Origin of the sequence: Streptomyces sp. NPDC007808 (genome assembly GCF_042868655.1) — a bacterium.
GTDB lineage: Bacteria > Actinomycetota > Actinomycetes > Streptomycetales > Streptomycetaceae > Streptomyces.
Genome location: NZ_JBIAEQ010000009.1, coordinates 454,722 through 495,456 on the forward strand (window position 1 = coordinate 454,722; position 40,735 = coordinate 495,456).

Below are 40,735 nucleotides of genomic sequence, written 5' to 3' on the forward strand. Positions count from 1 at the left end.
CCGCCACCAGCCGGTCCGCCTCCTGCGCGAGCCGCTCCCGCCACTCCGGACCCTCGGCGACCCGATCGGGTGTCTCACCGAAGTCCGACGCCTCCTTCGCGGCCAGCCTCTGGAACTGCACGATCACCTGGAAGAGGTGATTGACCAGGTCCTTCACGTCGTACTCGGCGCACGGCGTGGGGGCGCCGAGCGCCGATCCGGGAATCCCCCGCACCACCGGGACCGCCCGGTCCCGGGCCATGGCCAGCAGCTCACCGATGCCGTGCGTGCGCACGCTGTTCGTGTCCATGCCTCGACCGTAGGAAAGCCGCCCCCGCTCCTTCTTGAAGAAACGCGACGCGCGCCGCGGCCGGACGTACGATCCCGGCATGGAGGCACCCCGCCAGGACACCCGCGGGATCGTCGACCCGTCCGGGTTGCTGAACCGCGTGCGGTTCCGCCGCCACGAGCCCGCCGAGCCGCTGCGCCGCTACGTCGAGTGGTACTGGCTCATCGACTGGGACCTGCCCGCGCCCTACGCCTCCCACATCGTCCCGCACCCCGCCGTCAACCTCACCTTCCAGTGGGACGGGGCCGACGAGGCGGGAGCCCCGCCCTACGGCGAGGTCACCGGCGTCGCCCTCGGCCTCTACACCAGGAAGCTGGCCGGGCGGGGCGGGGTCTGCGGGGTGAAGTTCCGGCCCGGTGGCTTCCGGCCCTACGCTCCCGAGGCGCCGGTGTCGCGGTGGACGGGCCGCGCGCTGCCCGCCCAGGAGGTGTTCCCGCGGATCACGGCCGACACCGCCCGCGCGATCGTCACCCCCGCGGACGACCACGCCCGGGTCACCGCCCTCGACGCCTTCCTGCTCTCCCTGCCGTGTGCCCCGGACCCGCAGGCCGACCTCGCGGTCGACCTCGTCCGGTCCATCCGCACCGACCGCACCGTGCGCCGCGTCGGTGACTTCGCCGAGGCGCGGGGCCTGTCGGTGCGGGCGCTGCAGCGGCTCTTCTCGGCCCATGTGGGCGTCAGCCCCAAGTGGGTGCTCCTGCGCTACCGCATCCACGAGGCCCTGGAGCAGGCCGGCACCCGCGAGGACGTCGACTGGGCCGGCCTCGCCGCCGACCTCGGCTATGCCGACCAGGCCCATCTGGTACGGGACTTCACGGCGACGGTGGGGGTGCCGCCCACGGCGTACGCCGCGGAGGCCCAGGCCGAGCGCGCGGGCACGGGCCGATGAGCGGCGGGGGCGTCGAGCACCGGGCGCCCCCTCGCGACGACACCGACCGGGCCGCGCCTCACCGCAGGCACGCGCGGGCACCGCACGTCAGGGGACCGGGCGTCACGGCACCAGCACCAGCCGCCCCCGCAGGCCGCCCTCCGCGAGCCGGGCGTGCGCCTTGGCGGCGTCGTCCAGGGCGAACGTCTCGGCCACCCGCGTCGACAGCACCCCCTCGTCGAGGAGCCGCACCAGTTCGGTCAGCCGTGCACCGTCGGCGCTGACCTCGACCGCCCCGGTCCGCACGCCCCGCACGGAGGCGGGCTCGGCGTGCGGGATGACACCGATGTAGCGGCCCCCGTCCCGGACCCGGTCCAGGGCCGGCTCGCCGAGGACGGCGGCGTCCAGCACCGCGTCGAAGCCGCCGTCCGCGACGGCGCCGCTGAGGAACCGCTCGGCCCCCAGCGACCGTACGAACTCCTCGTCGTCCTCCCGGGCCAGCCCGGTCACCGACAGCCCCCGGTGCGCGGCCAGTCGGACCGCGTACCCGCCGACCGCCCCCGCCGCCCCGGTCACCAGCAGCGACTCACCCGGCGTCAACTCCAGCAGGTCGAGGGCCTGTACGGCGGTCAGCGCGTTCAGCGGCAGGGTCGCCGCGTGCACGGCGTCGACGGTGGTGGGCGCCCCGGCCGCCGCGTCCGCCGCCACGACGACGTACTCGGCGTGGGTGCCCAGCGGCTTGAGCGGGCCGTAGACGAGCGCCACCACCTGGTCCCCGACGCTCCAGGAGCTTCCCGTGCCGACCGCGTCGACCGTCCCGGCGACGTCCCAGCCGAGCCCGATCCGCTGTCCCGAACCACCGAAGACACCGGCCCGCACCCCCGCGTCCACGGGGTTCAGTCCGGCCGCCGCGACCTTGATCCGTATCTCCCCCGCACCGGGCTCGGGCACCTCGGTCTCCACGACCTGCACCGCTTCCGGCCCGCCGAACGAGTTCACCACAACAGCACGCACAGCAACTCTCCTTGATCCTGGGTCTGTTCACGTCCGGGATGTCCTCCCGATCACTGCGCACAACCCTAGGAAGAGTTACTATCCAGAGGTAAGTAGTTACCTGAGAGTGCGTACATACCCCGGAGGTGAGCCATGGCGACCATGACGGCGGCCCAGCGGCGTGAGCAGGCACGCGTCGAGTACGACGCGTTCATCAAGAGCTGCCCCACCAACCAGCTCCTGGACCGCATCAGCGACAAGTGGGTCAGCCTCGTCGTCTCCGCCCTCGCCCCGGGCCCCCTGCGCTACAGCGACCTCGGCCGCAGGATCGCCGGTGTCAGCCCCAAGATGCTGACCCAGACCCTGCGCTCCCTGGAACGCGACGGCCTCCTCTCCCGCACCGTCACCCCGTCGGTCCCGGTCCGGGTCGACTACGAGCTCACGCCCCTCGGGCACAACCTGGCCCTGCTCCTGACGGCCGTGAAGGACTGGGCGGAGACCCACTTCGACGAGGTCCGCCTCTCCCGCGAACGCTACGACGCCGAGAACGCCGACGCGTAGGGCCCGACCCCACCCGCACCGCGACGGTCAGAACGCGTACGTGTCCCCCGTGTCCAGCACGAGCACCCGCTGCCGGTCACCGTCCACGGCCGCGCCGCTCCCCGCGGTCTCGAACTCCAGGGACACCTCCGTCGGCGCACCCCGCAGCAGCACCCGCAGAGCGATCCGCTCCCCCGCGCGGTGCCCGCCCAGCGCGCCGACGCGGCACGTCAGCAGACGCTCCCCGGCCCGCGCGCACGCCTCGGGCAGCTCCTGCCGGTCGGCCAGGGGCTGCGACCAGTGCAGCCGTACGACCGATTCCGCAACGGCGGTCGGGCCGTCGTTGCGCGGCGTGAAGCGCAGGTCGACCCGGCCGGCGGAGAGGCCGGCCCAGCCGTGGTAGGCAAGGCCCGCCCGGGGACCGTCCGCCGCACCGGCGCCCGGGGCCGCGCCGCCGACCGCCGCGACCACGGCCGCAACGCACACCCCGGCACCTGTCATCCGCCGCATACCGTCCGCTCCTCACTCCGCCGTGGTCGTACGGATGTATCCCACGCCCGGCGGACGGCAGGCGCCGTCCAACAGGTGACGCGTGGGCCCGGGCGAGGGCATGCGAGGCTGACCCCATGCTCGTCCTGCGCTCCGCCGCCCTGTTCGTCGTCGCCGCCCTGTTCGAGATCGGCGGCGCCTGGCTGGTCTGGCAGGGCGTGCGGGAACACCGCGGGTGGCTGTGGATCGGCGCCGGCGTCATGGCGCTCGGCGCCTACGGCTTCGTCGCCACACTCCAGCCCGACGCCGAGTTCGGCCGTGTGCTCGCCGCGTACGGCGGCGTCTTCGTCGCCGGCTCCCTGGCCTGGGGCATGGCCGCGGACGGCTACCGACCGGACCGCTGGGACGTCACGGGCGCGCTGATCTGCCTCGCGGGCATGGCGGTCATCATGTACGCGCCGAGGGGCGACTGAGCCCGGGGCTCAGGACGGCGGCAGCAGCCCCAACTGCCCGAGGAACTCCATCTCGTCGAAGTAGAGGCGGTAGTCGACGATGTGCCCGGTGTCGTCGACGGTGGCGAAGTCGACCCCGCGGATCCTGATCTCCTTCTGCGTCGGGGCCACCGTCTCCCCCGTGGGCAACTGGATCGGCCCGGTGTTCCGGCCGGTGAAGACACCCTCGTCGATGGCCGTGTTGCCGACCTCGTACGAGTGCACCGACTCGTACGAGCCGTCAGGAACCGCCTCCGTCATCTGCCGCCAGTACGCGGCGATGTCGTCCCGTCCGTGGAGCTCCCCGCCGTCGGGCGTGACGGCGACCGCGTCCGGTGCGTAGAGCTCGGCGATGGCCTTGGGGTCCGCGGTGGTGATCGCCTCGGTCAGCCGGTCCATGACCTCACGTGCCTGTCCCATGATCTACCTCCCGTGCTGGAGGATCACCCACCCCATTCTCCCACCGCCCGCCTATCCTGGCCGGACAGCCTTTCGACCTCGCCCGAGGAGCAGCCATGCCCACCGCAGCCCCGTCCGCCGCCTCCCGTATCGCCGTCGTCACCGGCGCGAGCGGCGGAATCGGCGCCGCCACGGCACGACAGCTCGCCGCGGCCGGCTACCGGGTCGTCCTGACCGCCCGCCGCAAGGACCGCATCGAGGCCCTGGCCGAGGAGATCGAGGCGGCCGGCCACTCGGCGACCGCGTACCAGCTGGACGTCACCGACCGCGCCGCGGTCGACGAGTTCGCCACGGCCTTCAGGACGATCGGCGTCCTGGTCAACAACGCGGGCGGTGCCCTCGGCGCCGACCCGGTGGCCACCGGCGACCCGGCCGACTGGCGCACGATGTACGAGACGAACGTCATCGGCACCCTGAACCTCACGCAAGCCCTGCTGCCCAAGCTGGAGGCGAGCGGCGACGGCACGATCGTGGTCGTGTCCTCCACGGCGGGCCACGGCACCTACGAGGGCGGCGCGGGCTACGTCGCCGCCAAGCACGGCGCCCACGTCCTCGCCGAGACCCTGCGCCTGGAGATCGTCGGCCGACCGGTCCGGGTCATCGAGATCGCCCCCGGCATGGTCAAGACCGACGAGTTCGCCCTGAACCGCTTCGCCGGGGACAGGGAGAAGGCGGAGAAGGTCTACCAGGGCGTCGCCGAGCCCCTCACCGCGGAGGACGTCGCCGACACCATCGCCTGGACGGTGACCCGCCCCAGCCACGTCAACATCGACCTCCTGGTCGTCCGCCCGCGCGCCCAGGCGTCCAACACCAAGGTCCACAGGGAGCTGTAGTGGCGGCCGACGGCAAGGACCCGCACGACGAACGCCAGATGTGGTGGTGGCTCGGCTACTTCCTGTTCGGCATCCACATCGTGGCGTTCGTGATGATCTACGCGGTGACGCACGCGCCGAAGTGACGCTCCGACGGCCTCCCACGAGACCGCCGGACCGTCAGCCCTTCACGCACACGACCTGCTTCAGCTTGGCCACGACCTCCACCAGGTCCCGCTGCTGGTCGATGACCTGCTCGATCGGCTTGTAGGCGCCCGGGATCTCGTCCACGACGCCGGAGTCCTTACGGCACTCCACGCCGCGCGTCTGCTCCTCCAGGTCCTTCGTGGAGAACCGCCGCTTGGCCGCGTTGCGGCTCATGCGCCGGCCCGCGCCGTGCGAGGCCGAGTTGAAGGACATCGGGTTACCGAGGCCCTTCACGATGTACGAACCCGTGCCCATCGAGCCCGGGATGATGCCGTACTCGCCGGAGCCGGCCCGGATCGCGCCCTTACGGGTCACGAGCAGGTCCATGCCGTCGTAGCGCTCCTCGGCCACGTAGTTGTGGTGGGCGCTGATCTCGGACTCGAAGGTCGGCTTCGCCTTCTTGAACTCCTTGCGGACCACGTCCTTCAGGAGCGCCATCATGATCGTGCGGTTGTACCTGGCGTACTCCTGCGCCCAGAACAGGTCGTTGCGGTACGCCGCCATCTGCGGCGTGTCCGCCACGAAGACGGCGAGGTCACGGTCGACCAGGCCCTGGTTGTGCGGGAGCTTCTGCGCCACGCCGATGTGATGCTCGGCCAGTTCCTTGCCGATGTTGCGGGAACCGGAGTGCAGCATCAGCCAGACGGAACCGGTCGTATCGGTGCATACCTCGACGAAGTGGTTACCGCCACCGAGCGTTCCCATCTGCTTCCCGGCGCGGTCCTGACGGAACTTGACCGCGTCCGCGACTCCGTCGAACCGCCCCCAGAAGTCGTCCCACCCGGCCGTGCCGAAGCCGTGCAGCCGTCCCGGATCCACGGGACTGTCATGCATCCCCCGCCCGACCGGAATCGCCTCCTCGATCTTCGAGCGCAGCCGCGACAGGTCACCCGGCAGGTCGTTCGCCGTGAGCGACGTCTTCACCGCCGACATACCGCACCCGATGTCCACGCCCACCGCCGCGGGGCACACGGCCCCCTGCATCGCGATGACGGACCCGACCGTCGCACCCTTGCCGTAGTGGACGTCCGGCATGACCGCGAGCCCCTTGATCCACGGCAGCGTCGAGACGTTCCGCAGCTGCTGGAGAGCCACCTCCTCGACCGTCGACGGGTCGGTCCACATACGGATCGGCACCTTCGCGCCCGGCATCTCCACGTACGACATATCGTCCTCTATCCCCCGGAAACACAACACAAGTCTGAAATCGCAATACCGGCGCCAGGGTCGATGAAAAAGGACAACGGACCGGCGTCCACGGCAGTGCGTGCGATACACATTGTCTCCAGGGGACGCCCCCGCGCAGCAAGCGAATAACCAGCGGGGACACCGAACCGCCGGCAAGGGACCGACCACACAGCCACCGTCGAAAGGAGCCTGACCGTGCAGCGGAAGGCGTACGTAACCGGCGTCGCCGCGCTCCTCGCGGCGCTGCTGGCCGGCTGCACCGGCGGCTCCGACGGCGGCGGCACCACCGACGAGTCCAACCCCGACGACTCCGGTACGGCGACCGCCGCGGCCGAGCCCGGCCGGTACCGCACACTGCCCGAACCCTGCGGCGTGGTCGGTGAGGAGACACTCGACTCGCTGCTGCCGGGCATCAGGCAGCTGCCGGACGACGAGCAGCGCGAGAAGGCGTACGAGGGCACCCCGACGCCCACCTTCGACACCGACCGCAAGGCCGGCTGCCGTTGGAAGGTGGAGTCGGCGCAGGCCACGGACCACCTCATGGTCGACTTCGAGCGGGTGGTCGCGTACGACACCTCCGTCAGCGACGACAGCGAGGCGGAGCGGCTCTTCGCGACGGAGCTGGAGGCGGCCGACCTGCCGGAGCCGGTGCCTACCGACAGCGGCGACACCGCCGAGGGCACCCCGTCCGCCGACCCGAGCGGCTCCCCCTCCTCCTCGGCCCCGGCGCCCGGCAAGTCCGCCTCGTCCACCGCGTCCCCCTCGGCCTCGACCTCCACCGACGCCTCACCGCCCGCCGAACTGCAGCCCCGGGTCCTCGACGACCTGGGCGACGAGGCGTTCCTCGACGACGTGCTCGGCGGCTCCGGTTCGACGGCCCAGCAGCGCACCGTGACTGTGGTGTTCCGCACGTCCAACGTGGTCGTGAGGATCGAGTACGAGGAGCAGCCGGCGACCGTCGGCACCGTGCCGGACGCCGAGGCAATGCAGGACAGGGCCCGGAATCTCGCCGCGCAACTGGCCGAAGCGCTGTCGGAGTAGCGCCCCTCGGCCACCGCGGTGCGCCCGAGTGCGACGTAACCGAAACGAGACCACACGGCTTCTTCACCGCGTACCGTGGCCCCTCGGACCCGATCCGACCGCAGGAACCACGAGTGTCACTCATGAGTGAAGGAACCATGCAGCGAGCAGCCAAGCGAGAACAGCAGGACCGTGAGCAGCGGGTGAAGGGCCTTCACCGCGTCCTTGTCGGCGCGGCCGCCGTCCCCGTGATGCTGATCGCCGCGGGCTGTTCGTCGGACTCCGGCACGGACGACGCGGCCGGCGCGAAGGCTTCGGCGTCCTCCTCGGCGTCGGCGTCCGCGAGCCCGTCGCCGACCGTGCAGGCGGCCGCGTACAAGTCGCTTCCCCAGTCGTGCAAGGTGCTGTCGAAGAAGACGCTGGAGGACCTGGTCCCGAAGGCCAAGTCCGGCAAGGCGGGCTCGTCGGACGACACCTCCTCGCGCGCCTCCTGCTCCTGGAGCAGCCTCGACAACAACGGCGTGAAGGGCTCGCAGTTCCGCTGGCTCAACGTCTCCCTGGTGCGCTTCGACTCGGACGTCACGAGCGGTTCGGCCGACAAGCTGGCGCGGGAGTACTTCGCGTCGCAGCTGACGGACGCCCGGTCGGTGAGCGGCGCGAAGAACGTGAAGTCGGAGCCGGTCACCGGGGTCGGCGACGAGGCGACGGTGGTGCGCTACGACCTGAAGAAGAAGGAGGGATCCTTCAAGCAGGAGACGGTCGTGGCCCGGGTGGAGAACGTCGTCGTCACGCTCGACTACAACGGCGCCGGCTTCGCCGGTGACAAGACCCCGAGCGCGGACGCCCTGGACAAGCTGGCGCGCAAGGCCGCGAAGGAGACGGTCGCCGCGGTGCAGAAGGCGAACGGCGAGGGCGGCGGCGCGGGCACGCCGAGCAGCACGCCTTCGAAGTCGGCTTCGAAGTCTCCCTCGAAGTCCCCTTCCGGCAGCCCCTCCAAGGCGGCGGCGAGCTCCCCGTCCAAGACAGCGTCGCAGAAGAGCTGACCGTCACACCTGCCCGCCGCTGAGGCGGAACTACCAGCTCAGAGGCGCTTTTTCCACGAGCCCGGTCCCTGTCGGGGGCCGGGCTCGAACCGTACCTGAATTCGTACGCCGCACAGATGTGCCACCCTGTTGCGCGCAACAACACGCAAGGGGAGGGGAGTACGAGTGGCCGGGCCACCGCAGCTGACCCGGATGCACCGCGTTCTCATCGGCGTGGTCGTGTTCGGCGCCGTGATCATCGCCGGCATCGGCTTCGCCGGTTCGTACGCGGCCGTCCGCGAGCTGGCCGTCAAGAAGGGGTTCGGGAACTTCAGCTACGTGTTCCCGATCGGCATCGACGCGGGCATCTGCGTCCTGCTCGCCCTCGACCTGCTGTTGACGTGGATCCGCATCCCGTTCCCACTGCTGCGCCAGACGGCCTGGCTGCTGACGGCCGCGACGATCGCGTTCAACGGCGCGGCTGCCTGGCCGGACCCGCTGGGCGTCGGCATGCACGCGGTGATCCCGGTCCTGTTCGTGGTGTCCGTGGAGGCGGCCCGCCATGCGATCGGGCGTATCGCCGACATCACGGCCGACAAGCACATGGAGGGCGTCCGGCTGACGCGCTGGCTGCTCTCGCCGTTGCCGACGTTCCTGCTGTGGCGCCGTATGAAGCTGTGGGAACTGCGCTCGTACGAGCAGGTCATCAAGCTGGAGCAGGAGCGCCTGGTCTACCAGGCCCGCCTGCGCTCCCGCTTCGGCCGCGCGTGGCGCCGCAAGGCACCGGTGGAGTCGCTGATGCCGCTGCGTCTGGCCCGCTACGGCGTCCCGCTGGCGGAGACGGCCCCGGCGGGGCTGGCCGCGGCGGGCATCGAGCCCGCGCTGCTGCCGCCGGCCCCCAGGCCGGCCGTGGGCGCGGCACCGGAGCCGCAGCCGCAGCCGCCGGCGGTCGGTCGTGCCGCGGCGGCGGTCCCCGTCCCGCGGCGAACGGCACCGGCCGGGGAGCAGCGCCCGGAGCGGGCCGGTACGCCCAGTCCCGAGCAGCCGGAGTACGTGCAGGACTGGTTCAACACCCCCCGCCAGGTCGAGTACCACGGCGGCTACAACCCCTCGTACGACCCCCAGGAGCACTACGAGGACTGGTACCAGGAGCAGCTCCAGGCGGAGCAGTACCAGGACCAGTACCAGGAGGAACCGCCGGCCCAGGAGCCCGCTCCGGAGGAGACCGGCACCTTTCCGATCCCGGTGAGTCCCGGCCGGACCCGTGAGCTCGGGGAGGGCGGCGGCGCTCCGGAGCCGACCGAGGAGGACTACTACCTGGTCTTCCGTGAGTCGATCAAGAGCGGCAACGGTGCGCCCACCCCGCGCGGGCTGATCGCCGACGTCGAGGCGACGTACGGCGTCACGCTGGACGAGTCCGAGGCCAAGCGCATGGTGAACCGCTTCTCCAACCGCCTCAACGCGGAACTGACGGACGAGCACATCGCCTGACCGGCACATGGGAAAGGGCCCTCCGAAGAGGGCCCTTCGCCGACCCGTTACTCCCCGAGCAGGGACCGCACCCGGTCCTGTCCGACCGCGAGCAGCAGGGTGGGCAGCCGCGGACCGGTGTCCCGCCCCACCAGCAGGTGGTACAGCAGCGCGAAGAACGACCGCTGGGCGGTCTTGATCTCCGGCGGCAGCTCCTTGGGCGTGGCGTCCGCGGAGAACCCGGCCTGCACCTTGGGCACGCCGTACACGAGGTGCGTGAGCCCGTCGAGCGACCAGTGCGACTCCAGCCCGTCGAGCAGCAGCCGCAGCGACTGCTGGGACGCCTCGTCGAGGGACTTCAGCAGCTCGGCGTCGGGCTCGTCCCGGACGATGGTGCGCTGGTCGGCCGGCACGTGCGTGTTGATCCACGCCTCGGCCTTGTCGTACCGGGGGCGTGCCTCGTCCAGCGTGGCCAGCGGGTTCTCCGGGTCCAGCTCGGAGAGGATGCGCAGCGCCTGGTCCTGGTGTCCGGCGGTGATGTCGGCGACGGACGCGAGCGTCCGGTACGGCAGCGGACGAGCGGTGCGCGGCAGTTCGGCGCCGGCCGTGCGCACCGCGCGGGAGTGCGCGGCGACGTCGGCCGGAAGCGCCGAGCCGTCGGCGACCTTGGCGTCCAGCTTGTCCCACTCGTCGTACAGCCGCTGGATCTCCTGGTCGAAGGCGATCTTGAAGGACTGGTTGGGCCTGCGCCGGGCGTACAGCCAGCGCAGGATCTGCGGCTCCATGATCTTCAACGCGTCGCCCGGGGTGGGCACCCCGCCGCGCGAGGACGACATCTTGGCCATGCCGCTGATGCCGACGAAGGCGTACATGGGCCCGATCGGCTGCTTGCCGCCGAAGATCCCGACGATCTGCCCGCCCACCTGGAAGCTCGACCCCGGCGACGAGTGGTCGACACCGCTCGGCTCGAAGACGACGCCCTCGTACGCCCAGCGCATGGGCCAGTCGACCTTCCAGACCAGCTTTCCGCGGTTGAACTCGTTCAGCCGGACGGTCTCGGCGAAGCCGCAGGCGTTGCACGTGTACGACAGCTCGGTGGTGTCGTCGACGTACGAGGTGACGGTGGTGAGGTCCTTCTCGCAGTTGCCGCAGTAGGGCTTGTACGGGAAGTACCCGGCGGAGCCGGAGCTGCCGTCGTCCTCGCTCGCCGCGCCGGAGCCCTCGGCGGCCTCCAGCTCGGCCTCGTCGAGGGGCTTCTGCGACTTCTTGGCACCGGCCTTGGGCTTGGTGCGGTACTGCGCGAGGACGGCGTCGATGTCACCGCGGTGCTTCATGGCGTGCAGGATCTGCTCGCGGTACACCCCGGAGGTGTACTGCGCGGTCTGGCTGATCCCGTCGAACTCCACGCCCAGCTCGGCGAGCGACTCGACCATGGCCGCCTTGAAGTGCTCGGCCCAGTTCGGGTACGCCGAGCCTGCGGGCGCCGGTACGGAGGTCAGCGGCTTGCCGATGTGCTCCGCCCAGGACTCGTCGACACCGGCGATCCCGGCCGGCACCTTGCGGTAGCGGTCGTAGTCGTCCCAAGAGATCAGGTGGCGGACCTGGTGACCACGCCGCCTGATCTCGTCGGCGACGAGGTGCGGGGTCATGACCTCGCGCAGGTTGCCCAGGTGGATGGGCCCGGAAGGGGAGAGTCCGGACGCGACGACGACCGGTTTGCCCGGGGCCCGACGCTCCGACTCCTCGATGACCTCATCCGCGAAACGGGAGACCCAGTCGGTGGTCTCGGTGCTCTGAGCCACGATCGGCACGTCCTTCTTTCTCCAGGGCAGCCGTACGGTCAACGGCTGGCGGCTCCATTCTCCCAGGCGACCTCGCTTCCGCGAAAACCACTATGCGGTTCGGGCCCGGCGGCGCACGGCGCACCCCGGGCTCCCGGCCGCAAAAATCGCTTTACCCCCCATGGGATACTGGCCGTGTCTATCCATCCCCCCGAGGAGAACGGCACCCATTCCTATGGCCCCGGTCACGTCCCTCAGCGCTCGCGTCAACCAGCACCTCGCCGATGCCCTCGCTTCCGCCCGCCCGGAAGCCGCCGGAGGCGACCCGCTGCTGCGACGTAGCGACCGGGCCGACTTCCAGGCCAACGGGATCCTGGCCCTCGCCAAGAAGGCCAAGGCGAACCCGAGGGAGCTGGCGACGCAGGTCGTCGCCGCCATCGTCACCGGTGACGTGATCAAGGACGTCGAGGTCTCCGGCCCCGGCTTCCTGAACATCACGATCGCGGACAGGGCGATCACCGAGAACCTCGCCGCGCGGCACGCGGACGGCGAGCGCCTCGGCGTGCCGCTGAAGGGGAACCCGGGCGTCACGGTCGTCGACTACGCCCAGCCGAACGTGGCGAAGGAGATGCACGTCGGTCACCTGCGGTCGGCGGTCATCGGCGACGCCCTGCGCGGCATGCTCGACTTCACCGGCGAGAAGACGATCGGCCGGCACCACATCGGCGACTGGGGCACCCAGTTCGGCATGCTCATCCAGTACCTGTTCGAGCACCCCGGCGAGCTGGCCCCCGCGGCCGACGTCGACGGCGAGCAGGCCATGAGCAACCTGAACCGGGTGTACAAGGCGTCGCGGGCGCTGTTCGACTCGGACGAGGAGTTCAAGGAGCGGGCCCGTAAGCGGGTCGTCGCCCTGCAGTCCGGTGACAAGGAGACGATCGAACTGTGGCAGCAGTTCGTGGACGAGTCGAAGGTCTACTTCTACTCCGTCTTCGAGAAGCTGGACATGGAGATCCGCGACGAGGAGATCGTCGGCGAGTCCGCGTACAACGAGGGCATGCCCGAGACCGCCCGCCTCCTGGAGGAGATGGGCGTCGCGGTCCGCTCCGAGGGCGCGCTCGTCGTCTTCTTCGACGAGATCCGCGGCAAGGACGACCAGCCGGTCCCGCTGATCGTGCAGAAGGCCGACGGCGGCTTCGGCTACGCGGCCTCCGACCTGACCGCGATCCGCAACCGTGTCGTCGACCTGCACGCGACGACGCTGCTGTACGTCGTCGACGTACGCCAGTCGCTGCACTTCAAGATGGTCTTCGAGGCGGCCCGCCGGGCCGGCTGGCTGAACGACGAGGTCACCGCGCACAACATGGGCTACGGCACGGTCCTCGGCGCGGACGGCAGGCCGTTCAAGACGCGTGAGGGCGAGACCGTACGCCTTGAGGACCTGCTGGACGAGGCGGTGCAGCGGGCCGCGGAGGTCGTACGGGAGAAGGCGCGGGACCTCACCGAGGACGAGATCCAGGAGCGGGCCGCGCAGGTCGGCATCGGCGCCGTGAAGTACGCGGACCTGTCGACGTCGCCGAACCGGGACTACAAGTTCGACCTGGACCAGATGGTGTCGCTGAACGGCGACACGAGCGTGTACCTGCAGTACGCGTACGCCCGGATCCAGTCGATCCTGCGCAAGGCGGGCGGGGCGTTGCCGACCGCGCACCCGGAGCTCGAACTCGCCCCGGCGGAGCGGGCCCTGGGCCTGCACCTGGACGCGTTCGGGGACACGGTCTTCGAGGCGGCCGCGGAGTACGCCCCGCACAAGCTGGCCGCGTACCTGTACCAACTGGCGTCGCTGTACACGTCGTTCTACGACAAGTGCCCGGTTCTGAAGGCGGAGACGACCGAGCAGGTGGAGAACCGGCTGTTCCTGTGCGACGTGACGGCCAGGACCCTCCACCAGGGCATGGCCCTGCTGGGCATCCGGACGCCCGAGCGGCTCTGAGCACCCGCGCCACGCCGACGGCCCGTCCTCTCCTTCCCGGAGCGGACGGGCCGTACGCGGTGGTACGCGGTGGTACGCGAAGACGTGGCCAGGGCCGTCAGATGCCGTTGGCGAAGTTCTTGAACGCGGCCTTGGTGCCCGCTCCGGCGATCCCGTCGATCGCGCCGTTGTAGCCCCAGTGCTGCAGCAGACGCTGCAGTGCCTTGATGGTGCCCGAGCCGACGATGCCGTCGATGGCACCGGTGTAGCCCCAGTACTCCTTCAGGCAGCGCTGGAAGGCCTTCCAGCTGTTGGTGCCCAGCTGCCCGTCGATGGCGCCGGTGTAGCCCCAGTACTCCTTCAGCCAGCCCTGCACCTTCTTCGCCTCGGCGGCGGTCAGACCGAGGTTGTTCACCGCGAGCACGGAGACCTCGGAGCTCACGGCCGGCTTCGTGTCCGACGCCGCGAAGCTGGCGCCCGCGGTCGCGAGGCTGCCTGCGGCAAGGCCGAGTACGGCGCTGACGCTGACGAGGGTCCTCGTCCAGACATTGGGTCGCATGCTTGTACCTCTCGCTCTGGTTCGGGTGGGGCGGCCCTTGCCGCCGGGCCGGCAGGTCGAGAGTGCGGGGCGGGCGGCGCGGGTCGCCACAGTTGCCGCGGAACCGACGTCACCGCGGGACGTCCCCTCCTGTGACCTGGGCGGACGCCACCCGCGGTGACGTCGTCGCGGGACGGCGCGAGCACGCGGTGGCCGATTCCGTACGGGTGCGCGGGCCCGCTTCCGCCATGGGACGCCTGATGCTGGGGCAGAATGCGGACGGGCGCGGGGGACGCCGACCACGGACCGCTGGGCCCGACCGTGAACGCGAGTGGGGGGAACATGTCGCGTTGGGCAGCGCTGCCCGCGGAACTGGATCCGCGGGTACGGCAGTTGGTGGTGCGGTTACGCCGGTTGAAGGACCACAGCGGGCTGAGCCTGCGGCAGCTGGCGGCCCGGACGGCGTACAGCCCGAAGTCCTGGGAGCGGTACCTGGGCGGCAGGTCGCTGCCGCCGAGGGAGGCCGTCGAGGCGCTGGCCCGGGTCGGGGGTGAGGATCCGACCAGGTTGCTGGCGCTGCGCGAGGTCGCCGCGCAGGCGTGGGGAAAGAGACACACGAGCGGGACCGCGCCGGACGGGCCCGGGCCCGAACCGGCGGCGACGGCACCGCACATCGTGTCGTCCGGGATGAACGCGGCCGGATCGGCCGGGGGTTGGGTGAGGGCCGCGCTCGTGGCGGGGACGGTGGCGCTGGCGCTGTCCCTCAGTACGGCGGTGATGCTGCTGATACGGCTGGGCGGGCACGCGGGCGGGGACGCCACGGCTCCCATCGCCGCGTCGGCACCGGCGTCGGCCGCGCCCGCGGCACCCGGATACACCTGTCGCGCCGAGCGCGTCGACGGCCGCTGGTACGCGGGCAACAGCCGCACCCGGGACGCGATCGTGGCGGACGGCCGCGCCGGGCCGGAAGTGGCCGAGGTGCAGTGTCTGCTGCGCAGGGCGGGCATTGCGCCGGGCGCCGTCGACGGGATCTTCGGGCCGGTGACGGAGGACGCGGTCAGGCGGTTCCAGGAGCGGGCGGGGCTGGTGGTGGACGGCATCGTCGGACCGCACACGTGGAAGGCCCTGCGGCGATGACGGGGCCGTCGGCGGAGCGGGCCCGACTGGCCGCCGAGCTGCGGGAGTTGAAGGGCCGCACCGGCTTGAGCCTGGTCGGCCTCGCGGCGAAGACGGCGTTCAGCAAGTCGTCCTGGGACCGCTACCTCAACGCCCGGACACTGCCTCCGCGCGACGCCGTGCAGGAGCTGTGCCGCCTCGCCGGCGAGCCGGAGGGGCGGCATGTGGCCCTGTGGGAGATCGCGGAGTCGCAGGGGAGCGGGCGGGCGGCGGAGAGAAGCGGATGCGCGGCGGAGGGGAGGCTCCCTCGACCTCCCGGCTCGCCGTCGTCAGCGGGCTCGCCGTCGTCGGCGGGCTCGCCCACGTATCCGGGCTCGCCGTCGTCGGGCCCACCCACGTCCCCGGGCACGCCCACACCCTCGTCTCTCGCGTCGCCGCCGCCCCTGCCGTCCCCCGCTTCTCCGTCTCCGTCTCCGTCTTCGTCTTCGTCTTCGTCTACGTCTACGTCTACGGCTGCGCCACGGACGGCACCGGGCGGTGGCGCGGCCGCGTCCCGGCATGCGGCGGTCCTGGCCGTGCTCACGTCGGTGTGTGCCGTCGTGGTCGGCGCTCTGGCGGCGGCGGTGCTGATGCTGGTGCCCCGGGACGGCGAACCGAGATCGTCCCTGTCGCCGCCGCCCGCCGCGAACGGGCCGCGCTGCCGGGGAGCGGGCTGCGAGGCCGAGAGTCCGACGCGCATGAAGTGCGCCTCCGCACCGGCGACCCTGGCCGTGCGCCGCACCGCGACCGGCGCCTCGGTGGACCTGCGCTACAGCGCGGAGTGCGGGACGAGTTGGGCCCGGATGTGGGGGACCCGCGTCGGGGACCGGATCGAGATGTCGGCGGCAGGACCCGCCGGGCCCCGGCGTGGCGTGCGCAGCGCCGAGGTCCGCAACGCCCTGGACGCGGACGCCTACGTCCACACCCCCATGACGGCCGTTCGGCCCGGCACCGTCGTCCGGGTCTGCTTCCGGCCGGTGGCGGGCGGTGAAGGGGAGTGCGTGGACGGCCGGGTGGCCGAGTGAGGGCGGGGCTCGTTGTCAGTGCCGCCGCCTACAGTCACCGACATGGCGACTCTTCCGAACTCCTTGCCGAAGCTGGCCACCGACCCCACGGGGGGCGTCGTCGGCCTCCGACTCCCGCCCGGCAGGCTGCTGGACACGACGGACGACGGACCGTGGCACGAGCCGCTGCTGTGGCTGGCGGACGGTCGCGCCGCCTCCGGCGGCTGGGCCGCGCTGCGGCGGACGGCACCGGGCGCCGGCCTGCTCCCGGTCCTCCTCGACGTCGCCCGCCACGGCGGCCCGGGGCTGTGGGAGTTGATGCCGGGCGAGATGTCGTACCCGGGGGATCACGACGCCGAGGAGGTGCTGGCGGAGTTCTGGGACGAGTGCGCTCACGAGGACGAGGACTGGCCCGGTCTGGCCGACACCGGGGCCGTCGGCTCCCCTGACCCCGATTCCGTCGCCTCCGACGTCGTGGGCCTGCTCCTCGACGGCGGCGAGGCCCTGGAAGAGCCGCGTCTCGCGCTCGTCCCGGCCCGCCGCAGCGCCGACATCCCCGCGGTGATCGGCTGGACGGGCCCGGCGAACCACGAGAACGACATGGGCCGGCTGTCCGCGGTGCTCCGCTCCTGGGAGGACCGGTTCGGCATACGGGTCGTGGCCCTCGGCTTCGACACCCTGCTGGTGTCCGTGGCCGCCCCGCCCACCACGCTCGCCGAGGCGGAGGCCCTGGCCGCCGAACACTTCGCGTTCTGCCCCGACACCATCTGGCAGGGCAGCGACACGGATCTGCGCGGCTACGCCGAGAACCGGCTCCTCGGCCGGTCGGCCTGGCACTTCTGGTGGGACTAGGCCGGGCGGACACGACCCGACGCCCCGCTTCTAGCGCGGCAGCAGCCCCATCCCTTCCGGCACGTCGATCCCGAACTCCTCGTCCAGCAGCCGCCGCGCCTCCGCCTCCTCGGTCACCTCGCGTTCGACGACGGTCCCGTCCGCGCGCGTCTCCGTCAGGAGCCGGCCGTCGAGGAGGAGGTGGCGTTCGGCGGTGATGTTCTGGACGTAGACGCGCTGGGTGAAGGGCGAGCGCGGGTTGGTGCCGATGTGCCAGTTGATGACCTCGAAGTCGGGCTTCTCGAACGGCTCCAGGGTGAAGGCGTACTGGTCGACCCAGTCGCCCTTCACCTGGTCCTGGGCCTGGAGCAGCCACATCTCCAGCGGTCCCGCGTGCGGCGCGTGGACCAGCCGGTGCCGGCGTTCCGCGTCCTGGAACTCGACACCGGCCGTCAGCGGCACCGGCTCCAGCAGCGCGCCGATCGCGCCGAAGCCGACGTCCGCCAGATACGGCTGCGGATCGCCGGGGACCTCCACGAGCAGTGCCATGTGGGTGCGCGGGCGGCTCTCGATGCGGTCCGCTCCCACGACGACGCGTGCGGTCAGCAGGGTCACCCCGAAGCCCAGTGCCTCCAGTACGCCCGCGAACAGGGTGTTGTGCTCGTAGCAGTAGCCGCCGCGGCGGCTGTGCAGCAACTTGGCCACCAGGTCGGCGGGTTCGAGGGAGGGGGCGGTGCCCCGCAGAGCGTCCAGGTTCTCGAACGGGATGCTCCGCATGTGTGCCAGGTGCAGGCGCCGCAGCGTCGCCAGGTCCGCCCGCAGCTCCCCCTCCCCACCGATTCGCCGCAGATACTCATCCAGATCCAAGCGCAAGGTGTCGGACATGGGATCACCCTATGAAGATCGGCACGGGCCCGACCGCCGTCCAGGGGACGATCCGTGCTGCGTCGTCGGTCCTAGGACCGCAGCCCCTCCCCGAGCCGCCGCAGCCCCTCCCCGATCTCCTCGGGCGTCTGCGTCACGAAGCACAACCGCAGCGTCGACGGGTCGGGTTCACCGGCGTAGAAGGGTGCGCCGGGGACGTACGCCACGTCCTGCCGCACCACCTTCGGGAGCAGGGCCGTCGTGTCGTACGACGCGGGCAGGCGGACCCAGAGGAACATGCCGCCTTCGGGCCGCTGCCACGCGGAGCCGTCCGGGAGGGCGGCGGGCAGCCCCGCGAGCATGGCGTCGCGGCGTTCGCGGTAGACGTCCCTGACCCGGGCCAGGTGGGCGTCCAGGGTGGTGAGGCAGCGGGCGGCGGCGAGCTGGTTGACGGTCGAAGTGTGCAGGTCGGCCGCCTGCTTGGCGACGGCGCAGGCGCGGCGCAGGGCAGCCGGGGCGCGCAGCCAGCCCAGCCGCACACCGGGCGCCATCACCTTGGAGAAGGAGCCCAGCAGCACCGCGCGGTCCTCGGCACCCGGGTACGAGGCGATCCAGGGCACGCGCTCGCCCTCGTACCGCAGTTCGCCGTACGGGTCGTCCTCGACGATCCACACCCCGGCCCGCGCGGCGACCTGTGCGACGGCCGCCCTGCGCGCGGCGGGCAGGGTCCTGCCGGTCGGGTTCTGGAAGGTGGGCACGGTGTAGAAGAGCTTCGGCCGTTCCCGGGCGATGAGTTCCTCCAGCGCCTGCGGGTCCACGCCGTCCGCGTCACCCGGCACCGCCACGATCCGTGCTCCCGCGAGACCGAAGACCTGAAGGGCCGCGAGATAGCAGGGGTCTTCGACGAGGACGGTGTCCCCGGGGTCCAGCAGCGCGGTGGCCAGCAGTGACAGGCCCTGCTGGGAGCCGGTGGTGACGAGCAGGTCGTCGGCCCCGGTCACCAGGCCCCGCTGCGACAGCCGTGCGGCGAGCCCGGCGCGCAGGCTCGGCTCGCCCTCGGTCGTGGAGTACTGCAACGCCTGTGCCGGCGTCTCGGCGAGCACGTCGCGGAAGGCGGCGGCGATGCCGTCGCGGTCGAACAGCTCCGGTGCGGGCAGACCTCCCGCGAAGTTGATGACCTCGGGGCGGGCGGTGACGGCGAGTATGTCCCGCACGGGCGAGCCGCCGACCTTTCCGGTCCGCGCCGCGAGCGGTGGCACGGCGGCTGCGGTGGGGTGGGGCGTGGACGCGATGACGGTCATGGCACGGCTCCTTCGGCTGCGGCGACGCGGGGGGCGGCTCGTGCCGGGCAGCCTAGAGAACTATGTGTCGTCTACATGCAGCTTTCCGGGATGCGGACCTTGCCGCCCCGGGCGCATCGTGGGCCACGTCCGTCCCGCGTCCCGCGCCGGGCTCACGGGACATGACGTCCCCGCAGGTAAGAGGGATGCCCTCGACCGGGGCGTCCCGAATTCCCGGCAGAGGGTGGCGGGCGGGCCGGATGATCGCTCAGGCTGAGGGCCGACCCCAGCCCCCACCTGAGGAGAGGGCCGCCACGATGTCCGCGTCCGCACACCCCGTTCGCGTCCGCGCCCGGCTGCTCGCCGCCACGCTGGTGGCCGTCGCCGTACTCACGCTCACCGCGTGCGAGGACGGCGAGGGCCTGCGCGACGAGGGCCCGTCCACCCCGACCAGCCCCACGGCCACGGCTCCCGCCACGCCCAAGACGTCCGACCGGCCGTGAGCCAGAGCCCGCGATCGGCTACCGGTCGCCCAGCTTCCGCGCCGCCTCCGTGGCCCAGTACGTGAGGATGTTGCGCGCGCCCGCCCGCTTGATGCCGGTCAGCGTCTCGAAGATCGCCCGGTCCCGGTCGATCCAGCCCTTCTCGGCGGCGGCCTCGACCATCGAGTACTCACCGGAGATCTGGTAGGCGGCGACCGGCACGTCCACCGCCTCGGCCACCCGGGCCAGGATGTCGAGGTAGGGTCCGGCCGGCTTGACCATCACCATGTCGGCGCCCTCCTCCAGGTCGAGGGCCAACTCGCGCAAGGACTCACGGGCGTTCGCGGGATCCTGCTGATACGTCTTGCGGTCCCCCTTCAGCGAGGAGGCGACGGCCTCCCGGAAGGGCCCGTAGAAGGCGGAGGCGTACTTCGCCGTGTAGGCGAGGACGGCCACGTCCTCCCGGCCGATCTGGTCGAGGGCGTCGCGGATGACCCCGATCTGTCCGTCCATCATCCCGCTGGGCCCGACGACATGGGCGCCGGCGTCGGCCTGCACCTGGGCCATCTCGGCGTACCGCTCCAGGGTGGCGTCGTTGTCGACCCGCCCTTGCGCGTCCAGCACCCCGCAGTGCCCGTGGTCGACGGTCTCGTCCAGGCACAGGTCGGACATGACGAGCAGGTCGTCCCCCACCTCGGCCCGCACGTCCCGGATGGCGACCTGGAGGATCCCGTCCGGGTCGGTCCCCGGCGTCCCGAGGGCGTCCTTCTTCTCCTCCTCGGGCACCCCGAAGAGCATGATCCCGGAGATGCCCGCCTCGACCGCCTCCACGGCCGCCTTCTTCAGACTGTCCCGCGTGTGCTGGACGACGCCCGGCATCGCGGCGATCGGCACCGGCTCGCTGACGCCCTCGCGCACGAAGGCCGGGAGGATGAAGTCGGCGGGGTGCAGCCTGGTCTCGGCGACCATGCGCCGCATGGCGGGGGTGGTCCGCAGACGCCGCGGACGCGTGCCGGGGAAGGAACCGTACGTCGTCATGCCACCTACGCTACGCCCGCCCCGGCGGTCCCTTTGCCGACGAGGCGTCGGCGGCGGCGGCCCCCCGCGGCCCGCGTGCGGCCCCCACACCCCGGGTCCATCCTGAGAGGGAGGCCCCGATCAGCCCCCGCACGCAAGGACTCCGACGGCCCGCCCCACCTCGCCCCGCCGCCGCCGTCCCTCCGTACGTACGCACACCGCGGAGGACGCGATGACCGCCACCCACCACAACACCCCCGACCTGTTCGCCCTCTCCGAGATCCACGGCCCGGTCCTGCGCCCCGGCGAGGACGGCTACGCCGAGGAGGTCGCCGGCTTCAACCTGGCCGCGCTGCACACCCCCGACGTGGTGGTCGGTGCGACGGGCGTCGACGACGTGGTGACGGCCCTGCGCTGGGCGTCGGCCACCGGCACCCCGGTCGCGGTGCAGGCCACGGGGCACGGGGCGAACTTCCCCATCGATCACGGGCTGTTGATCAGCACGGCCCGCATGACCGACGTACGGATCGACCCGCGAGAGCGCCTGGCGACCGTCGCGGCCGGCGCGAAGTGGCGGCACGTCCTGGACGCGGCGGCACCGCACGGCCTCGCCGCGCTGACGGGCACCTCCACCGACGCGGGCGCGGTCGGCTACACGCTCGGCGGCGGCCTGCCCGTCATGGGCCGGGCCTACGGCTACGCGACCGACCTGGTCCGGTCCTTCCAGGTCGTCACACCCGACGGCACACTCCGCGAGGCCGACCCCGACCACGAGGCGGAGCTGTTCTGGGCGTTGCGCGGCGGCAAGGGCAACGTGGGCGTGGTGACCTCCATGGTCTTCGAGCTGCTGCCCCTGACCACTGTCCTCGGCGGCGCCGTCCACAGCCCCGGCGAGCACGCCGAGACCGTGCTGCGGAACTGGACCGAGTGGACACGGACGGTTCCGGACGAGATGTGCAGCGCCTTCGCCCTGCTGCGTCTGCCGCCCATCCCGGAGATCCCCGAACCGCTGCGCGGCGGCTTCTGGGCCCGCGTCGCGGTCGCCTGGCCCGGGGACCCCGCGGAGGGCGAGCGCCTGCTGGCCCCGATCCGCGCCGCGGCGCCTGTCGAGGTCGACACCGTGGAGGAGATGCCGTACGCAGCCCTGGACCGCATCCACCTGGAGCCGCAGGACCCGCTCCCGGCCCGCGAGTCGTGCGCCCTGCTGCGCGACCTCACCCCCGACGCGATCCGCGCCTTCCTGGACCAGGTGGGCCCCGACGTCACCGACTGCCCCCTGCTCATGGCGGAGCTGCGCCACATGGGCGGCGCCCTGTCCCGGCCGGCCCGCCAGGACGACGCGATCTGCGCGCGGGACGCCCTGTACATCCTGGAGACGGTGGGCGTGCTCGCCGCCCCACCGGCGGCCGCGGCCATCGAGCGGGCCACCGCTTCCCTGCACGAGGCGATGGCCCCGTACGGCACCGGCCGCACGATGATCAACATCCATGGCACGCCCGGCGACGAGTCCGACCGCGCCCGGGCCTGGACCCCGGAGGTGTACGACCGCCTGCGCAAGGACAAGTCGGTCTACGACCCGGCCAACCTGCTCCGCTTCGGCCACACGGTGCCCATGGCGTCCTGACGGCCCGCGGCCCTCAGCACCAGCCCCGCTCCCGGGCCAGCAGCGCCGCCTGGAAGCGGTTGGCGGCGTGCAGGCGGGTCATCAGCGAAGCGATGTGCTTGCGGTACGTCCGCACGGAGATGCCGAGCTCCCGCGCCCCGCTCTCGTCCTTCTCCGCGGTGCACAGGGTGCGCAGGATTCGCCGCTCGATCTCGGTGGGCGCCTCGTCGTCCCGGGTGGGCAGCTCCTGCGCCGTCGCCCACATCCTCTCGAAGAGGGTGACCAGGGTGGCGACGAGACCGGGTTCGCGGGTGAGCAGCGCGCCCTTGGCGGTGTCGGCCGGATCGATGGGCGTGAGGGCCGCCGCCCGGTCACAGATGATCATGCGTTCCAGGGGCAGGTGCGAGATCCGGATCTCCGCCCCCTTCGCCGCGAGCTCCCGCAGGTACGCCAGCGTGGACGGGTCGTCCAGCGCGGGTGCCGCCATGAGCGTGCGCATCCGCACCCCACGGCGCAGCACCCGCAGGTCGACGGGCCGGGAGTGGCCCGCGGACTCGGGCGTGATGATGCCCTTGGGGTTGGTGGTGAGGCTCTCGGTGCGCGCGAAGAAGGTCAGTTCGTCGATGACGGCCCGTACGGCCGCCATGCCCTCGATCCGCCGCACGGTCGGCGCCTGGGGCGGCACGGACGGCGCCGCGGTCGCCGCCTCCCGCTCCGCGCGCAGTGAGTCCACGATGCCCTCGGCCTCGGCGGCGTCCTCCAACTCGCCCCTCAGCCGGTCGAGTCGGCGCTCGATGAGCCGCTCCACCGCCCGCGCGGGCGGCACGGGCCGCAGCGCCCCGGTGTGGGCCCGGGTGGCGATCCCGAGCTCGACGAGCTGGTCGGCGGTCTGCGCGCGGACATCGGCGACGGCCCGGCCGGGGGCCGTCACGCCGTCCCGCAGAAGCCGGCGGTAGGCGGCCTCCTCGCGGGCGCCCACCCCGAGGAACCGAAGTGTCGGCTGTGTCATGGGTCCCCCTGCGCATCACGTGGTCTCGGTCCCGCCGCCGTGGGACAGCGCACGGGCGTGCCGGAAGCGGCCGGAGCGGGCTGCAGCAAGCTGCACGTTCTCCATCTCGCCGACGGGTGGGCGGGACGGCAGAGTTCCTTGCTCAAGGAGCCGTCCGCACCACCGGGGAGAACGCCATGAGCAACCACTCCAGCCGCCCGAACTCCGTCGTCCCGCTCGCCGCTGCCCTGGCCGTCCTGGTGGGCGCCGAAGTCGCCGTGATCGCCGGCGACCTGGGCGACGGCGTCCGCTACCCGCTCGGCGGCGTCATCCTGGCCGGCCTGATCCTCGGCGCCTACCGGCTGGGTCACGCCCGCACCTCCCGCTGACCCGCTCACCGCGGCGAGAGCACGCAGACGGGCGGAAGGCCCGCCCCCGGATCACCGGGTGCGGGCCCCCTCACGTCGGATCGCGCTCAGCGCACGACCGGCTCCCGGCTCAGGTGGCCCGGCGCCGCCGAGCCCCCGGCCTGCGCTCGCTGGGCCGGGTCACCGCGTCACCGGCCGCGAGGGCGGCGGCCCGCCGCTTCATGCCGAAGTCGGCCAGTGCCTCCGCGAGCTTGTGCACGCTCGGTTCGGGAGCCATGACATCGACCCGCAGCCCGTGCTCCTCGGCGGTCTTCGCCGTGGCCGGGCCGATACAGGCGATCACCGTCACGTTGTGCGGCTTGCCGGCGATGCCCACGAGGTTGCGCACGGTGGACGACGAGGTGAACAGAACGGCGTCGAAGCCACCGCCCTTGATCGCCTCCCGCGTCTCCGCCGGCGGCGGCGAGGCCCGCACGGTCCGGTAGGCGGTGACGTCGTCGACCTCCCACCCGAGTTCGATCAGCCCGGCGACCAGCGTCTCCGTGGCGATGTCGGCACGCGGCAGGAACACCCGGTCGATCGGGTCGAACACCGGGTCGTACGGCGGCCAGTCCTCCAGCAGACCGGCGGCCGACTGCTCACCGCTCGGCACCAGGTCCGGCTTCACACCGAACGCGATCAGCGCCTTGGCCGTCTGCTCCCCCACCGCGGCGACCTTGATCCCCGCGAAGGCCCGGGCGTCGAGCCCGTACTCCTCGAACTTCTCCCGTACCGCCTTGACGGCGTTCACCGAGGTGAAGGCGATCCACTCGTAGCGGCCCGTCACCAGGCCCTTGACCGCCCGCTCCATCTGCTGGGGCGTGCGCGGCGGCTCGACGGCGATCGTCGGCACCTCGTGCGGCACGGCACCGTAGGACCGCAACTGGTCGGAGAGCGAAGCGGCCTGCTCCTTCGTCCGCGGCACGAGCACCTTCCAGCCGAACAGCGGCTTGGACTCGAACCACGCCAGCTGGTCGCGCTGGGCGGGGGCGGAACGCTCACCGACCACGGCTATCACCGGCCGGCCGCCCTCCGGCGACGGCAGCACCTTGGCCTGCTTCAGGGTCTGGGCGATGGTGCCGAGCGTCGCGGTCCACGTCCGCTGACGTGTCGTCGTACCCGCGACCGTGACCGTCATCGGCGTATCGGGCTTGCGCCCCGCCGACACCAGCTCACCCGCAGCCGCGCCCACGGCGTCCAGCGTCGTCGAAACGACCACGGTCCCGTCCGACGCCCCGACCTCGGTCCAGCAGCGGTCCGAGGCCGTCCGCGCGTCCACGAACCGCACGTCGGCGCCCTGTGCGTCGCGCAGCGGCACCCCGGCGTACGCGGGCACGCCGACAGCCGTGGCCACGCCGGGCACGACCTCGAACGGCACGCCTGCCGCGGCGCAGGCCAGCATCTCCTCGGCGGCGTACGCGTCGAGGCCGGGGTCCCCGGACACCGCACGCACGACCCGCCTGCCGCCCCGTGCGGCCTCCATGACAAGATGTGCCGCATCCCGCACCGCGGGTACCTCAACGCTTTTTGACGTGCCGTCAACGAGCGTCGGGGGAGGAGGCGTGCCCGGTAGCCGGTCCGGCGACGCACCGGTCTCCGTGTGCACGACCGCGACGGATGACCGAGCGTGCGTCCGCACCACGTCGAGCACCTCGTGCTCGGCGACGAGTACGTCCGCGTTCGCCAGCGCCTCGACGGCGCGCAGGGTCAGCAGTCCCGGATCCCCGGGTCCGGCACCGAGGAAGGTGACGTGCCCGTGTTCAAGGCCGGCGGGAAGAGTGGTGGGGCTCACTGTGCTCGCTCCCCCATCAGACCGGCCGCACCCTGCGCAAGCATCTCGGTGGCGAGTTCGCGACCGAGCGCAAGCGCTTGGTCGTGCGTCTCGGGTACGGGACCGGTGGTGGACAGCTGCACCGTGCGGGTGCCGTCGGTCGTGCCGACGACGCCGCGCAGGCGCATTTCCTTGACAATCTGCCCGTCGGCCTGGGAGACCCCCCGCTCGAACGGAGCCGAGAAGGGGGGAAGGTCGGCCAAGGCGCCCACGGGGGCGCTGCAACCGGCTTCCAGGGCGGCGAGCAGGGATCGCTCGGCGGTCACGGCGACCCGGGTGAACGGGTCGTCGAGTTCGCCGAGCGCGGCGATCAGGTCCGCGTCGTCCGCGGTGCACTCGATCGCCAGGGCCCCCTGGCCGGGGGCGGGCAAAACGGTGTCGACCGACAGGAAGTCGGTCACTTCGTCGATGCGCCCGATGCGGTTCAGGCCGGCCGCGGCCAGCACCACCGCATCCAGCTCACCGTCGTGCACGTACCGGATCCGCGTGTCGACGTTCCCGCGGATGGGCACGGTCTCGATGTCCAGCCCGTGGCCGCGCGCGTACGCGTTCAGCTGCGCCATGCGGCGCGGCGAACCCGTACCGATGCGCGCCCCGCGCGGCAGGTCGGTGAACTTCAGCGCGTCCCGGGCGACGATGACGTCCCGGGGATCCTCCCGGACCGGCACGGCGGCCAGCGCCAGCTCCTCGGGCTGCGTGGTGGGCAGGTCCTTCAGGGAGTGCACCGCGAAGTCGACCTCGCCCCGAAGGAGCGCGTCGCGCAGGGCGGTCACGAACACGCCCGTGCCGCCGATCTGCGCGAGGGCCTCACGCGAGACGTCGCCGTACGTGGTGATCTCGACGAGCTCGACGGGCCGTCCGGTCACCTGGCGCACGGCCTGCGCGACCTGCCCGGACTGGGCCATGGCGAGCCTGCTGCGCCTGGTGCCGAGCCGTAGTGCCTGCTGAGTCATCGTGGGCCTCGGTTCTTGTCGGTGCTGTCCTCGGCGCGCGAGACGGAGGCCACCGTCTCCTGGTCGAGGTCGAACAGGGTCCGCAGCGCGTCCGCGTATCCGGCGCCGCCGGGCTCGGCCGCGAGCTGCTTGACCCGGACGGTCGGCGCGTGCAGCAGCTTGTCGACCACCCGGCGCACGGTCTGCGTGATCTCACTGCGGTGCTTGTCGTCCAGGCCGGGCAGCCGCCCTTCGAGGCGGGCGATCTCGCTCGCCACGACATCGGCGGCCATCGTGCGCAGCGCGACGACGGTCGGCGTGATGTGCGCGGCCCGCTGCGCCGCCCCGAAGGCGGCGACCTCGTCGGCGACGATCCGGCGGACCTGGTCCACGTCGGCCGCCATCGGAGCGTCGGCGGAGGCTTCCGCCAGCGACTCGATGTCGACCAGCCGCACCCCGGCCAGCCGGTGCACGGCCGCGTCGATGTCCCGCGGCATGGCGAGGTCGAGCAGCGAGAGCACCGGCGCGGGGCGGGGCGCCTCGACGACGGGCTCGGGCTTGCGGCGCTCGGGGATCCGGCCGACCGTGGCCGCGGTCGCGGCGAGCGCGGTGATCAGCTCGGCATCGGTCTCGGGGCTGCGCCGGGCGGCCTCACGGCGGTCGACCGCGCCGCCCGCCGCCCAGGCCGCGTGCTGCTCCAGGGTGGCCGCGTCCATACCGGCGACGGCGGCCTCCCCGTGCACGGAGAATCCTCCCTGCACGGCGGTCAGGTCCAGCGGGCAGTTCTCGTCGGAGCCGACGCTGGTGGGCGGCAGCGGCGTCTGGGGTACGTCGGTGACGTCGGCGTGCGCCCTGGCGGCCGGCGCCTTGCCCGTCGTACGAGCGCCGCCGTCGACCGCGTCGAAGGCGACCGGCCGACCGGTACGGCCCTCCACCGCCGACGCGACGGAGGCGGCCGTGAGGACCAGCCCGGTCGCGCCGGTGCAGGAGACGACGACATCGGCACGTGTCAGCTCGACCGGCACCGACTCCATCGGTACCGCGCGGGCGGACACGTCCGTGTCACCGGCCTCGCCGAGGATCTGCGCGAGACGCTCGGCACGGTCGAAGGTGCGGTTGGCGACGACGACTTCGGCGACACCGGCTCGCGCGAGGGTGGCGGCGGCCAGGGACGACATCGACCCGGCTCCGATGACCAGCGCCTTCTTCCCACCGGCCCACGCCGTGACGTCGGTCCCGACGGCCAGCTGCTCCAGGCCGAAGGTGACCAGGGACTGCCCGGCGCGGTCGATGCCGGTCTCGGAGTGGGCGCGCTTGCCCACGCGCAGGGCCTGCTGGAACAGGTCGTTCAGCAGCCGGCCGGCGCTGTGCAGCTCCTGCGCCTTGGCGAGCGAGTCCTTGATCTGGCCGAGGATCTGCCCCTCGCCGACGACCATGGAGTCGAGCCCGCAGGCCACGGAGAACAGATGGTGGACGGCCCGGTCCTCGTAGTGCACGTACAGATAAGGCGTGAGTTCGTCGAGCCCCACCCCGCTGTGCTGGGCGAGCAGCGTGGACAGCTCGGCGACACCGGCGTGGAACTTGTCCACGTCGGCGTACAGCTCGATGCGGTTGCAGGTGGCCAGCACGGCGGCTTCGGTGGCCGGCTCGGCGGCGACCGTGTCCTGCAGCAGCTTGCTCTGGGCGTCCGCGCTCAGCGCCGCCCGCTCCAGGACGCTGACCGGGGCGCTGCGGTGGCTCAGGCCCACGACGAGGAGACTCATGCCGGCATCACGGCGGGTACGTCCCCGTCGGGCCCCTGGTCGGCGGAGTCACTGCGGGCGGCGGCGGTCTGGACGCCACCGTCGGAGGCGGCCTCCTCACCGGCCTTGCGCTGCTCGTGGAAGGCGAGGATCTGCAGCTCGATCGAGAGGTCGACCTTGCGCACGTCGACGCCGTCCGGGACGGACAGCACGGTCGGCGCGAAGTTCAGGATGGAGGTGACACCGGCGGCCACGAGCCGGTCGCAGACGGCCTGGGCGGCACCGGCGGGGGTGGCGATGACACCGATGGACACGCCGTTGTCCTGGATGATCTTCTCCAGGTCGTCGGAGTGCTGCACGGGGATCCCCGCGACGGGCTTGCCCGCCATGGCGGGGTCGGCGTCGATGAGCGCGGCCACCCGGAAGCCGCGGGAGGCGAACCCGCCGTAGTTGGCGAGGGCGGCGCCGAGATTGCCGATACCGACGATCACAACCGGCCAGTCCTGGGTGAGCCCCAGTTCACGGGAGATCTGGTAGACGAGATACTCGACGTCGTAGCCGACGCCCCTGGTCCCGTACGAACCGAGGTACGAGAAGTCCTTGCGCAGCTTCGCGGAGTTGACCCCCGCCGCGGCCGCGAGCTCCTCGGAGGAGACCGTGGGTACCGAGCGCTCCGACAGTGCGGTCAGGGCGCGCAGGTACAGCGGAAGCCTGGCGACGGTGGCCTCGGGAATCCCTCGGCTGCGGGTCGCCGGTCGGTGAGTTCGGCCAGTTGCCACGGTGCTCCTGCGGGTAGAGCGGGGCTGTAGGCGGTCACACGTCCCTACATGACCGCCCCGTCGAAAGCAGGCTATGTCTTTGTGAACGCGTGCACAAAGATGGTGTCCGATTTGCCCGGCCAACGTGACCGGGCTCACGCACGCCCGGCGCACTGATCTGGAACCGGCGCATTCGCACCACCGATCCTCAACTCTTGGGGGCAAAACCGCACACTCTCCTCAACGATCCCCGCCCCCGAGACCAAGTCGCCGTCGATCCTAAGCCAGTTTCCCGAGCAGTTGGACTAGTCAGTCAGTGCTTTGCGGAGGCGATCTTCGTTCACGCGCCAGAAGGTGTGCTGGGCTCCGTCGACCAGGACGACGGGGATCTGCTCCCAGTACTGGTCGTGGAGTTGGGGGTCCTGGGAGATGTCCTTCTGCTCCCACGGAACCCCCAGATCACCGCACACCTTCTCGATGACGATCTGTGCGTCATCACACAGATGACAGCCGGGCTTGCGGATGAGCGTGACCAGCCGGTCCTGGGGGGTCCTGGCCGCGCCGCGACGGAAGAAGGGGCTCATGTCAGCCATTCTCCCGCGGCACGCCCGACGCCGAGGTTCCACGAAGCCACCGCCGAACCCTGCGCTCGCCGCCGGTGGCGTCCGTTCCTTCGGCGACACGGTCGCCGAGAGTTCACAATCTCCGAACCTGCGCGGTCCAGCAGCTCCGAACAAACTGGCTATGCTCACGGTCATGGCCGCTCTCGGATGGCTCACTCCCCGTAGGCGTTCCGCCACGGCGCGGAGCGTGTTGGCAGGCGAGGCCTCTGCGGAGGCAGCGCGCAAGTCGTCGCAGGAGACGACGGAGGTCACCGACCGGGAACCGGAGTTCCCGGTCCTCGGCGACACGAAGGCCGCCGCCTTCTTCGACCTCGACAACACCGTGATGCAGGGCGCCGCCCTCTTCCACTTCGGGCGGGGCCTGTACAAGCGGAAGTTCTTCGAGACGCGCGACCTCGCCAGGTTCGCCTGGCAACAGGCGTGGTTCCGGCTCGCCGGGGTCGAGGACCCCGAGCACATGCAGGACGCACGGGACTCCGCCCTCTCGATCGTCAAGGGCCACCGGGTCTCCGAACTGATGTCGATCGGCGAGGAGATCTACGACGAGTACATGGCCGAGCGCATCTGGCCCGGGACACGCGCCCTCGCCCAGGCGCACCTGGACGCCGGCCAGAAGGTGTGGCTGGTGACGGCGGCCCCGGTGGAGATCGCCCAGGTGATCGCCCGCCGCCTCGGACTGACCGGTGCGCTCGGCACGGTGGCGGAGTCGGTGGACGGCGTCTACACGGGCAAGCTGGTCGGCGAACCGCTGCACGGCCCGGCGAAGGCCGAGGCGGTCCGCGCCCTGGCCGCCGCGGAGGGCCTGGACCTCGCCCGCTGCGCGGCCTACAGCGACTCCCACAACGACATCCCGATGCTGTCGCTGGTCGGCCACCCCTACGCCATCAACCCCGACACCAAGCTCCGCAAGCACGCCCGCCGCCTGGACTGGCGCCTGCGTGACTACCGCACGGGCCGCAAGGCGGCGAAGGTCGGCATCCCGGCGGCCGCCGGGGTGGGCGCGGTGGCGGGCGGCACGGCCGCTGCCATCGCCCTGCACCGCCGACGGCGATGACGGTCGGACCCTCAGCCGTCCGGGGGCGTGGCCCGGACGGCGAGTTGACCACGCCCGGCCGAACGGCCGATCCGCATCCCCTACCCCGGTAAGCCCGTGTCCAGTCCCCTTGGCTGCACACGGCCACAACACGCCCCGGAGTCAGCCCGAACCCGGACGCATTCGATCAACAACCGATCACTCTCCGGCACTTGATCGACCGTCAATCGGTTACAGAAGAGACGCAATCGGTGATTTGAGCAACTGGGCGTAGCAGTGCCTGCACGAAGCGTTATTCTCCTCAGACGCAATCCGGTACCCCTCCGTCGCTACGACGGGTGAACGGTCCCGCACTGCACGTGATGGAAGCTCTGCCTCTGGGAGTCCCGTGTACCCACACGTCGGGGTTGACGCCTCGGGCCTGGCTACGCTGCGCGCATCGGTCCAAGACCTGTTGCGCGGCTTCGTCCCCACCGCGTACGCCGTCCCCGCCCTCGCCGTAACCACCGCGCCCGTAGGCCCGTGCTACGCGCTCGCCGACGGCGGCGCCGCCGTGAGCAGACGGGGGCGCTCAGCCGGCGCTGCCACCGCTCGGCGGCCTGCCGCGGACAGCGACAGCGCTCGCATGATGGATCTCGTCGAACGCGCACAGGCCGGCGAGGCCGATGCCTTCGGCCGGCTCTACGACCAGTACAGCGACACCGTCTACCGCTACATCTACTACCGCGTCGGAGGGAAGGCCACCGCCGAGGACCTCACGAGCGAGACCTTTCTGCGGGCCCTGCGACGCATCGGCACCTTCACCTGGCAGGGCCGGGACTTCGGCGCCTGGCTCGTCACCATCGCCCGCAACCTCGTCGCCGACCACTTCAAGTCCAGTCGCTTCCGGCTGGAGGTGACCACCGGCGAGATGCTCGACGCCAACGAGGTCGAGCGCTCGCCCGAGGACTCCGTCCTCGAATCACTCTCCAACGCCGCCCTCCTCGACGCCGTACGCCGGCTCAACCCTCAGCAGCAGGAGTGCGTCACGCTCCGCTTCCTCCAGGGCCTCTCCGTCGCCGAGACCGCCCGTGTCATGGGCAAGAACGAGGGCGCCATCAAGACCCTCCAGTACCGGGCCGTCCGTACGCTCGCCCGGCTGCTGCCCGACGACGCGCGCTGAGCGCGTCACCCCCACCCTTCCCCTACTCTGTGCAACTTCAACTCACGGTCGGTGAAAGTCCGTTGACTTGGCGGTCCGTTCATCCTCCGTCCGTAACCGAAGTGCCGCGCCGCTCGTTGTGCGGGATGCAGGCTCCCTGTGGTCACTCCCTGGCCGACTTCGATCACTCGATCGTGTTCATGTGGTCAGGGCGTGCAACCCTCAGGACCCCCTGGGGAGTCGACCGTCATCACGAGAGGAGGTGCCGCCAGTGATCGCGAACGTATCGGCACACCGGCGGGCGAACGCCTTCGCCCAGGCCCTGGAGGAGCTGACCGACCGGGGCCCGGCGGCCGAGCAGGCCGAGCAGCCCGATGGATCGGCACCGGCACCGGCTGCTGCGGAACAGTCCGAGCAGAGTCGTCTGTTGGCCCTCACCGAAGGCCTCGGCGAACTGCCGAAGCCCGTGCTCGACCCCGAGGTCAAGGTCGTCCAGCGGGCCCAGCTCGTGGCCGCGATGGAGGCCATGCTGCAGGAGGGCACCGCGGCGGGCGAAGCGGGCCCGGCGCTGCCCGGGCAGCGTTCCGACCGGGCGCGAGGAGCTCACCGGGCTTCCCCACTGGGGAAGTTGAAGCCACGCTCGCGGCTCGCCAAGGGCCTCACCGCGGGCGGGCTGAGCGTCGGAGTCGCGGCGGGAGCCTTCGGCGGGGTCGCAGCGGCGAGTTCCGACGCGCTGCCCGGCGACTCCCTCTACGGCCTCAAGCGGGGCATCGAGGACTTCAAGCTCAACGTCCTGGCCGACGGCGACGACGAGCGCGGACGAAGCTACCTCGACCAGGCCTCCACCCGGCTGAGCGAAGCCCGGCGACTGATGGAACGCCGCCGCGGCGGAGAGCTCGACCACGAGTCGCTCACCGCGATCCGCCGAGCCCTGTCCGGCATGCAGCACGACGCCTCGGAAGGGCATCGCCTGCTGCGCGAGGCGTACCAGCGCGACCCGAAGTCCCTGGGCCCCATCCAGGCCCTCTCCACCTTCTCGCGCTCGCACCGCGCGGCATGGGGCAGTCTCCGTGAGCGGCTTCCCCTTCAGCTCGGAGACGTCAGCGACAGGGTGTCGTCGGTGTTCGACGCCATAGACGAAGAGGTCGCCCCGCTCCAGTCCCTCCTCCCGCAGCCTCCGGCACGGGACGGCGACGGCAAGCGGCGCGGCGGTTCCGGATCGGCGTCGACCGGCACGTCCGGCTCCGACCGCTCGGCCCGCCCCAGCACCGGCAGCGGCTCCACCGGCGGCAGCCACTCCAGCAGCCCGAGCAAGTCGGCCGAAGGCTCCGGCAGCGAGAGCGAGGGCCTGCTCGGCGGCAGCACCGGCGGTCTGCTCGACCCGCCGAAGGACACCAGCAGCACCGGCACCTCACCGTCCACGGCCACCCCGAGCAGCGAACCCGCGGTCACCCTGCCGCCCCTGCTCCCCGGCCTCCTGCCGGGCCTCGGCATCGAGGGCGAGGACGCGAACTAGCCCTGGCGGAACAGCCGGCCGTACGGCGATGGGGGCGCCCCTTCTCATGGGGGGCGCCCCCATCGCCGTACCAGGATCCAGTCGCCGCGACCGGGCACCCGTGCCGACCGGGCACCCGTGCCGACCGGGCAGCCGCCCCGACCGTGCAGCCGTCTAGACCGTCAGAAGAAGACCGACCGCCGCTGTACCAGCAACTTGTACAGCGTGTGCTGGATCTGCTCCCTGACCTGGTCCGTCAGGTTGAACATCAGCATCGGGTCCTCGGCCGCCTCCGGCGGGTAGCCGTCCGTGGGGATCGGTTCGCCGAACTGGATCGTCCACTTCGTCGGCAGCGGGATCGCGCCGAGCGGGCCCAGCCACGGGAAGGTCGGCGTCAGCGGGAAGTACGGAAAGCCCAGCAGCCGGGCCAGCGTCTTCGCGTTGCCGATCATCGGGTAGATCTCCTCGGCCCCGACGATCGAGCAGGGAATGATGGGCGTGCGCTGCCGCAGCGCCGTCGAGACGAAGCCACCCCGGCCGAAGCGCTGGAGCTTGTACCGCTCGCTGAAGGGCTTTCCGATGCCCTTGAATCCCTCCGGCATCACGCCGACCAACTCGCCCTGCCCCAGCAGCCGCTCGGCGTCCTCGCCGCAGGCCAGGGTGTGGCCCAGCTTGCGGGCGAGTTCGTTGACCACCGGCAGCATGAAGACCAGGTCGGCGGCGAGCAGACGCAGATGCCGACCCGCGGGATGGTGATCGTGCACCGCGACCTGCATCATCAGGCCGTCCAACGGCAGTGTCCCGGAGTGGTTGGCGACGATCAGCGCGCCACCCTCGCTCGGGATGTTCTCGACGCCCTTCACCTCGACCCGGAAGTACTTCTCGTACACCGGGCGCAGCAGGGACATCAGAACCTGGTCGGTGAGCTCCTCGTCGTATCCGAAGTCGTCGACCTCGTAGTCCCCGGTGAGGCGGCGGCGCAGGAAGGCCAGGCCGCTCGCGATACGCCGCTCCAGGCCGCCGCCCTCGTCGTCCTGGGGCGTCGCGGGGACCGACTGTTCCTCACGTGTCACAGGAACATCATCCTGCGCGAAGGGCCGTCCCGGGAGGGGCTGGACCTCCCGCACCAGCGCGGATTCACCACTCTTGCGCCGGTTCCCCGCGCTCCGGCGCCGCTGCGGCCGCTGCGCGGCGCTCCCGCGGGACCGGTCGTCGTCGAACGGAATGACCTTGGCGTCCGCCATCGTTGATGCGCTCCTCAGTTGGCGCTCTGCGTCGGGGGGTGGCCGCCGCCCAGCACGGGCAGCGCGGCGATCCGGTCGACGGCCCCCGCAAGGGCCTCCGGCGGCAGCAGACCCGCTCCGCGGCTGCGTGCGAACTCCGCGAAGGTCTCCGCCGTCGTGAACTTCGGCTTGAATCCGAGCGTCTCTCGCATCTGGTCCGTCGCCACGACCCGGCCATGGGTGAGCAGCCGGATCTGCTCGGGTGAGAAGTCCGACATTCCCAGCGTACGCACCAGGGACCCCGCCCAGGTGACCGCGGGAAGCAGCAGCGGCACGGTGGGCCGGCCCAGCCGCCGGGAGCACTGCGAGAGCAGCAGGACGCCGTCGCCGGCGATGTTGAAGGTGCCGCTGTTGAGCGTGCCCCGCACCGGCTCGTGGGAGCCGATGCGCAGCACCTCGATCACGTCGTCCTCGTGCACGAACTGCAGCCGTGGGTCGTAGCCGAACACGGTCGGCAGGACCGGCAGCGAGAAGTACGACGCCAGGGGGGTGTCCGCGGACGGCCCGAGGATGTTGGCGAACCGCAGCACGCACACGGCGACGTCGGGCCGCCGCCGCGCGAAGCCGCGCACATAGCCCTCGACCTCCACGGCGTCCTTGGCGAAGCCGCCGCTCGGCAGGGACTTGGGCGGGGTGGTCTCGGTGAAGACGGCCGGGTCGCGGGGCGCGGACCCGTACACGTTCGTACTGGACTTGACCACGAGCCGCTTGACGGTGGGGGACTTCTGGCAGGCGCCGAGCAGCTGCATCGTCCCGATGACGTTGGTCTCCTTGACCGTGGTCCGGCTGCCGCTGCCGAGCGCCATCCCGGTCACGTCCATGTGGACGACCGTGTCCGCGCCGCTTTCGGCCAGCACCCGCGCGATGGTGGGCTGCCGGATGTCGGCCTGGATGAAGTCGGCACCGCCCAGGTGGTGCTCGGGCGGCACCGCGTCCACGGCGACCACCCGGTCCACCTGGGGGTCACGCTGGATCCGTCGTACGAACCGGCCCCCCAGTTGACGGGCCACTCCGGTCACGAGCACGACCTTGCCCAAGATCAGCGCCTTCCTTCCAGCACTCGTACCCCTGCCGAGTTCCCCGTGTGCGGCCAACTTAGCGGTTCGGCGTTGCGCTGTGATGACCGCCCACTGCGTGAAGTGACGAGATTTCCCTGCGTACGACCGGACAGCCCAAGCCGTCGTCCGGGCCTACGCACACGGTCCGGCCGACCGCACGCGCGCTCGATATGCGTGTGGCCCCCCACCGGTGCGGTGGGGGGCCACAGAAGACGCCGCCGCTTCTCGCGGCGCCGCTTACTTCTTGTTGCGACGCTGAACGCGCGTGCGCTTGAGCAGCTTGCGGTGCTTCTTCTTGGCCATCCGCTTGCGCCGCTTCTTGATAACAGAGCCCACGACTACCCTCGCTCACTTCTCATCACTCGGTGTTTGGGCGCCATGGGCCCACACGACCTACGAGGGGCTAGCCTACCCGCCCGAGCGCTGAGGTCGTAATCGAGGTGGCTCGGGGGAATCCTGAACAGCCCTGAGGATCCCCCCTCGCCACTGCCGTCAGGCGGTTTCCACCCCCACATAACTCTCGCGGAGGTATTCGTGAACCGCTTGCTCGGGGACGCGGAAGGACCGCCCCACCCGGATCGCGGGCAGATGACCGCTGTGCACCAACCGGTACACGGTCATCTTCGACACTCGCATCACCGAGGCGACTTCCGCCACGGTAAGGAACTGAACCTCGTTCAGAGGCCTCTCGCCAGCTGCAGCCATGACACACCTGAACCTTCCGCACTCGACGGCCACCGGCTTCCCCTTCCGGTGACTCTTCGTCGCTGCGTGCTCACTCCCCAATGTAGGGGCCAGTGATGCGAGTGGGGAAGAGGTGCACCCATCGGCGGCCTACTGGGACAGACACGCTCGATTGAGTACGTAGCGGGTAAGCGGCCGGTAGTAATCAGACCGCACAGCGTCATCAAGTGGAACGACGACGGACACCACCCCCTCGGCCTGACCCACGAAGAGGGCGGGGTCATTCGTATCGGCGAGACCAATGGCCTCAAACCCGAGCTGACCTGCCCCGCAGACCCAGCCGTGGTCCCCGATCACCAGCTCCGGCAGCGGCCCGCCGGCCTCCGCCGCGGCGGCCAGCGCGGTACGAACCGGCAGCGGTGAATGGGTGTGTGCGCCGGGCTCACAACCGGGGCGTAAGGCGCCGGGTTCCCGCACCAGCGCGACTCCTCGTACGTAATCAAGGTTGTACGTACGTAGGCCGAACCGGGTCGTTATGTCGACACGGCGACCCTGCGCAGGGGTGAGAACGGCACATCCCGCCGCCGACAGAGCGTCCGCCAAGGCGGCGTAGAACCCGAGCAACTGATGCGGGTGCCCGGTACCGAGCAGCACCGGCGCCCCGCGCTGGGCGACAGCACCGACCCGCTCGGCAAAGGCGTCGAGACCGGTCAAAGTCCGCCTCGGATCAATCACATCCTGACCGGAAACACACCTCAGATCGGCTGAAACCCCACACTTCTCCGCCATCAACGCAACGAGATCCCGCTGACCCCAACCTCCCTCAGGATCGAGCCCGAGGAGCACCCGCGGATCCCGAGCGGCGAAGAGCCGATAGCTCCGAAGGCTCTCCTCCCGGGTGGTGGTCACGCTCCCGGCAAGCCGAGCGGCCAGGAGATGGGCACGGAGAGCTCCGGTACTCAACACGTGAGCGATGGTGACGGATGGGGCGATCAGAACGGGCGGGAACGAGAAAACACCGCACAGTCGGACTAGCGACCGCCTCCGACGGTCCCCGCCGGCGCACAGCCCACTCCGCCCGCTCCCAGGCCCCGGCTAAGCCAGCAGCCCGCGCAACGGGAACACGGCCTTCCGTGTCGCCAGGACCGCCTGATCCAACCGATCGGCAGGGTCGTACCCCGCCTCCCAGCCTGCCCATGACACAGGCCATCGCCCATCGGTCATCCGAGCCGGACCCAACTGCCGGGTCCGGGCGAAGACCTCCTGGCGCCAGCCCTCCGGGATCATTGTCTCCGGCTCGATCGCCCGCCCCGCCGCGATCGCCACCAGATGCGTCCACGACCGCGGCACGACCTCCACCACCGCGTAGCCACCCCCGCCCAGGGCGACCCACCTGCCTCCCGCGTACTCGTGCGCCAGATCATGGCAGGCCATCTGCACCGCCCGCTGCGCGTCCAGTGACACGGCGAGATGCGCGAGCGGATCCTCGAAGTGCGTGTCGGCCCCGTGCTGCGTCACCAGCACCTGCGGCCGGAAGTCCGCGATCAGCTCCGGCACCACCGCGTGGAACGCCCGCAGCCACCCCGCGTCGCCGGTGCCGGCCGGCAACGCCACGTTCACAGCCGTCCCCTCCGCGGACTCGCCGCCGGTCTCCTCCGGCCACCCGGTCTGCGGGAACAACGTCCGCGGATGCTCGTGCAACGAGATCGTCAGCACCCGCGGGTCCTCCCAGAACGCCGCCTGCACCCCGTCCCCGTGGTGTACGTCCACGTCGATGTACACGACCCGCTCGGCCCCCAGCTCCAACAGCCGGGCAATGGCCAGCGAGGCGTCGTTGTAGATGCAGAAACCGGAGGCGCCCCCCGGCATCGCGTGGTGCAACCCACCCGCGAAGTTCACCGCGTGCAGCGCCTCACCGCGCCAGACTGCCTCCGCCGCTCCCACCGACTGCCCGGCGATCAGCGCGGACACCTCGTGCATCCCGGCGAAGGCGGGATCGTCCAGGGTCCCGAGCCCGTACGACTGGTCGGCCGCCCGCGGATCCGCCGAGGCCGCCTTCACGGCCCCGATGTAGTCCTCCCGATGGACCAGCCGCAACGTCGAATCCCCGGCCGGCTGCGCCGCCACGACGTCCAAGTCCTTGTCCAGCCCGAAGGCGTCGACGAGTCTCCTGGTCAGGGCGAGCCGGACCGGGTCCATCGGATGGTCCCGGCCGAAGTCATAGCCCGTTACTGCCTCGTCCCACATCAGCTGTGCGCGGCCGCTCATGCAGGTCACCGTATCGGTCCGGTTGAGCGGCGAACGAGCGGGCGTACACAAGCGTCACCAGCACCAACACCATCGGCACCAGCATGGCCCCGCGATAGTTCCAGACATCACCCAGCGCACCCACCAAGGGCGAACCGATCAAAAAGCCCACGTAATTGAACACATTGATCCGGGCAATGGCCGCATCCGAAGCTCCCGGGCCGTACTTCTCGGCAGCGAGCCGCCCCGCCGCCGCGAACGTCTGCGGCACCAGCACACACAGCCCCAGCCCCAGCAGCGTGAATCCCAGCATCCCCACCCAGGCCCCCGGCGCACCCGCCACGACCGCGAACCCCACGGCCGCCACCAGCGCCCCGATCCGCACCACCACGACAGCCCCGAGCCGCCGCACCCCGAAGTCCCCGATGGCCCGCCCCAGCAAGGTGGTGACCATGTAGACGTTGTACGGCACGGTGGCCAACTGCTCCGAGCTTCCCAGCACGTCCTGCAGGTACTTCGCGCTCCAGTTGGAGACGGTCGAGTCCCCGATGTACGCGAAGGTCATCACCAGACACAGCGGCAACAGCACCCCGAAGCCGACGAGCCCCTTTCCCTCGGCCGCCTCACCGCTGCCCGCTCCCCCACCAGCCCCGTCGACGTACCACCGACTCCCCACCAGCGCGGCCGGCAACAACACCACGACGACCGGCAGATACGACACGACCAGCGCCAGATCCCAGTGCGCACCCGCCCACGCCAGCGAGGCCCCGACGATCCCGCCCAGGCTGTACACCGCATGAAAACCGAGCATGATGCTGCGCCCGTACGACCGTTGCAGGCTCACCCCGAGCATGTTCATCGAGGCGTCGAGCACACCCACGGCCAGCCCGAACGCGGCGAGCGCGATCCCCAGCTCGACCATCCGCTCACCGGCCCCGACCCCGAGCAGCGCCAGGAGCACGACGGGCTGGGACCACCGCAGCAACCGGCTCGGCGGTATGCGCTTCACCAGCCGCTCGGTCGCCACACTCCCGACGCCCGCGAGGATCGGTACAGCGGCCAGAAAGGCCGGCAGCAGCGCGTCGGAGACCCCGTACCGGTCCTGGATGGCCGGAATCCGCGTCACGAGCAGGGCAAAGGCGACTCCCTGAGCAAAGAACCCGAACGCCAACGAGGCCCTACCGCGCCGCAGCACATCAGTCATGGCGGCGAGCGTAGGGCCCGGCCGTACCGGTGGGTAGATCCAGCCAAAGATGAATTCTTCTCAACTTCAGCGACTGTCGTGATCCCCGGCGGACGCCAGCAGACCGGCCAACTCCCCCATGTCCGCGAAGAGTCGAGTGACCCCCGCCAACTTCGCGGCAGGCGTCATGGCGGCAAACCCGTACACATCCATCCCCGCCGCCATCGCCGCCTGCACCCCGAGCGGACTGTCCTCGACGACGACACACCGCTCCGGCGCGACCCCCATCCGCTCGGCCGCGTACAGGAACAGATCCGGCGCCGGCTTCCCTCGCCCCACGTCCTGTGAGCTGAAGATCCGCCCGTCGTCGAAGAACCGCGAGAGCCCGGTCGTCCGATGCCCCACCCGGATCCGCTCATGACTCCCGGACGAGGCCACGCAGTACGGCACCCCGTCTCCCGCCAGCTTCTCCAGTACGCCCACGACCCCGGCCACCGGCTTCAACTCCCGCTCGAACGCCGCGAACACCCGCGCATGGAAGACATCATCGAAGTCCCCGGGCAACGGCCGCCCCGTCCGTTCCCTGACCAGATCATGCACCCGGTGCATCGCCGAGCCCATGTAGTCCCGAATGGAGTCCTCGTACGACGTCGGGTGCCCGACTTCGGTGAGATAAGCGGCGAGAAGCCGGTTGGAAATCGGCTCACTGTCGACGAGCACACCGTCGTTGTCGAAAATGACGAGGTCATAGCGCATAGCTACGAGCCTAAGCGGTAGGCAAAACGCAGAAAGCCCCCGTGCCGGGATCCCCGGCCGGGGGCTTTCTCAAAATTTGTTCGGCGGTGTCCTACTCTCCCACAGGGTCCCCCCTGCAGTACCATCGGCGCTGTAAGGCTTAGCTTCCGGGTTCGGAATG

At 71.3% G+C, this 40,735-nt stretch carries 42 protein-coding genes, 1 rRNA gene and 1 pseudogene (1 of these 44 running past the window's edge); 19 read left to right on the forward strand and 25 right to left on the reverse strand.

The window, feature by feature from the left end; genetic code table 11:
- Positions 1 to 289, reverse strand: the 5' end (the start) of a protein-coding gene (locus tag ACFYNL_RS33095) for a TIGR03086 family metal-binding protein (RefSeq protein ID WP_388810002.1). The gene continues 314 nt to the left of window position 1, outside the view; only the first 289 of its 603 coding nucleotides appear in the window; its start codon is at positions 287 to 289; its stop codon lies beyond the left edge, outside the window.
- Between the two features lie 79 nt (positions 290 to 368).
- Between ACFYNL_RS33095 and ACFYNL_RS33100 the strand changes: the two genes are divergently transcribed.
- Positions 369 to 1,217 (forward strand): DUF6597 domain-containing transcriptional factor, encoded by an 849-nt coding sequence (locus ACFYNL_RS33100; protein WP_388810004.1) that lies wholly within the window; start codon positions 369 to 371, stop codon positions 1,215 to 1,217.
- Between the two features lie 102 nt (positions 1,218 to 1,319).
- Here the strand turns inward: ACFYNL_RS33100 and ACFYNL_RS33105 are convergent, their stop codons facing one another.
- Positions 1,320 to 2,210, reverse strand: coding sequence for an NADP-dependent oxidoreductase (locus tag ACFYNL_RS33105; RefSeq protein WP_388810005.1), 891 nt, complete (start codon positions 2,208 to 2,210; stop codon positions 1,320 to 1,322).
- A 132-nt stretch (positions 2,211 to 2,342) separates the two neighbouring features.
- Between ACFYNL_RS33105 and ACFYNL_RS33110 the strand changes: the two genes are divergently transcribed.
- Positions 2,343 to 2,750: a winged helix-turn-helix transcriptional regulator gene (locus ACFYNL_RS33110; protein WP_388810006.1), complete on the forward strand. Its 408-nt coding sequence runs from the start codon at positions 2,343 to 2,345 to the stop codon at positions 2,748 to 2,750.
- A gap of 27 nt (positions 2,751 to 2,777) precedes the next feature.
- Here the strand turns inward: ACFYNL_RS33110 and ACFYNL_RS33115 are convergent, their stop codons facing one another.
- Entirely contained in the window at positions 2,778 to 3,239 is a 462-nt protein-coding gene (locus ACFYNL_RS33115; protein ID WP_388810008.1) for a hypothetical protein, read from the reverse strand.
- A gap of 116 nt (positions 3,240 to 3,355) precedes the next feature.
- Between ACFYNL_RS33115 and ACFYNL_RS33120 the strand changes: the two genes are divergently transcribed.
- Positions 3,356 to 3,691 (forward strand): YnfA family protein, encoded by a 336-nt coding sequence (locus ACFYNL_RS33120; RefSeq protein ID WP_388810011.1) that lies wholly within the window; start codon positions 3,356 to 3,358, stop codon positions 3,689 to 3,691.
- A gap of 9 nt (positions 3,692 to 3,700) precedes the next feature.
- Here ACFYNL_RS33120 and ACFYNL_RS33125 read toward each other — a convergent pair whose 3' ends face one another.
- A complete protein-coding gene (locus ACFYNL_RS33125; protein WP_388810014.1) occupies positions 3,701 to 4,129 on the reverse strand; it encodes an ester cyclase in 429 nt (142 codons plus the stop codon).
- 95 nt (positions 4,130 to 4,224) lie between these two features.
- Here ACFYNL_RS33125 and ACFYNL_RS33130 point away from each other — a divergent pair, with 95 nt between their 5' ends.
- Both ACFYNL_RS33130 and ACFYNL_RS33135 read left to right on the forward strand, forming a co-directional pair.
- Positions 4,225 to 5,001: an SDR family NAD(P)-dependent oxidoreductase gene (locus tag ACFYNL_RS33130; RefSeq protein ID WP_388810016.1), complete on the forward strand. Its 777-nt coding sequence runs from the start codon at positions 4,225 to 4,227 to the stop codon at positions 4,999 to 5,001.
- Positions 4,905 to 5,126: a hypothetical protein gene (locus ACFYNL_RS33135; protein WP_388810124.1), complete on the forward strand. Its 222-nt coding sequence runs from the start codon at positions 4,905 to 4,907 to the stop codon at positions 5,124 to 5,126. Before ACFYNL_RS33130 ends, ACFYNL_RS33135 begins: the two co-directional genes overlap by 97 nt.
- Positions 5,127 to 5,160: 34 nt before the next feature.
- On the opposite strand, the gene ACFYNL_RS33140 is transcribed toward ACFYNL_RS33135, so the two are convergent.
- Positions 5,161 to 6,354, reverse strand: coding sequence for an RtcB family protein (locus ACFYNL_RS33140; protein WP_388810018.1), 1,194 nt, complete (start codon positions 6,352 to 6,354; stop codon positions 5,161 to 5,163).
- A 216-nt stretch (positions 6,355 to 6,570) separates the two neighbouring features.
- On the opposite strand from ACFYNL_RS33140, the gene ACFYNL_RS33145 reads away from it, so the two are divergent.
- The 3 genes from ACFYNL_RS33145 to ACFYNL_RS33155 all read left to right on the forward strand — a co-directional run bounded on the left by ACFYNL_RS33145 (position 6,571) and on the right by ACFYNL_RS33155 (position 9,908).
- Complete coding sequence (locus tag ACFYNL_RS33145; RefSeq protein WP_388810021.1) at positions 6,571 to 7,416, forward strand: DUF3558 domain-containing protein; 846 nt, start codon at positions 6,571 to 6,573, stop codon at positions 7,414 to 7,416.
- 137 nt (positions 7,417 to 7,553) lie between these two features.
- A complete protein-coding gene (locus tag ACFYNL_RS33150; RefSeq protein ID WP_388810023.1) occupies positions 7,554 to 8,438 on the forward strand; it encodes a DUF3558 family protein in 885 nt (294 codons plus the stop codon).
- A 165-nt stretch (positions 8,439 to 8,603) separates the two neighbouring features.
- Entirely contained in the window at positions 8,604 to 9,908 is a 1,305-nt protein-coding gene (locus tag ACFYNL_RS33155) for a DUF2637 domain-containing protein (RefSeq protein WP_388810026.1), read from the forward strand.
- A 47-nt stretch (positions 9,909 to 9,955) separates the two neighbouring features.
- Here the strand turns inward: ACFYNL_RS33155 and lysS are convergent, their stop codons facing one another.
- A complete protein-coding gene (lysS, locus tag ACFYNL_RS33160; RefSeq protein ID WP_388810127.1) occupies positions 9,956 to 11,698 on the reverse strand; it encodes a lysine--tRNA ligase in 1,743 nt (580 codons plus the stop codon).
- A 205-nt stretch (positions 11,699 to 11,903) separates the two neighbouring features.
- On the opposite strand from lysS, the gene argS reads away from it, so the two are divergent.
- A complete protein-coding gene (gene argS / locus ACFYNL_RS33165; protein WP_388810028.1) occupies positions 11,904 to 13,661 on the forward strand; it encodes an arginine--tRNA ligase in 1,758 nt (585 codons plus the stop codon).
- A gap of 97 nt (positions 13,662 to 13,758) precedes the next feature.
- On the opposite strand, the gene ACFYNL_RS33170 is transcribed toward argS, so the two are convergent.
- The gene (locus ACFYNL_RS33170) at positions 13,759 to 14,199 is read right to left on the reverse strand and encodes a peptidoglycan-binding protein (RefSeq protein ID WP_388810030.1); all 441 of its coding nucleotides are present in this window, start codon (positions 14,197 to 14,199) and stop codon (positions 13,759 to 13,761) included.
- A 321-nt stretch (positions 14,200 to 14,520) separates the two neighbouring features.
- Between ACFYNL_RS33170 and ACFYNL_RS33175 the strand changes: the two genes are divergently transcribed.
- From ACFYNL_RS33175 to ACFYNL_RS33190, 4 genes and pseudogenes are all read left to right on the forward strand, one after another.
- On the forward strand, positions 14,521 to 15,315 hold the full coding sequence (locus ACFYNL_RS33175) for a peptidoglycan-binding protein (protein WP_388810033.1): 795 nt from the start codon (positions 14,521 to 14,523) through the stop codon (positions 15,313 to 15,315).
- A pseudogene (locus tag ACFYNL_RS33180) lies at positions 15,312 to 15,497 on the forward strand (helix-turn-helix domain-containing protein); the annotation flags it as partial. The gene ACFYNL_RS33175 and the pseudogene ACFYNL_RS33180, both read left to right, overlap by 4 nt.
- Positions 15,498 to 15,869: 372 nt before the next feature.
- Positions 15,870 to 16,358, forward strand: a complete 489-nt coding sequence (locus tag ACFYNL_RS33185; protein WP_388810129.1) for a DUF2690 domain-containing protein — start codon at positions 15,870 to 15,872, stop codon at positions 16,356 to 16,358.
- Between the two features lie 42 nt (positions 16,359 to 16,400).
- On the forward strand, positions 16,401 to 17,189 hold the full coding sequence (locus ACFYNL_RS33190) for a DUF4253 domain-containing protein (RefSeq protein ID WP_388810035.1): 789 nt from the start codon (positions 16,401 to 16,403) through the stop codon (positions 17,187 to 17,189).
- A 30-nt stretch (positions 17,190 to 17,219) separates the two neighbouring features.
- On the opposite strand, the gene ACFYNL_RS33195 is transcribed toward ACFYNL_RS33190, so the two are convergent.
- Positions 17,220 to 18,053 (reverse strand): arylamine N-acetyltransferase, encoded by an 834-nt coding sequence (locus ACFYNL_RS33195; protein WP_388810036.1) that lies wholly within the window; start codon positions 18,051 to 18,053, stop codon positions 17,220 to 17,222.
- Positions 18,054 to 18,124: 71 nt separating this feature from the next.
- Positions 18,125 to 19,333 carry a PLP-dependent aminotransferase family protein gene (locus ACFYNL_RS33200; protein WP_388810039.1) on the reverse strand — a complete coding sequence of 403 codons (1,209 nt, stop codon included), beginning with the start codon at positions 19,331 to 19,333 and terminating at the stop codon, positions 18,125 to 18,127.
- A 296-nt stretch (positions 19,334 to 19,629) separates the two neighbouring features.
- Between ACFYNL_RS33200 and ACFYNL_RS33205 the strand changes: the two genes are divergently transcribed.
- Positions 19,630 to 19,815 carry a hypothetical protein gene (locus ACFYNL_RS33205; protein WP_388810041.1) on the forward strand — a complete coding sequence of 62 codons (186 nt, stop codon included), beginning with the start codon at positions 19,630 to 19,632 and terminating at the stop codon, positions 19,813 to 19,815.
- 18 nt (positions 19,816 to 19,833) lie between these two features.
- Here the strand turns inward: ACFYNL_RS33205 and hemB are convergent, their stop codons facing one another.
- Positions 19,834 to 20,832: a porphobilinogen synthase gene (hemB, locus tag ACFYNL_RS33210; protein WP_388810044.1), complete on the reverse strand. Its 999-nt coding sequence runs from the start codon at positions 20,830 to 20,832 to the stop codon at positions 19,834 to 19,836.
- Between the two features lie 211 nt (positions 20,833 to 21,043).
- Between hemB and ACFYNL_RS33215 the strand changes: the two genes are divergently transcribed.
- A complete protein-coding gene (locus ACFYNL_RS33215) occupies positions 21,044 to 22,435 on the forward strand; it encodes an FAD-binding oxidoreductase (RefSeq protein ID WP_388810047.1) in 1,392 nt (463 codons plus the stop codon).
- Positions 22,436 to 22,448: 13 nt separating this feature from the next.
- On the opposite strand, the gene ACFYNL_RS33220 is transcribed toward ACFYNL_RS33215, so the two are convergent.
- Positions 22,449 to 23,423 carry a LuxR C-terminal-related transcriptional regulator gene (locus tag ACFYNL_RS33220; protein ID WP_388810049.1) on the reverse strand — a complete coding sequence of 325 codons (975 nt, stop codon included), beginning with the start codon at positions 23,421 to 23,423 and terminating at the stop codon, positions 22,449 to 22,451.
- A gap of 176 nt (positions 23,424 to 23,599) precedes the next feature.
- Between ACFYNL_RS33220 and ACFYNL_RS33225 the strand changes: the two genes are divergently transcribed.
- On the forward strand, positions 23,600 to 23,791 hold the full coding sequence (locus ACFYNL_RS33225; protein WP_388810052.1) for a hypothetical protein: 192 nt from the start codon (positions 23,600 to 23,602) through the stop codon (positions 23,789 to 23,791).
- 109 nt (positions 23,792 to 23,900) lie between these two features.
- On the opposite strand, the gene ACFYNL_RS33230 is transcribed toward ACFYNL_RS33225, so the two are convergent.
- The 5 genes from ACFYNL_RS33230 to ACFYNL_RS33250 form a co-directional block, all read right to left on the reverse strand.
- On the reverse strand, positions 23,901 to 25,601 hold the full coding sequence (locus ACFYNL_RS33230; RefSeq protein WP_388810054.1) for a uroporphyrinogen-III synthase: 1,701 nt from the start codon (positions 25,599 to 25,601) through the stop codon (positions 23,901 to 23,903).
- Positions 25,598 to 26,593, reverse strand: a complete 996-nt coding sequence (hemC, locus tag ACFYNL_RS33235) for a hydroxymethylbilane synthase (protein WP_388810057.1) — start codon at positions 26,591 to 26,593, stop codon at positions 25,598 to 25,600. Before hemC ends, ACFYNL_RS33230 begins: the two co-directional genes overlap by 4 nt.
- Positions 26,590 to 28,335 carry a glutamyl-tRNA reductase gene (locus ACFYNL_RS33240; protein WP_388810060.1) on the reverse strand — a complete coding sequence of 582 codons (1,746 nt, stop codon included), beginning with the start codon at positions 28,333 to 28,335 and terminating at the stop codon, positions 26,590 to 26,592. The genes hemC and ACFYNL_RS33240 overlap by 4 nt, the downstream gene beginning before the upstream one ends.
- Positions 28,332 to 29,093, reverse strand: a complete 762-nt coding sequence (locus ACFYNL_RS33245) for a redox-sensing transcriptional repressor Rex (RefSeq protein WP_019753576.1) — start codon at positions 29,091 to 29,093, stop codon at positions 28,332 to 28,334. Before ACFYNL_RS33245 ends, ACFYNL_RS33240 begins: the two co-directional genes overlap by 4 nt.
- Before the next feature lie 284 nt (positions 29,094 to 29,377).
- Complete coding sequence (locus tag ACFYNL_RS33250; RefSeq protein WP_388810062.1) at positions 29,378 to 29,665, reverse strand: glutaredoxin family protein; 288 nt, start codon at positions 29,663 to 29,665, stop codon at positions 29,378 to 29,380.
- 163 nt (positions 29,666 to 29,828) lie between these two features.
- On the opposite strand from ACFYNL_RS33250, the gene ACFYNL_RS33255 reads away from it, so the two are divergent.
- The 3 genes from ACFYNL_RS33255 (at position 29,829) to ACFYNL_RS33265 (ending at position 33,385) form a co-directional block, all read left to right on the forward strand.
- Positions 29,829 to 30,749, forward strand: a complete 921-nt coding sequence (locus ACFYNL_RS33255; protein ID WP_388810064.1) for an HAD family hydrolase — start codon at positions 29,829 to 29,831, stop codon at positions 30,747 to 30,749.
- 367 nt (positions 30,750 to 31,116) lie between these two features.
- A complete protein-coding gene (locus tag ACFYNL_RS33260; protein WP_388810066.1) occupies positions 31,117 to 31,890 on the forward strand; it encodes an ECF subfamily RNA polymerase sigma factor, BldN family in 774 nt (257 codons plus the stop codon).
- Between the two features lie 250 nt (positions 31,891 to 32,140).
- On the forward strand, positions 32,141 to 33,385 hold the full coding sequence (locus ACFYNL_RS33265; RefSeq protein ID WP_388810068.1) for a DUF5667 domain-containing protein: 1,245 nt from the start codon (positions 32,141 to 32,143) through the stop codon (positions 33,383 to 33,385).
- A gap of 161 nt (positions 33,386 to 33,546) precedes the next feature.
- On the opposite strand, the gene ACFYNL_RS33270 is transcribed toward ACFYNL_RS33265, so the two are convergent.
- From ACFYNL_RS33270 to rrf, 9 genes are all read right to left on the reverse strand, one after another.
- The gene (locus tag ACFYNL_RS33270; RefSeq protein ID WP_388810070.1) at positions 33,547 to 34,608 is read right to left on the reverse strand and encodes a lysophospholipid acyltransferase family protein; all 1,062 of its coding nucleotides are present in this window, start codon (positions 34,606 to 34,608) and stop codon (positions 33,547 to 33,549) included.
- 14 nt (positions 34,609 to 34,622) lie between these two features.
- On the reverse strand, positions 34,623 to 35,684 hold the full coding sequence (locus tag ACFYNL_RS33275) for an NAD-dependent epimerase/dehydratase family protein (protein WP_388810072.1): 1,062 nt from the start codon (positions 35,682 to 35,684) through the stop codon (positions 34,623 to 34,625).
- Between the two features lie 258 nt (positions 35,685 to 35,942).
- The gene (locus ACFYNL_RS33280) at positions 35,943 to 36,041 is read right to left on the reverse strand and encodes a 30S ribosomal protein bS22 (protein WP_003948845.1); all 99 of its coding nucleotides are present in this window, start codon (positions 36,039 to 36,041) and stop codon (positions 35,943 to 35,945) included.
- Between the two features lie 156 nt (positions 36,042 to 36,197).
- On the reverse strand, positions 36,198 to 36,410 hold the full coding sequence (locus ACFYNL_RS33285) for a helix-turn-helix domain-containing protein (RefSeq protein WP_004984898.1): 213 nt from the start codon (positions 36,408 to 36,410) through the stop codon (positions 36,198 to 36,200).
- A gap of 129 nt (positions 36,411 to 36,539) precedes the next feature.
- Positions 36,540 to 37,355 carry a phosphatase gene (locus ACFYNL_RS33290; RefSeq protein ID WP_388810074.1) on the reverse strand — a complete coding sequence of 272 codons (816 nt, stop codon included), beginning with the start codon at positions 37,353 to 37,355 and terminating at the stop codon, positions 36,540 to 36,542.
- Positions 37,356 to 37,484: 129 nt separating this feature from the next.
- The gene (locus tag ACFYNL_RS33295; protein WP_388810076.1) at positions 37,485 to 38,657 is read right to left on the reverse strand and encodes an acetoin utilization protein AcuC; all 1,173 of its coding nucleotides are present in this window, start codon (positions 38,655 to 38,657) and stop codon (positions 37,485 to 37,487) included.
- Positions 38,608 to 39,840, reverse strand: a complete 1,233-nt coding sequence (locus tag ACFYNL_RS33300) for an MFS transporter (RefSeq protein WP_388810079.1) — start codon at positions 39,838 to 39,840, stop codon at positions 38,608 to 38,610. The genes ACFYNL_RS33295 and ACFYNL_RS33300 overlap by 50 nt, the downstream gene beginning before the upstream one ends.
- A gap of 66 nt (positions 39,841 to 39,906) precedes the next feature.
- Positions 39,907 to 40,575, reverse strand: a complete 669-nt coding sequence (locus tag ACFYNL_RS33305) for an HAD family hydrolase (RefSeq protein ID WP_388810082.1) — start codon at positions 40,573 to 40,575, stop codon at positions 39,907 to 39,909.
- A 78-nt stretch (positions 40,576 to 40,653) separates the two neighbouring features.
- Positions 40,654 to 40,735: ribosomal RNA gene (rrf, locus tag ACFYNL_RS33310) — 5S ribosomal RNA — on the reverse strand; the annotation flags it as partial.

What these genes read in the sequence shown, in the direction of transcription:
- ACFYNL_RS33100 (WP_388810004.1), top strand. Translation starts at nt 369, where the DNA reads ATGGAGGCACCCCGCCAGGACACCCGCGGGATCGTCGACCCGTCCGGG.
- ACFYNL_RS33110 (WP_388810006.1), top strand. Translation starts at nt 2,343, where the DNA reads ATGGCGACCATGACGGCGGCCCAGCGGCGTGAGCAGGCACGCGTCGAG.
- ACFYNL_RS33115 (WP_388810008.1), bottom strand. Translation starts at nt 3,239, where the DNA reads ATGCGGCGGATGACAGGTGCCGGGGTGTGCGTTGCGGCCGTGGTCGCG.
- ACFYNL_RS33120 (WP_388810011.1), top strand. Translation starts at nt 3,356, where the DNA reads ATGCTCGTCCTGCGCTCCGCCGCCCTGTTCGTCGTCGCCGCCCTGTTC.
- ACFYNL_RS33125 (WP_388810014.1), bottom strand. Translation starts at nt 4,129, where the DNA reads ATGGGACAGGCACGTGAGGTCATGGACCGGCTGACCGAGGCGATCACC.
- ACFYNL_RS33130 (WP_388810016.1), top strand. Translation starts at nt 4,225, where the DNA reads ATGCCCACCGCAGCCCCGTCCGCCGCCTCCCGTATCGCCGTCGTCACC.
- ACFYNL_RS33140 (WP_388810018.1), bottom strand. Translation starts at nt 6,354, where the DNA reads ATGTCGTACGTGGAGATGCCGGGCGCGAAGGTGCCGATCCGTATGTGG.
- ACFYNL_RS33150 (WP_388810023.1), top strand. Translation starts at nt 7,554, where the DNA reads ATGCAGCGAGCAGCCAAGCGAGAACAGCAGGACCGTGAGCAGCGGGTG.
- argS (WP_388810028.1), top strand. Translation starts at nt 11,904, where the DNA reads ATGGCCCCGGTCACGTCCCTCAGCGCTCGCGTCAACCAGCACCTCGCC.
- ACFYNL_RS33170 (WP_388810030.1), bottom strand. Translation starts at nt 14,199, where the DNA reads ATGCGACCCAATGTCTGGACGAGGACCCTCGTCAGCGTCAGCGCCGTA.
- ACFYNL_RS33175 (WP_388810033.1), top strand. Translation starts at nt 14,521, where the DNA reads ATGTCGCGTTGGGCAGCGCTGCCCGCGGAACTGGATCCGCGGGTACGG.
- ACFYNL_RS33190 (WP_388810035.1), top strand. Translation starts at nt 16,401, where the DNA reads ATGGCGACTCTTCCGAACTCCTTGCCGAAGCTGGCCACCGACCCCACG.
- ACFYNL_RS33195 (WP_388810036.1), bottom strand. Translation starts at nt 18,053, where the DNA reads ATGTCCGACACCTTGCGCTTGGATCTGGATGAGTATCTGCGGCGAATC.
- ACFYNL_RS33200 (WP_388810039.1), bottom strand. Translation starts at nt 19,333, where the DNA reads ATGACCGTCATCGCGTCCACGCCCCACCCCACCGCAGCCGCCGTGCCA.
- ACFYNL_RS33205 (WP_388810041.1), top strand. Translation starts at nt 19,630, where the DNA reads ATGTCCGCGTCCGCACACCCCGTTCGCGTCCGCGCCCGGCTGCTCGCC.
- hemB (WP_388810044.1), bottom strand. Translation starts at nt 20,832, where the DNA reads ATGACGACGTACGGTTCCTTCCCCGGCACGCGTCCGCGGCGTCTGCGG.
- ACFYNL_RS33215 (WP_388810047.1), top strand. Translation starts at nt 21,044, where the DNA reads ATGACCGCCACCCACCACAACACCCCCGACCTGTTCGCCCTCTCCGAG.
- ACFYNL_RS33220 (WP_388810049.1), bottom strand. Translation starts at nt 23,423, where the DNA reads ATGACACAGCCGACACTTCGGTTCCTCGGGGTGGGCGCCCGCGAGGAG.
- ACFYNL_RS33225 (WP_388810052.1), top strand. Translation starts at nt 23,600, where the DNA reads ATGAGCAACCACTCCAGCCGCCCGAACTCCGTCGTCCCGCTCGCCGCT.
- hemC (WP_388810057.1), bottom strand. Translation starts at nt 26,593, where the DNA reads ATGACTCAGCAGGCACTACGGCTCGGCACCAGGCGCAGCAGGCTCGCC.
- ACFYNL_RS33240 (WP_388810060.1), bottom strand. Translation starts at nt 28,335, where the DNA reads ATGAGTCTCCTCGTCGTGGGCCTGAGCCACCGCAGCGCCCCGGTCAGC.
- ACFYNL_RS33250 (WP_388810062.1), bottom strand. Translation starts at nt 29,665, where the DNA reads ATGGCTGACATGAGCCCCTTCTTCCGTCGCGGCGCGGCCAGGACCCCC.
- ACFYNL_RS33255 (WP_388810064.1), top strand. Translation starts at nt 29,829, where the DNA reads ATGGCCGCTCTCGGATGGCTCACTCCCCGTAGGCGTTCCGCCACGGCG.
- ACFYNL_RS33270 (WP_388810070.1), bottom strand. Translation starts at nt 34,608, where the DNA reads ATGGCGGACGCCAAGGTCATTCCGTTCGACGACGACCGGTCCCGCGGG.
- ACFYNL_RS33285 (WP_004984898.1), bottom strand. Translation starts at nt 36,410, where the DNA reads ATGGCTGCAGCTGGCGAGAGGCCTCTGAACGAGGTTCAGTTCCTTACC.
- ACFYNL_RS33295 (WP_388810076.1), bottom strand. Translation starts at nt 38,657, where the DNA reads ATGAGCGGCCGCGCACAGCTGATGTGGGACGAGGCAGTAACGGGCTAT.
- ACFYNL_RS33300 (WP_388810079.1), bottom strand. Translation starts at nt 39,840, where the DNA reads ATGACTGATGTGCTGCGGCGCGGTAGGGCCTCGTTGGCGTTCGGGTTC.
- ACFYNL_RS33305 (WP_388810082.1), bottom strand. Translation starts at nt 40,575, where the DNA reads ATGCGCTATGACCTCGTCATTTTCGACAACGACGGTGTGCTCGTCGAC.